Source organism: Caldithrix sp., from assembly GCF_056497305.1.
Window position 1 is genome coordinate 1 of sequence record NZ_JBSMDE010000163.1, and the last position, 57671, is coordinate 57671.

Sequence of the window (57671 nt, forward strand, 5' to 3'; positions counted from 1 at the left end):
GAATTTAAAACACCAATATATTCTATTGAAAGAATTAGCGGGTAGGCCACATCAATATTTAACGAAAGATTTATTGCCGGGGCAAGCATTGAAAAAGATTGATAGCCGTTTACATAATAGGGATCACTGTTGCCGTTTCCAATGGAGTTCCACACCCAGGCATCATCACCATAGTAATACTCCTGATAGTTACTGTGCGGATTAACTTCATAGCCCTCCTGTCCAGAAATCCACAAAAAGTTTAACCCCACCAGAGTGTTTAGTGAAGCTATATTTTCTTTAAATTTTGTATTAAATCCCAAGTAATATTGCAAGCTAATGGTACCGGAACTCCCGCTTGAAAAGCCTTTCCGATTAAATGTACCAAAATCAAATTCGAAGTCGTTAACTATTGCGCTCCTTCTCCTGGTTTTTGAAAAGATTGAAAATCTTAAACCAAACTGGCCTCCACTTTCATTGGACGCTTCCTGGAAAATCATAACGCGATCTGAAGGAACGATGGTAAATTGATAGTATGAGGCACCAAAATGATAAATTGTTTTTTTTTCGGTGGGAGATTGTTCGTAAGAAAACGAGTAGCACAATAGGGTGAATAAAATAAGCAGTGATATTCTCATTTTATTCCCTTCTTTGACTGGAAATAATTTGCAGAATGGTTGAGAAATACTAAATTTGAAAAATACTGGCATTGCTTCGCAGACTAAAATCAAACCAGTTAGAATAGCGATTTTCTAGCGTTAACAACGACTGCTTTTCCAATGTATTCTAACACTGTGCTCGTTTTTTGGAAAAAGAGGCTTGTATTGCGTTATGCATTAATGATATTCATTTTTAGATGAGCAGGAAAGAGAAGTTTATACAGAATTTGCATTTAAAATTTGCTGTGTAGGACAATAACGGTGTTTATGGAAAGCGCAAATGATGAATTTATCTGGCGCTATTTTTTCTACAGCTCCGCCACCTGACTTACAGTAGCCACGATTTTTGAAAAACAACTTTCTCGAAATTTTACAATCTAAGCACAGGAGTGGCACAATCAGCAAGATATCTTCGCCCATCTTCATCCATGAAGGAATTAAGTTCAAATAAAAAATATAATAGATTTTATTCTTTGGAAACTGTCCTTTTGGTTAGTTTTTAGGCAGTTGGTTAAATTGCGATTGTCCAGCTTTGTCCCAATGCTCAAGCCAGAGAATCTATAAAGTTACTTGACGTAAGTTTAGCGCAAAAAAAGTGCGGTGCTAAGTGAACAATGTTTGTCGGGTAAAAAGATAAAGACCATTACAGGCGCACAATTTTAGATTTTTGCTCTATGTTCTCTTTTGTCGGGCCTATTTTAAGTGCAATTTAAAAGAAGTTAGAATACTTTCAGTAAAAGATATAATCCCGCCACAGCGATATGCAAAAATTTTGTGCCGTGTGAGGAAATAAAGCCGTTGAATTGTTGAATGAACATCGGGCTGACATTCCGAATTTCCAATAATCGTTAATGGCGCCAAGATAAAAAATTTACAACAACAGTGGGAAGATTTCTCTCATAAGCCTTCCCCTTCTTCCAAATTTTTATTCTGTAAAAAGGGGATCGAGGAGGTGAAGGCAATTAATTTAAATCATTCATTGCCTGGACCTCTGGACAGCCGTACAGATCTGTCAGGCTACCACGGCCAGACGGGCCTGCCCGGCAGCATGACGGGCGCCCTTTGCGGTTTTTTTTAAGGTTGCGGCTCTGCTGACTTAGGCATTAACCCAAAAAGGTTTGAAATACGATGTGTTTGCAGAACAAAGTGGGCGGTACAGGACTCGAACCTGTGACCTCTACGATGTGAGCGTAGCGCTCTAACCAGCTGAGCTAACCGCCCGAACACCACTAATTTAATCATTAAAAATTATTTGAGCAAGCGCTTTTGGCCTGGAATAGGAAATTTATGGCATGAAAAATGGCCAAGGTTTGCTCTGACAAAGGGGGAATTTTACAAATTCATGATTTCTGCCCCTACAGGCTAACCGTCCCGTTTTACTTACTTAGCCTCACCTTTTAGCACGAACCGATTCTTCTCCAGATAAAGCGTGTCAACATTGCTGGACAAAAATCTGTCATCATCAAACAGGGGACGAGTGATGTAGTGCGGAGAGATGTAAACGACGGTTAACTTTTCATCCTTTTTCAGAGCATTTGAAGCCCCATGAGAAACAGTCGCCTTAACGTTTTCCCTGACAAACGGTTGCCCCTCATCCGTTTGGTTGAGCGTTAATTCGATAACCAGATTTTTGTCTGCCTGAAAAATTTTTGATCGAAGCCAGACTTTGGTCAACAGCAGACTGTCCTCTGCCAGGGAGAAAACATTTTGAGCGCCAGATTGCAGAGATACCCCATTCGTTTGCAAATAAAACAAGGAGGACGGTGCATTGGATTTCAGACCAGTGGACTGCTGGCCAGGGCTTAAATCGGTAAGCGAAAAAGCCGGTATGGAGGGCAAATATGGCCGGGATTCGGTGGAGGGTAGAGAATAGGCGTAACGGTTTGTCTGTTCCGGCCCCTTCTCCGCTGTAGGATTCATAAATTGAAACAGGCTCTGGTAAGTCTCTCCAAATCCCAGACGCTGCAGTAAGAAATAAAGCGGGGAAGAGGAGTGTGCCAGGCTTAAAGGGCCTTCAGGCGTTTTCATCAGTACAACTTTGTCGGGCAGATTCAGAAGTTGCCGCGCATTCAGGGGAGAGCCCGGTTGCCCGGAATGGGAAACGTCGCCCTGAGAAATTCCAGTCAGCACGCGATCGGATTGTGCATCGGGATGCAAGGCAGCAAGCATCTGGCGACCGATGCGGGCCGAATGGTCGCTCATTTTTTGCATTAAGGCGGCCAGCGGATTGAGCAGTTTATCCCACTTATTAAACGGGAAATGAAATTCCGCATTGTAGTAAGAGCTGATCATTTGCTGCAAGACGAGGTAATGTTCATAAGATTCCGCCGGTGCTGTGGAAACAGCTAACAGAGCTGAAGATATGGGGCGTTCATGCCCTTCTGTTGGAATATTAACGATTTCGCCCTGCAAATAAAAGGTCGTTGAGCCGCCGCCGTCCAGGTTCAATCCATAGGCTACGCCAAAATCGATCATCACGTCCGCCAATTCCGGCAGGGTCATTCCCCGCAAAAAAGGCGGCCGGCGCCCATCCACTGTAAAGAAATAAAGTCTGGAAGAATCGGCGTTAAAGCCCACCGCGCTTCGAGGATGGATTTGAAAGGCGTGGACCGGCCCGTGTTCTGTTAAAAAACCTTCCCTGGCCCGGTTTTTCCCGCCATCTACAATTTTAGGCAATCCGCCCATCATTTCACGCAAACGGGGCAAAGAGGGAGACAGCTGTAAAAGAAGGCCAATAGTGTCCCCGACTACGGCATAGTTGTTCAAAAAGGCGATGGCCTGTTCACCCTGACCGGAAATAACGGCACCATTCCGGGGGATGTTCATGTTGCCGACCATGCAAGATTTGGCCACTACCTTCACCCACACGGTGTCATTGACAATCCAGGGGGTAATGGGCTGAACCGCAAGCTCGGTGCCCCATTTATCGGTTTGCGTGCTTGCTCCGTAAAAGGAGTTATAAAGGATGATTTCGTCAAGATTACGCGCTCTATTCACCCCATCGATGGCCCGATTGCCATTTTGCGTTATGATTTGGCCTTTAAAAGTAACCATTCCCAGCCAGGGGCGATTGTTGATGTCAAAAGCGATTGCGGAAACGGCGATGGGGTTTTGTAATATCTGGCCCTGAATAACCTGCACGGTATTGGGAATGCCATCCGCGCTGAAAAAATCACCATTGATGGCAGCAAGCACCTGGTGACCATCAAAACTACGTCGTTTAGCCATGGAGCTGAGCGGCTCGGTGGCCATGTACCGGTCCTGAGCTTTCACGGTTTCTATGCGGACGTAGGGATTGGTGAGGTCTATTTCCAGGATGTTAATATTCCACATTTTGTCGGCGACGAACAGATGTCGGTAAATCATGCCCGGGCCAATGGTCTGGCAGCGATCCAGAAAGACTTCGTATTTAGCCCAAACAGAAAAGGCTAAAAGTAGAAAGATCAGTACACTCTTCACAGCGCCTATTTCATCAAGTAAAACGCATAGCTATTTCTAACTTAAGAACAAAGAAGTTTTACTGCAAAAAAACTATTGAGTGTTGGAATGGACTTGCTCTGGTGCCGGATTTTAAAGCGTTGCAGAGAAGGGGTTTTTTTTAATTTGATTAAGGCTTCGCTGCCTGTCATGCTTAAATATTTTCCAGGTAACCGCGAAAAGGAATAAATCACTTCAATGGAAGTCGATCCGTCGGCGTGCAAGTCCATCATAAAATCTTTTAATCTCCATCTTCAGAAATAAGACGGGGCTGCACCAGAACCTTTTTAAATTTTTGAATAACCACGCTGCCCGGTCTGGCGCCCCGCGGCTTTTTGACGTCTGATGCCTTGCAGTAATGGACGGCAACTCTTTTGGCATTGCGCATCTTTGAAAAATAAGCTGCCAGCTGGGCAGCCTCCTGAATGCTTGGCTTGTCTGGTTCAAGACCGACATCGCCACAGCGTAAAATCACGTGGCTGCCAGGAAAACCGTGTACGTGAAACCACAAATCATTGCCGTGGCTCTCTGTAAAGGTTAACCGGTCATTGCTGACATCGTCCATGCCCACCCAAATATCCAATCCGGAAGAAGATTTAAATTTTTTAATTTTCATCAATGAGTCCACTTTAAAAAAGTATTATTATCGAATTTTTATTTAAATTACATAAAATATTTTCGTGTCCATCCGTAAAATTCGTGGTTTTATATTGAACTTATGAATCATTAACCAATTTCAGTTGAAAAGTTTGCCAATAAAACTCTGTTATCCACTGTTCCATCTGGCGGTAAAACCTTTTAATCTCTGCTTTTGCGTTCTTATCCCATTGTAACGTTTTTTCAAATTTTGCCGTGCGACGAAACAAGGAACGTTCAAAGGGCAAAATATTCTGCAGAATGCCCTTGCCCGCTTCATTCCACAAAATTGGCCGATTCAGATATTTGGGCCCGCTGCCCCGTTTGATCGGAAAACATCGCTCTTTGAGCTTTAAGATGGCCTGGCACAAAGGCGCCAGATGATCCGCTGCCGGTCTTACCAGGCGGGGAATGTCTTCCATATTTCCTACCCAGAGCGGCAGGCTAACGCCGGTCAATGGAAAACCAAGGATGGTCCACATTACACTTTTGTCCGGATTTTCTCCCGCCTGAACGCCCTGTACCAGAACAACAGAAACGGAACTCCGGCGCGGAATGAAATCGATAAAGGGCACGAACTGCTGCCGGCTTCTGGTCAAATCCACGCCGGTTAGGGCGTGTTTTAAGCAGCGGCTGGCCCGGGTTAAAATAAATTCCGCATTTAGCTGTCCGGCCTTTTTAGCCTGTTGAAATAATTGCTCAGCCATCTGGTAGCGAATGTAGCCGTACCCTCCATCGGATTTTCCGCTAAAGGAAAAATTGGTGCGAATCAGGTATCCCTGCGGCGCAATATTCGCATCATTGACATCAAATTTTTTGTAAGTAAAGTTATTGGTTTCGTAATAAGCCGCGCCGCCATGCGCGTCAATTAGACCAAAATTGGCTTCTACACCCAGCGGCTTGGGCAGGGAATCCAGCAAATGTTCAAAATCCTCTAAAGTAGCACACAGGCGCAGGGCTTTTTTCATCAATTCGCCCTCACGATCTTTAAGCGCTGTGCTGTCATCGTCAGGCTTTAAATTGTAGGAGGCGGAATTCATAATAGCCAGGCCTGCTTCGTTAACCCCGGCCCACACTTCCTTGCCCAGGCTGTCGCTGGCATTAAGCAGCGCAAGATAGGCATATCGTCCTTCCCTGAAAAAACGAATGACATTTTGTTTATGGTCCGAATCGCGGTGTTTCCAGAGCAGCGGCCTGCCGTCCGGCGTGGCTTTTCCGGAAACAATAGCCGTGGTGCAGGGCCTGGCCATTAAAGGCATTAATAAAAACAGGATCAACCACTTCTTCTTCTGGAAAGACATGGCGTTCACTCCATCGTTTATTTTGAACCTGAACTTCATAACAACAGGTTTAGCTCATTCTTTTCAGTCTCGACCTCATTTAACGAGAAGCAGTTTGCCCGAATAGCGTGCCGTTTTCTTTGCCCCTTGGGCATTAAGCTGAAAGAAATACAGGCCGCTGGGCAAATTCCTGCCCTGGTCGTTTTCACCGTTCCACAGCAATCGATGCCTGCCTGCGCTAAACGTTTGATTGAGCCCAAAGGCCTGTTGCCCCAGGGCATTGAAAATACGCAGTTCCACTCTCATCTTCTTTGTTACCTCGAACTCAAAAACGGTTCTGTTATTAAAAGGATTGGGATATTGTCTGATAAAACGGAACGATTTGGGCAGGGCGCTGCTGTTCCAGGACAGGGCCAGAGGTTGGCTAAAATAATTTAAGATGGCGCCAGCCAGATCCTGTCGTTTTTGGGCCGGATAAAGGGTTTCGAACGGCACCGTTAAATAGACAAGGCGACTTTCGCGGGTTGAATTGCCAAAGGTACCCTGGTAGTAAATGGCCGCACCGCCATGGCTTACTTCCACGCCGGAAAAGGCCAGACCCAGCTTAGCGCCGTCCAGCGGCAAAATGGCATCCGGCCAATCCACGTCGTAGGTGCCGTGCGAACCATTGTCAAAATCAACCGTGCCCAGGGTTTCGAAAATGGTTCCGGAGAGTCCCTGAATGGAATAGTAGGTCGCTTTTTTACCCAGCGGCGCATCGTCAACATAATCGGCTTTCAAATAGCTTTGGTAAAAGTCGCGATCATCTTGCGAGCCGCGTTCCACCAGATCGTAACCGATTTCTGAGCCGGAAATGAAAAAATTACCGCCGTTTTCCAGGTATTGCCGAACGCGCTGTTTTTCTGTAGCATTTAGCGTGAAATCCGCCTGGCTTTCGTCACCACACATCCAGTCGACCAGGTTAAAGGAATCCAGAACGCAAATATTCTGAATGATGGCTTCATTGGTTGCAGCAGCCACGGCCTGCCCGTGAGCCCAGAAGGCCTCTGCGTGTTGAATTAAATAAGAGAACGTATTCTGGCCCTGGTCATTACGTTCGAAGCCATCCACTAAAAGCAGTGGACCCTGCAGCGAAGTGGAAGCAGCCAGAACGCGGGAAAAGGCGCTGTGGCCATGGGAATTAAAACTGCGCATCTTTACAAAATAAAGGGAATTGGCAGCTAAACTGTCAACGATGATCGGATTGGCTGCAGAAGATTTGAGGAGTGTAAAGGTCTGGCCGTCTGTACTTGCAAAAATTTCGTAGCCTTGCGCACCGTACACCGCTTCCAATGTCACCTGTAACTGATTGGCATGGGGACCGGCCGAAACAAAGATGGCTTTGGGCGCAACGGGTTGTGGTTCGCTTTGCGGTAAATAGCGCTGGCGCAATAAGTTCCACAACTCCTGTCGCTGATTATCATATCCAAGGGCCCACATGCCAATGCCCCGCAAATTTTTTTGCTCAGCCAGATCGTACTTTAAGCCGAGGCTCTGGGCATCGTCGAACCAGACCTGATACCACTGCGTGCCAATCTGATAACGGTACCAGGGCGTCTGGCTGTTAGAGTGCCAGATTCGGCCATAGTTATCGGCTTCTTTTTTGGCCTGGGAAAAGCGCACGCTTTCCTTAAATTCAATAACCGAGGCGCCCGCCTGAGATCCTGCGGTTTTCCAGCGATGTCCGTAGTAGGGCACGCCCAGGATCAATTTTTCGGGTTGGCTATTGGTTACCGAGGCGTACTGCACCGTAACAGTGTTGGTGATATTGTAACTGCCACCGCTTAACGGGGCGTTTGGCCCGCTGGTCGAACTCCAGCTGCCTGCAAAAGCATAACCCATAATAAAGATGTAATCACAGGCATTGGCCAGACCGGCAAAATCCCAGCCGCCCCAATTGACCGCCGGGCCGGCAAAGGAGATCTCGGCATCAGGAAAATCATTTTTGATGGCTGTCGATAAATCGGCCATAAAACCATTTAATAAAGAGCCCCGATCGGAACTGTGCAATCCCTCGAAATCAATGTTCACGCCATCAAGAGTGTATTGGGCTAACAAACCCTTCAGGTTGTTAAAAAAGTTCTGTTTGGCCGTCTGGTTCGTCAATAGATTGTGAATGTCATCGGCATTAAAATTTACGGCTGTTAAAATGACCTTTACTCCATTGGCATGGGCTGCATTGATCACATCGGTCCAGGGCCAGTACGATGGCTTTGACACATTACCATTGGCCGAGACAGTAAAGTCAAAGGCAGCCAGATGAGTGAGCAAATCGTATTGTAAATAATCTTTTGAGGAGATGTATTGCCAGTAGGGTAAATAGCCAAACACCGCGATCGACGGCTTTTGAACGGCTGCTGCTTTTGCCAGCCGAATAATTCCCCGGCCCGTTGAATCAAACAGAGAGGGCGCTTTGGGAAGAGATTGATGGGCTTCATATTCCAGTTGATGAATGGATTTGTGCCAGACGAAATTTTGGGCTTCAAGACAAAAAGTTGTGATGAGTATCACGAAAATTGACAGAAAATGAAATTTAAGGTGCATTCCGGATTATCCTTTTATTATAATAAGTTTAAATAATTAAAGTTTTTGGAAAATTAACAGAAAATAGGGAAAAATCAAACTAATTTAATTCATGGAGGATTATTTGTTGAACGATTCTTCCTGCCCACTACGATTTTTAATACTTCTAATACTTCCGAACACGCTATTGTCATAAAGGCCTCCATTTTGCTCTAAACGTACAACGCGTTAAAAATAGTTGGATAAACAATTAAAGGGGGGACGATGTTTATTCGATCTTTTATCGTTTTTGCTTCTATCTTTTCCTGGCTATGTGCCCAAACTATCGATTCCGTACTGGTGGTATGTGATCCGGAATTTGTCTTTACCTACTCACCAAATACCAAAAAACAGGCCACCATTACCGTCACCTGTTTCGATAGTAACAACCAGCCTGTTGGCGGCAATGTTCCGCTGGCAGTTGATGTATCTAATGGTATTTTTGAGGGGAGTTCTCTTTTTAAATCGATATTTAATTCGGATTCGACCTACAATACATTTTTTTTCAGAACCGATGGACAGGGTAAGGTGGTCATCGATTACATTCCAGATGAATTTTTGACTAACACCTATAGTAATATTAAAAGAAACTTTTTAGCCTTAAATCCCAATGCCAGTGAAGATGATGTTCTAAATGAATATCGAAAGTATTTCACCAAGTATTTTATTTTCTTCAATGTAAAGTTTTCGGATGCTAACGATGAACAGACCGCTTACGTAGTAGGAAATATCGGTAAGAAAAAAAGTAGTGTGTTTCCTGTGCTCTATAGTTACGATAGAGTTATCGTGAACGGCCCGGCTCCAGACGGTACTCCATACATTTTTACAGCCGAAAAATTTACAGCGCCACCGGTGAATTTGGAGATTCAGGCGGTGGATATGTTCGATCAACCCATGCCACAGGGCGCCTTGTTACGCATTGATTGCAGGTTTGGACATATGGAGGGTGAGGCCATTATTGACAAATCTGAAACCGGAACATCTTATTACTCCTATCCAACGGAATTTAATACATCTTTTTCTGGCGGCGGTCGGTATTACGTAAAACTTGGAAATCAGGGCCGAGTCACTCTGAGGTATCAGCCCCCTCCCACAACCATGGTTCCATTTACGGACTGGGCCAGGGAGTTATTATATTACCAGGTTTACAAGGATATTGACGAAGCATGGAAGGCTTACACCAGCAATGAAGTGATTAGCGATGGGCTGGGAACTTCGGTGATTGAAAAAATTTATGGAGCCACCAGGTGGGAACCGTATGATGATTATCTGATCACTTCTTTTCTGGAATATGATTCATCAAAAAGCATTATCCCTGCTCTGGTTGGCGTGGATCAAATTGCCATAGAGACGGAAAGCGGGCGGGACGTGCACTATGTGTATGCCTCCGAAGGCTTTTCGGAGAAGGCAACCATCAAAATAAAAGCCTATGATAGCTATGGCCGACCCGTACCCAAAGGCGCTCCTGTCGCTTTGATGTTGAACACACTGTTCAATGGGGGCGAAAAGGGAACGATTACCGGACCTACGGTTGTAGCGGCAGCCTGGGGCGGTTCAAAGGAACTCTGCTTTATAGTTTTAATGGAAGAGGGCGGGGAGGCTGAGGTGGAATATCAGGCGCCTTCCATCTCTTTTAGATTCCCCTATTATGAAGGTGAGGATTACCAGGGATTGTCCTATGATGAAAAATACAGCGGTCTGTTCCAATTTTTCCCGGTTCCTTACTACGGATGGAGCTGGTGGGGGGATACTTCCAATCCTCCCCATTGGTTTATTGGTTATATCCATCAAAATTCAGTCAATCCTTATGTTAATACATTACGCGAAAGCGCTTTTGGCTCTTTTCCTGTTCTGGTTGGCCCCCAACAAGCGGAAGCCTGGTCCCATCCTTCAACATTGGGCCCGTTCAAATACCTGTCCAGGCTCAACATCTTTGTTAAGGATGCTTTCGGTAATCCGGCGCCTAAAGGGAGTAATGTTTATGTCGCTGCCAGTTCAGGCACATTAAACGGCGACAATAACACTGTAGATGCCATTATTTACGGCCAGAACGGCAAAGCCAGCGTCTCTTATTTTTCTCCCACGCGTTCGGCTTCGCATACCTGGTCTTATGCCAAAGTTAGAATATATCAGGATGCGCTTGGAAACCAGTTAACCGAAAAAAAGATTAAACTTGTCGGCCCGGCCGTCAGCTGGCACGATTTTAATTTAAGCAATTTTATTTTAGGATTTGATATTGTCGATGTCCTGGCAGAATTAACCCCCCTGAAAGCCTATGGCGCTTTAAAAGAATTTGTCAAATATGGCGAGCAAATGGCCAAAGAGAACCAGAAGTTCTTTGACCGAATTTTTAATGGCACCGCAACGGATGAAGACTTCCAGGCTTATGAACAACGCTGGCAGAATTTAGCCCAACACATTCGCCATCTGGCTGAGACCATCCCCAATACCAGTCTGACCGGGCCAGACCTTTCGGCCGGCGACTTGTTTAAAGGTTTGACCACCAATGGAATTAAACACACGTTGATGAACACCCTGCAGGAAAAATTGGTGAAAGGTCCGCAAAAAAAGGTGCTTAAAAATTTTCTGGAGTTCCATTTAAGTAAATTCTTTCCATCTGAAAAAAATTCGGAAAACAGTGGTCTAAAAAAAGTAAATGCTACCTATTCTTATCACATACCAAAACGCATGGGCAAACTGGAATTTTTGAGCGATCTGTACACCATCCCTTCTGAGACGGGTATGTACGAAATGTACGGTTTTAAGTTTAGAGTGCATGAGCTGGACAGCATTGTGATCAACGGGGTTATTCATGTTGGAGATCAATGGCCGGTTGACGGTTTTTTGATCCCGGCCCGCTATTCGCTCTTTGGCTATCCTCAGGAAACGCTCGTTGTTAGTAATGGCTTTTTTGAAATTACAGAAGTAAATAGCGAACAGAACTATCTGGAAGGTATTACCATTGGTTACCTGTTTAATGATACGCGTCTCGAACCTCTTCTGGCTTTCTCTAAAAAAGTGGGGGCCGGCGCCGATACGCTCGATGATGTTTTCGGCTCGCAATTAATCATTCCGGAAAATGCCTTTGTGGACAGCACGCATCTTTTTTTGGTGCGTACAGCGCCGCCAATGCCGCTGATAGAAGACGAACAGCATGTAGTCCAGTTTGCACAAAACATCGGTTCCATGGCCCCGGATAGCACTTTGCAACCTGTAACTTTTTCCCAGCCAGCCAGCCTGGTTCTAATCGATTCCGTTACCAGTGCAGCCAGTGATCCCTGGCAAGCTTACCAGTTTGATGAAGATCATCAAACATGGATTAAAATAGCCGATGCCCAGTATCAGAACGATTCGCTCTTTGCCATCCCTATTCATGAAACGGGCGTGTATGGCGTGGCCCGGAGCGGCAACAGGCACAATGAATATCCGTCGATTAGTTCATTTCGAGACACATCCATCGTCATGAACAGCACGCTTGATCTGCCCTTTACGGTCTCTGATCCGGAAGGCCAGCCGCTAACCTTATGGGCCGAATCCAATAAACCCGAAGTAGCGGTTAGCCTTGATGATTCTTTGCTGCATGTTGTTCCGTCCCAAAATTGGAGTGGTGTGGCCACCGTCTCCTTGTTTGCCACAGATGGTCAGGATACCTCCAGGAGCAGTTTCAAACTCACGGTAGTCGATTTAACGGCTATTGAGGATTTGATCAATGCCCCTCAGAAATTCAGCCTGTACCAGAATTATCCCAATCCCTTCAACAGTTCCACAACCATCCGTTTTGATCTGCCACATGCTGCTACCGTTAAAATTGACATCTTTAATACATTAGGACAAAAAGTGCGAACTCTATTGAACAATCGTCTTGCTCAGGGCAGTTATCGGATAAAATGGGATGGCACAGACGGTAATGGATTGCTGGTCAGTTCAGGTATGTACTTTTACATCCTGCGTGCGCAAAACTTTGTCCAGCGTAAACGCATGCTTTTTATTAAATAATAGAAGAAGGGGGACCCCTTCTTCTATTTCGTTTAAACATTACTATTGGTACTTTCTTTAATCCCTACTTAAATTTTGCCTGCCGTCGATCCATTTATGTATTATTTAAATCCGACGAAAGTGATTAGCAAATAATAATTGCACAAGCTGGGTTGTTAGCGTATATTTTCCGCTGTTTTCTAAAGCAATACGGAAGTAAGTTTAAAAAAGAACGAGGGCATTATGAAAAAGAGAGTTTTGGTGGTTACCGGCGGTGGAGATTGTCCTGGATTGAATGCTGTAATCAGAGCTATTGTTAAAAGAGCCGCGCAGGAATACAATTGGGAAGTGTTGGGTAGTTATCAGGCGTTTAATGGGGTTCTGCGCGAACCTATGGAGTTGATTCCCCTTGATGAGAAAAAAGTTTCTGGAATTCACGTTAAAGGTGGAACCATTATCGGTACAACCAACAAAGGCGGTCCCTTTGCCTGGCCGGTTAAAGATAAAAATGGCCAATGGACAACGGTGGATCGTTCGGATGAGTTGATCAGAAAATTACAATATCAGAACATCGAAGCGGTGATTAACATCGGAGGAGATGGATCCCAAAGAATCTCTCTGGCTCTGCACAAAAAAGGGCTCAATATTATTGGTGTACCCAAAACCATTGACAACGATTTGAGGGGTACCGATTTTACTTTTGGTTTTCAGACAGCGGTTGAAATTTCGACGGACGCTGTAGATAAGTTGGTCACTACAGCTGAGAGTCACAATCGTGTTTTTATTCTGGAGGTAATGGGGCGTGATGCCGGATGGATTGCCTTGCACGCGGCTGTGGCCGGCGGCGCCGAAATTTGCCTCATTCCTGAAATTCCCTACAATATCAACAAAGTGGTAGAGAAATTACGCAGTCGAATCGTTGGCGGCCGGGGATTTGCAATTATCGTCATTGCCGAAGGGGCCAAACCCATTGGCGGTGAAGCTGTGGCAGAAGAATCGAAAGAGGTGGGCTATCTTAATAAAAAATTGGGCGGCGCTGGATTGCGCCTTAAAGAAGAACTGGTTCAGGCTGGTTTTGAAGAAGATATTCGTGTGACGATTTTAGGCCACTTGCAGCGCGGAGGCACCCCGGTGGCTTACGATCGGATTCTGGCCTCGCAATTTGGCGTTAAAGCCTTTGAGATGGTTCTGGACGAAGAGTACGGCAAGATGGTTTCTTACAAACATCCGGAGATCTGTTCCATTCCGCTGGAAGAGGCAGTAGCCGCTTACAACTATGTGCAGCCCAATGACCAGTTATTGCACACGGCCCGCGGTCTGGGCATCAGTTTTGGCGATTGAAAACCGCTGTTTGATTTAAAAGGCCATTATTGTTTTTGAAAAGTGATTGTGGTTATTCTGCCTTATAATACTTCCCTTAAAAGTTCAATCCCGCTTAGCGGGATGCGAATATTTTTGTGCTGTGTGAGGAAGTAAAACCGTTGAATTGTTGATTTGTTGATTTGTTGAATGGTTTGATGTCCCATGCCCAGAGAATCGCAATTTCCGCTGCGTTCCAACCGGTTAAAGCCACCGGACAATTAAGAAAATTTCGCACAAAGTCTTCCCCCTCTCCCAGACTTTTATTCTGGGAGAGGGGGATTGAGGGGGTGAGGGCTAATTAGTGAAATGACTTCTGCTATTGGAGGAGTAAAGCTAAAAGTATATGAGTGTATGAGTTAAATGGTTCCAAGGCACTAGCCTGTCATTTTTTAAAGAAGTTTTTTGGTTGCGGCTTCGCTGCCTATGATTTTGAGCCTTTCGCAGACTACGAAAAGAAAATGTTAAAGTAATCCGTTTTCCAGTACATATTTGGTCAGTTCGATGTTGGATTTAAGGTTAAGTTTTTGCAGGATGCGGTTTCGGTAAGAATACACGGTGTGTGGACTGATGGAAAGCAATCCGCTAATCTCTTCCGCACTTTTTCCTTCAGCAATCATAAGCATCACCTGGTATTCGCGGTCAGAGAGTTTTTCGTGTGCTTTTTCCTGTACTTTGCCTGTAAAGGTGTCTGCCAGGCGCTCGGCCAGGGCCGGATTAATGTAACGTCCCCCGCTCACCAATTTGCGGATGGCCGAAATGAGTTCTTCCGGCGCACTTATTTTTTTCAGATAACCGTCCGCTCCGGAGCGGATGGCGCGCAATCCATATTGTTCTTCATCGTAAATGCTTAAGATTAAAACCGGCAATTGAGGAAACCGCTTTTTAATCTCTTTCAGAACGTCCAGACCGCTCCGTCCGGGCATATTAATGTCCAGGATCAGAACGCTCCAGGGTTTTTGGGGCAACAATTGCAGTAATTCATCCACAGAACCGGCCTCTCCTTCAACCAGCATATCTTTTTCCTGGGCCACAATTTGTTTTAATCCAGCCCGTACAATGGCATGATCATCTGCAATTAAAATGCGAATCATCTCTTCACTCTCCCATTTTAAGAAGGTAATCAACCACCTGCTATCTTTTTCCCCGTCCTCATTGCTCTCTGAATGGTAATTCAACTTTAACGCGCGTTCCCTGTCCGGGCACACCATCAATTTCCAGTTGCCCGCCAAAAACCATGGCCCGTTCTCGCATGCCCAAAAGTCCCAGGGATTTAGGCGATTCAATTTGTTGGCGATTAATTCCTATGCCATTGTCCACAACCTCCAGAATAACCTTTTGCTCTGTGTTTTTTAAAAAGATGGAAACGCGCTCGGCCTGGGCATGGCGCGCAATGTTGGTTAAGGCTTCCTGAAAAATGCGAAACAGTGCCGTGGCTTTGTCTTTTTCTAATTCTATTTCCTGACCCGGCACGTAAATTTTACAGGGAATGTGTGTGTGTTTGCTAAATTCCTGGGCCTGCCATTCCAAAGCCGCGACTAAGCCGACTTCGTCCAAAATGCCCGGACGCAATTTAGCTGTGATTTGCTGCGTGCTTTGCACAGCCTGGTTAATCAAATCTGAAATCGTGGCCACTTTACTCTGTACCAGTGGATTATCGTTGCTAAATTGACGACACAGTAGAGAAATCTCGATCTTTAAAACAGTGAGCAATTGTCCCAGTTCGTCGTGAATTTCACGGGCGATCATGGAGCGTTCTTCTTCGCGAATGTCCTGTAGTCTGGAGGCTAAGTTGCGCAATTGCAAACTAAAGTTTTTTAAAGTCTGTTGCGCTCGTTTACGTTCCGAAACATCCCGAACAATGGAAAGCACAGTGGGCTGATCATGATACGAAAACAGGTGAGCGTTGATTTCCACCGGAATGCGGCGTTTGTCTTTACGCAGATATTCAATCTCGTAGATGACATGCCCTTCTTCCAACAGGCGTTGCGTAATAACGCGCTGCAATTTTCTGTATTCAGGGGGAATTAAGGTCAGGGGATTTAAATGTTCAAATTCTTCTCTGGAATAAAGGTATGTGTCGATGGCTTTTTGATTAACTTCAATAAATTTGCCGAAGCGTTGATCTGTTGTCAGACGATTGACAAAAACCGGGTCATTGGCTTTGTTAAACAGTAATTGAAAATGTTTTTCCTGCTGGGCAAGCTCTGTAATTTTGGTCATTAATTCCGTCTGGTCCTCAATGACTACCAACGCCTGGTAACGGTTCCCGTTCACCGGAAATGAATACCAGTGGATTTGCCACCACACGGTTTTCCCGAACCACAGCCGGGTTTTGATTGGCTGCGCCGGTTGCAAAATCTCTGTTTTGAAGGGTGCATCCCTGGGTAACAGATGTTTAAAGGGAGTGGATTCGTCAAAGAGGGTGTTTATGTTCCGACCCGAAAGTTCTTCTTGTGTTAAGTGCGCCTTCTGGCAAAAAGCCGGATTGGCTTTAAGAATCTGCTGGTCAGGGGTAAGGAGCGCCAAAGCGAGATCGGTGTTTTCCCAGAAATAGGTCTGCCAGAAATGTTGCTCTGCCAGCTGCTGTTCCAGTTTTTGGATTGTTTGCGCAGCCTGGAGCCACTGACCCTGGGCCTGCAAAAAGCGTTGCTCGGCTTCGACCTGTTGTTGCTTAAGCAAACGCAGCGATTCCTGAATGTGACGGATCAGCTCGTTAAAGGTTTTAGGCGCAGGCCTGGATTCAGGTAAATACTTAAATAAAAGGCGGGCCATGTTGCTCAAACCCGAGCGGTACTGCTGCCATTTAAATACAAGCCAGATAATCAGCGCAAGCAACAGGGCGTTGATAGCCCAGGGCAGTAAGGCGTTTTGTACAAACAGGTCCCCTGAAATTGCCAGATTGATGTGTCTTATGTATGAGAATGGGCCATTCAGGGTGACGCCGGGAGCGTAGGTAATAATTCCTGAAAGATCCACCAATCCAGGGGGATTAAGTCCATGCAGTTGTTGGAGAACACCGTTAGCAGAAATGGAAAGGAAAAAAAATACACTCACTGTAAAAATGAAGTTTTTGATTCTGGAATCAACCATGTACTATCATTGTTTTGGTTTACCTCAAATCGGAAGTTCAAGACGTTTCATTAGCTAAATGCAACTTTTTAAAACCATCGTGTCCCAAATATTTGAATTTATCGGCAATGTCTTCTTCATCGATAATTTCTTCATCGGTAATGTACTGGATGTCTAACAACCCACCGGCTTTGTAGCCTGTGCGTTGATAGTTAATTTCGTCTAGAGCCAGACTCCAGCCTTCAAACCAGTTGTCCAGTTCTCTTCGTTGTTCAGGCGTACCGGCAAAATGGACCAGCAGATCGATGTCGCTACCAGCCTGGGCCGTGCCTGTCTTTGAGCTGCCCAAAAGGTAAAGACCTTTTACGCCAAAACGTTTGGCGTCCAGCTGTTCGGCAATCCGGGTCGCCATTTGTTGACGCCATTGCCAGTGATCTGAAATAGACTGGCCAAAAAATTTACTCTCTTCCTGGGGCGTTAAATCCATTATGAATTCCTTGGAAGCAATGAGGCCCATGGCTTTTTCCTGGTCGCCATTCATCAAAATGTGGAAAAACAGACCGTTGCATTCAGAAGGCACATCGATCACATGCAATACTTTGTCCAGATGGGTGAACGCCGGTAAAAGTTCGTACAGGGCGTTGGGCGTTTTGGTGAAAAAATCTTCTTTAAAAACGACTTGTTCATCATCCGGATACAGAGGAAGATACTTAATGTTTGCTTCCACCAGATCCTGAAAGAAGTGTGTACCAAACGACAGATCGGGAACGTAATTGCCTTTACGTTTGGCGATTTCGATTAAAGCAGCCGTGTTATTAATATCCGAATAGGTGACGTTAACGCCCAGTTTAATGTCACCACGGCTGCCCCAGCGTCCTGGCCCCATCAGAATGAATTGCCGCTTTGGTAAAACCTTGTTTAGTTCGCTTACGGCCCGGCCAACCGTTTTTAATTCGTTGATGTCCGATATCTGCGAGTAGGCTTCGGGATTTACATAAACGATGAATTTAATGTTTGAAACAATACCATTGGTAATGTATTTGTTGGCTGTAAAGATGAGTTGCTTTTCGGGCACATCTTTAGGGAATTTAGCAGGTGCAGCAAATCGGGAATAACTTTGCGGGCGGCACTGCAGCAGATAAAAATGCTCTCCGTCATGAGCAAATTCAATATCAACCGGAGTAGCCAGCCTGTTTTGCAGGGTTTTGAGGACCTCTTTCATTTGCAGAATAAAATTGGTGTTTTCGATCAAACCGTGAAAGGTAATCACCAGTTCACTGTCTTCTAAACTGGTGTTGAAACCGATGTTGCGCAACATGCCCTGATCGTACACAGAAGCAATCTTTTCCAGTATGGGATACTCATATCCGTATTCTTTTAAAAGCGTGTCAATTTCTACGGTTTCGAACTGGCGAGTTTTTAGGTTGATTACATCGGCCTTGCGCGGAGTGTAGCGTACGATTTCGTCAACATTCACATTGGCCCTTAATCCGGGTTGAGCGGGAGCGATTAAAACCGGGTAGTCATCGCTCAAACGATCCACAGCTCTGGTTCCCAGGCCAACGACCAGACGCAACAAACCGTCTTCGCGTTTAATGCGCGGAGACCAGCGGAACTCATTATTGCTGAAGGCCACACCGGCAAAGGCGGGTAAAAAATAATCGCCGATCCGTTTGCCGACCACCTCCTGTATCATAATGCCCATCTCTTCGTGAAAATCGAGTAAGCCACGTTCGGCGCGATATTCAATGGGATCAGGCCCGATGGTGGAAGCATAGACTTCGGCAATGGCGTCCAATAACGCTTCCAGACGCTCGGCTTTACTGCCCTGATTGGCAATGAAAAGACTCTTGTATTTGCCGGAAAAAGCCGAACCCAGACGATCTTCTAACAGGCTTGAGCTGCGAACAATTAAAGGACGCTCGCCAAAATCATCCAATGCCATGGCCACCCCTTTAATGATTTCCGGCGGAAAGTGGGAGTTTTTAAAGAGCTGAATGACATGAGGATACTCTTTGCGCACCTCGCTGACCGGCTTGTACTTATGCTCCAGAAGCTCATCCAGATTATTGTAATGCATAAAGTAGATCATGGCATCAGAAGTAATATGCCATGTTTTTGGCGTTTTGATATTCTCAAACAGTTGTTTGCGGTCTTCCACAGATTTTAAAATTCTGTAAGCCAGAAACAAACCCGCGCTCTTACCACCTAATTTACCGTGGCTGCCAATGGGGAAGATCATGCGTTTTAGCAGTTCGTAAAAATCGCGTACATGTACATAGTTTTTGGCAATGTTGATGAATTCCAGCTGGTCGGTAAAAAAACGCCGAATCAGAGCGGCCCGCACACCGATTAGAGTAGAGGGAGTTAAGGCCATCCCTTCCGGATTGATCTGATAGTAGCGGCGTAATGCTTCGCTGATGTCGGTTAAGGAGCTATTGTTGTCCGAAGTGGCGCGAACCAGGAAACTGGTTTTATCTTCCTGAATCCATTGTTGAATCTTGCTCAATATTTCAGAATGTGGCAGATATCTGGAAGCCAGAACAAATATTTCTTTAGCGCGGCGATTAATATCGGCAGAACTTTCTTTCTTTAAAGGTTCGTTTACTTCACCGATAAGTTTAGATTCCTTATCAGAAGTAGCATAGGGATTGAATTGCTGAAGCATCTGATTGGCCTCGGAAACCCCTTTCCAGACCAGCAAATTTAACATTTTGCGAGCAATCCGCAGGTAGAGATCGGGATCGGTGCGCTTCAATAATTCCAGGATCACTTCCCACTCTTCAGAGCGGTGCCCCGAAATTCCCTTTTTGGTTGTCTTCCATTTGTCAAAAATTTTCTTGAGTTTGATGTACATGATGTGAAATGACAATCGTTGAGCCAGAACATCTACCAGATGTTTTTCATCCAGCAAAAAGGGCCCCACATCACAGGCCGGTTTTTTTTCGATGTAACAAACGCGGATCCAGCCCACCGGACGTTCCTGAAAAATCAAATCCGCATTAATGGCGTAAGGCGAATCTTTGTAGGAATCGGTCATGAATTCTTTGTTGTGATACTGGATTTTTACTTTACAGATCGCCGGGAACTGGAAAGCGGTAGGCAATAGATTGACAATGCGATTGAAAATGTCATCCAGTGTCAAGTCATCCTGATGAAGAATTTCTTCGATTTCGTAGAGAACATTCAGCTCCTTTACCCGTTCTTCCAGAGTATCAATCAATTTATCAATGGATTGGATATTTTTTTTAAGCGTCATGTTTCACCCAAAAATTAAATGTCTGTAAAGGTTGATTCGTTCAATTCTTAATATCAAAGATAAGAAATCCGGCGGCCAATTGCCACCGGATTTGATGGGAGGGAGGAGCTTGTAGTTGGCCAATTAAACCCATCCGCGATCTTTACAGGCCTGAGCCACGCGTTCAATGGCAATGATGTAAGCGGCGTCGCGCATGTACAATTTTCGCTTGTCCGCCAGGTTTGTTACAGACCAGAAAGCGGAAGTCATTTTATCGTCCAGACGCTTCAGCACTTCCTCCTTGGTCCAGTAAAAATTTATGTTGCTCTGCACCTGTTCAAAATAACTGCAGGTTACGCCGCCGGCATTGGCCAGAAAATCCGGAATGACAAAAATACCCCGTTTCTCAAGAACCGCATCCGCTTCCGGAGTTGTGGGCCCGTTCGCGCCTTCGGCAACCATCTGTACGCGTTCACTGATGCGCTCCACATTTTCCTGGGTGATCTGATTTTCCAGAGCGCAGGGCAGCAACACATCCACTTCCTGTTCGATCCATTTTTCGCCCGGCAATACTTCATAGCCCAATTTTTGCGCTTTGTCTTTGTCAATGCCCCCAAAACGATCGGTGATGCTACGTAATTCCTGCAGATCGATTCCGTCCATTCTGCGAAAAGCGTAGGAGGTTTGATCGTTCTGATCCCATGAAGAAACACAGACCACTTTACCACCTAATTGCGTAAATTTTTCAATGGCAAACTGAGCCACATTGCCAAATCCCTGCACGCTGGCCACGCTGTTTTCTATTTGCATGTTCAGATGTTTCATAGCTTCCCGTACGGTAAAGATCAGGCCGTAGCCTGTCGCTTCGGTGCGCCCTAAGGAACCGCCCATGCCTACGGGCTTTCCGGTAATAAAACCAGGGAAGTGACCGCCTGTGAGCGTTTCAAATTCGTCCAGCATCCAGAGCATGTGTTGGGCATTGGTCATAACGTCCGGAGCCGGTACATCGGCTACCGGCCCTACGTTTTTGTAAACCTGGCGTACCCAACCCCGACTGATTTGTTCCTGCTCTCTGGCGCTGAGATTGTGTGGATCGCAGATAACCCCGCCTTTGCCTCCGCCCAGCGGCAAATCGGCCACGGCGGTCTTCCAGGTCATCCACATGGCCAGGGCGCGCACGGTGTCAATGGTTTCCTGGGGATGAAAGCGAATACCGCCTTTAGCCGGACCACGGGCATCGTTGTGCTGCACACGAAAACCACGGAATATTTTGACGCTACCGTCATCCATACGTACTGGAATGCTAAAATGGTACTCTCTTATTGGATTGCGTAACAGGTCGCGTGTTGCCTGATCAAGACCGATCAAATCGGCTACTTTATCAAATTGTTTTTGAGCCATTTCAAAAGCGTTGAATGATTTTTCCGCCATAGTCTTTCCTCTCCATTAATGAGTTAAATATCTGAATATTGCCTGTAAAAGAGCTATAATTTAAACATTTATTTTGCAAAATGAAATTTCTTTATTTATTCAGCAAGGTCGAATGTAATTGGCAATAAGTGATCTTTAATTTATTGATTTTACAATAATTAATTTTTTGGGGATGCGGGCAAAAGGAGCTTTTAATGAGTATAGTTTCAAAAAAAAGAAAAATATCACGATTTAGGCCAGGTTGAACCGGCGCCGGATTTTTAGAAAATAGGTGTTTTGTTGACAAGGGATTCCCTGTTTTTCCGAAATGGGGCGAGGCGGAAGTTCAGGCCGCGTGTGTAATGGATTCCCCGAATGACAGGCGGCAGGGGCTTTTAGAATACTTCCTTCAAAACTTATAATCCCGCTTAGCGGGATGCTAAAATTTTTATGCTGTATGAGAAAGTAAAAAGGTTGAGTTGTTGAGTTGTTTAATTGTCGAATGGTCTGGCGGGCCCGTCCTCAAAAATCGGGATTTGGAATGACGCTCGGCACGAAGCCTCACTGATGTCATTTCGACCGATGCGCGGAGCGAAAGCGACGTGCAGAGCGGAGAAATCATATGGCGGAATATCTTCCCCGAACGTGTCATTCCGGCCGAGCACAAGCGAGAGCCGGAATCTCTTTAATCAAATATGGGATTCTTCCTCCCGATGAATTGAGATTAAGAATGACACTCATCACCATTTAACTATTCAACCATTCAACTAATTAACTATTACACACATGCACTTTTCCACGCTTGTGTCTGCCAGTAGAAGTCTCGAGCTGAAGCTCGAGTTACGTCTGAAGCGGAATTCTGAATGACATGGCGGCACAGGCCTTCACCGTCTGGGCAAAACTTGCGCTTTCACGAATTCAAATTATTGTAATTTTTCAGCAATGTGAATGATTTCCGAAAACGATTCGGCCTTCAGACAGGCTCCGCCTACCAGGGCTCCGTCAATATCTTTCTGGCTTAACAGTGATTGGGCATTTTCTGGCTTAACACTTCCGCCATACTGGATGATCACTTTTTCTGCCACCTCAGCGCCGTACAATTCGGCCAACAGCTTCCTGATTTCGCTGTGCACCTCCTGCGCCTGCTGCGGAGTAGCCGTTTTCCCCGTACCAATAGCCCACACCGGTTCATAGGCAATAATGATTTTACTCATCTGCTCGGCGTTTACTTCTTTAAGAGCGCCGCGAATCTGTTTATGGACTACCTTTAAAGTAATATTCGACTCCCGTTCAGAAAGCGTTTCTCCGACGCAAACAATAGGTTTTAGTCCATTTTCCAGCGCAGCATGGACTTTCTTGTTCACCGTTTCATCGGTTTCGCCAAAATATTGTCTTCTTTCAGAGTGGCCGATGATTACGTAATCGGAGCCGGTGCTTTTGATCATCCCTGCGCTGATCTCTCCGGTAAAAGCGCCCTCTTTTTCCCAGTACATATTTTGCGCCCCAAGATGAATCTTGGAATCACCGACGATTTCAAAGACCGGAGCCAGGGCTGTAAATGGCGGACAGATGATAATTCTCGTTTTGGTAATATCCATGGTTTTAATGCGAATCTGGTTGGCCAATTGCATGGCCTCGCTATTGGTTTTGTGCATTTTCCAGTTTCCGGCAATCACAATCTGGCGTTTCATTGCTAAATCTCCTGAATTTGGTTAAAAAATACCTGTCAGAATTCGATTGTTCCAAAGGCCATAAATTTTACAATCCCTCCCAGAAAGGCTGCCCGTTTTTTACCAGGAGGGAAAGAACACATCATTCCAGGCTGGTTCTAAAATTCGGGCGCTCCTGCTACACATCGCTGAGTGCAGCGATGCCAGGCAACTCCTTACCTTCTAAAAACTCCAGCGAAGCGCCGCCCCCGGTTGAAATGTGCGTGAATTGATCTTCCATGCCAAACTTGGCCACAGCCGCAGCGGAATCGCCGCCGCCCACCACACTAATAGCGCCTTTTTGGGTAGCCCGGGCAATGGCTTCCGCCACCTTGCGTGTGCCGATTTCAAAATTGGGCATCTCAAACACACCAACGGGGCCATTCCAGACAATGGTTTTAGCTGACAAAATTTTCTCCGAAAACAAGCGAATGGTTTCAGGCCCGATGTCCATGCCCATATAATCAGCGGGGATTTCGGTTACCTTCACCACTTTTCGCTTTGCCTCATTATCAAATTGATCGGCAGCCACCACATCCACCGGCAGCAAAAAGTCGATCTGCTTCTCTTTGGCTTCATTCAATATCTCTTTGGCCATTTCAATGCGCTCTGCTTCCAGTAAAGACTTCCCTATTTCCAGACCCTGGGCTTTAAAAAAGGTGTAGGCCATTCCTCCGCCGATGATTAAGACATCCACTTTATTAAACAGATTTTTAATCACATCAATTTTGCCAGAAATTTTAGCGCCGCCCAACACAGCCACAAAAGGTCTGGTGGGATTTTCAATGGCCTGGCCCAGATATTTTAACTCTTTTTCAATCAAATAGCCGGCCACACATTGATCAAAATAGCGGGTTACGCCCACAGTAGAAGCGTGGGCCCGGTGAGCAGTTCCAAAAGCATCATTGATGAACAGATCACAGCCTTCGGCCAGTTGGCGGGCAAATTCAGGATCGTTGTCCGTTTCTTCTTTATGAAAGCGTAAATTTTCCAGCAACAACACTTCGCCCGGTTTAAGGGCAGCCTTCATTTTTTGCACCTCAGGGCCAACGCAATCCGGAGCCATTTTAACGTCCACTTTCAATAATTCGCTTAACCTCTTGGCCACAGGCAACAACCGCAATTCTTCTTTTACCTGCCCCTTGGGTCGCCCTAAATGGCTACACAATACCGCAGCGCCGCCCTCCTGCAACACCTTTTTAATCGTTGGCAACGAGGCTACAATGCGCCGATCATCCGTAATTTCACGATGTTCATTCAAAGGAACGTTAAAATCACATCGAATCAGAACCTTTTTACCTTTCAAGTCGAGCTGATCTATGGTTAACTTGGCCATCTCCATTCTCCTGATTTACTGATCCCACAAAACAAAAAGAGAGGCAACCTGCGCTGCCCCTCCTTTTTAAATTTACATGCTCGCCATTTTTTTAAGCAGATCAACACAGCGGTTTGAATATCCCCACTCGTTGTCGTACCAGCTTAACACCTTAACCTTATTGCCCTCCATAACCGCAGTGGATTGTGCATCAAAAATGCTGGAGTGTGGATTGCCAATAATATCTACGGAGACAATCGGGTCTTCACAATATTCCAGAATGCCTTTCATTTTACCATTGGCTGCCTCTTTCATGGCCGCATTAACCTCATCGACAGTAACCTCTTTTTCCAGTTCAGCAACCAGATCGACCAGAGAGCCATCCGGAGTTGGCACCCGTACAGCCATTCCATCCAGACGACCATTCAGTTCAGGAATCACTTTACCAACCGCTCTTGCTGCGCCGGTTGTGGTAGGAATCATGCTAACCCCGGCAGCACGCGCCCGACGCAAATCTTTGTGCGGCAAGTCTAAAATCCTCTGGTCATTGGTGTAGGAATGAATGGTTGTCATTAAGCCCCATTTCACCCCAAACGCATCCTGCAATACCTTTACCACAGGTGCAAGACAGTTGGTCGTACAGGAAGCGTTAGAAACGATGAGGTCATTCGCCTTCAAGGCATCGTCGTTCACCCCTAAAACAATGGTATTATCAATTTCATCTTTGGCCGGCACCGTTAACAACACCTTTTTAGCCCCGGCTTCAAGGTGTTTGGCCACCTTTTCACGCGTTCTGAACACACCGGTTGATTCAACCACATACTCCACTCCCAATTCTTTCCAGGGTAATTCCGCCGGATCTTTAACTGCTAAAACCTTTACCTTGCGATGCCCGGCAATCAGGTAATCGCCTTCAGCTTTGACTTCAGCCGGAAACTTGCCATGAACCGAATCATATTTCAAAAGATGGGCCAGGGTTTTGGAATCGGTTAAATCATTGATGGCCACAAATTCTATGTCCTTATCCTCAAAGGCTGCTTTAAAAACCAGACGCCCGATGCGTCCAAAACCGTTAATAGCTACTTTAATACTCATTTCTGTTCTCCTTTGTATTTAGTTATTTTTCAGGATTTCTTAAAAGCTGCAAACTAAAAAATGCACTGAATAAAGTCAAGTAAAACGTTATAAAATTCACTATTTCTGTATCTATTTTTATTTGCCCTTTATTCAAGTTTCGGTTAAATTTTTATATGTTATTAATTATTAAGGTATTATGAAAAGAAAATCTTTACTCATCAAAAACGGACTCATTGTTACCGTTAATCCGCGCATGGAAATTGTATCGGGAGATTTACTGATTGAAGATGGGAAAATCACGGCCATTGCTCCCCAACTCGATTTACCTGACGGAGAAATTTTCTACGCCGATGGTCTGATCATTGTTCCTGGCTTTGTGCAAACGCACATTCACCTGGGGCAAACCCTTTTCCGCAATTCTGCCGAAGACCTCTCTTTGCTGGATTGGCTTGAACAAAAAATCTGGCCTGGCGAGGCGGCCCTCAATCCGCAACGCTTACGTTTAAGCGCATTGTTAAGCATCGCCGAATTGATCAAAGGAGGCACCACCACCATTCAGGACATCGGGATCGTAAAACATGCGTATATTCTGTTCGAAACCATCGCCCAAACGGGCATTCGAGCCATCAGCGGAAAAATGTTGATGGATTTAGGCGATGGCCCTTCAGAACTTATTGAGCCAACTGAAAAAGCGCTGCGCGAAACAATCCTTCTGTTTGAAAAATGGCATGGTTTTGATGACGGGCGCATTCAATATGCCTTTTCTCCGCGCTTTGTGCTATCATGCAGTGACCAGCTACTGAAAGAAGTTGCAACCCTGGCTTCAGAATTGGGAGTCGCCGTTCACACCCACGCTTCTGAAAACCGGAGTGAAGTCAAACTGGTCGAAGAACGTTTTAATATGAGCAATATCCAGGTTTTTGAACACTTTGGCCTGACCGAAGCAAAGCTTCGTCTGGCGCACTGCGTATGGACCGATGAAACCGACCGACAGCTCATGCAAAAATATGACATCAAGGTGTTGCATTGTCCTTCGGCAAATTTGAAATTAGGCTCAGGCATTGCGCCCATTCCGGATTATCTGGAACGGGGAATCAATGTTTCTCTGGGAGCCGATGGCGCGCCCTGCAATAACAATCTGGACATTTTCACCGAGATGCGCCTGGCTGCGTTAATTCAGAAAGGATTGCATGGGCCCCGCAGCATGCCGGCGCCAACCGTCTTCAAATTAGCTACCATCGACGGCGCCCGAGCTCTGGGCCTCGAAAAAGAAATAGGAAGTATTGAAGTCGGCAAAAAGGCTGATCTGGTATTCATAAAAAGAGATCAAGTTCATTCCATTCCTGACGAAAATATCTACGCCAAATTGATTTTTTCGGCCGGGGCATCCGATGTCAGACATGTAATGATCAATGGACAATGGGTACTGAAAGATCGGCAATTGCTTACCATTGACGAGGACAAACTTTTAAAGAGCATGAAATGATAGCGGCCTTTGCACAACACACAAGTGTGGTTTTTACTGCCGCATTCCTTTCTCATTTTGCCCCGAAGCCGGTACAACGGACAGCTGATCTTTAAATAAAATTATGATTTTTCTTAGAATTGAGCTAAATTAAATTATTACAGTCAAGAATGTGTAAGGGTAATCAATAGCCCAGGAGTAAGTCATGAAGCGTATGATACTGCTTTCATTTTCGTTTTTTGCTCTTTTCATCTTGTTTCAATCCTGCAGCAGCAAAAAAGATACCGTTTTACAGGAAACACGTTCACCGGAACAAATCCTGCAGGATGGCGATCTGCTGTTTGCACAGGGACAATACCAGAAAGCGCTGGACACCTATCAAAGATTACTTATTTTTTATCCGACCTCCGAATTGGATATCGACACCAAATTACGAATGGCCGAATGCTACAATAAATTAGAGAAATATGAAAAACAGATGGATATTCTTCTACAAATTCTGAAAGAAAATTTGGTGCCCGAAAAAGTTCCAGCCATCTATGTGCAAATTGGTCAATATTATGAAGAAGCGGCGCGCTTTAATCCGCAGAATGCCGACTCCGTGGATTACAAAACAGCGCTGGAATATTATCGGAAAGCCGTGAACTACCAGGATAGTAATGATGAATGGAGCAAAGCCGAGGCCAAATATCGTATGGGTCTGGTCTACGCAAAATTGGGTTTAATCGATCAGGCACGCGAAGCATATGAAAAGGTGCTGACCGAAAATCCGGAAACGCCTTTTGCCGTTCTGGCGCAAATGAAACTGCAGAATCCACAAAACCTTTCCGAACTGTCCACCTTCCCGGATTCTGTGGAAGCGTACAAAGCTCAGCTCGGGGCCTTGTTGCAATCTGAGGCAGAACAACCCCAACCGGAAGAGAATACTCAGGTGCCATCCTTGCAGGAATTCATGCAACAGGCGCCAGCCGCCCCTGATACCACTCGGGTTGCTCCCACGCCCACAACCACGGACACGACCGATACTACCGGACAACTTTAAATCGACTTTACTGGAATGAAAATAGGCATTGGCTCTCAGAATAGGACAAAAATCGAGGCGGTAAAATCGGCTTGCGCCAGATTGCAGAAGAACTTTCCCTCTTTTTCTTCCGAAAGTCTGGAGTTTGTTCCGCTCAGCACGCAAACGCCCATTCCGGACATGCCCCTTTCTGTAGAACAAATAATTGACGGCGCTGTGCATCGCGCCCGGTATGTCTTTGAGCACATCCCTCAACTTGATTTTGCAATAGGTCTCGAAGGCGGTACGTTTCCCGTAACCACGCCGGCCCTGGCACCGGACATCTTGTATTTTCTTCAAAATTGGGTGTATGTTTACGATGGGGAAAGAGGATTTTTAGGAAGCTCCCCGGCCCTGTCCCTGCCTGACGAAATTGTCCGGCAACTGTACGCAGAGCACCGCGAGCTGGCTGAAATCATTGACCAATTTAGCGGCAAACACGACGTGCGTTCCAATCAGGGCGCCTTTGGTATTTTAACGCATGATCTCCTGACGCGCACCGCCTCATTCGAAATGGCTGTCATCAATGCCTTTACCCCTTTTTTCAATCCCGATTACGGATTGACGTCCTGAGCCCCTGTCTCACTTAAAAAATCTTCTGATCTTTTCCATCCAGCCGCGACGCAGCAGGGCAATGGCCAGAATAATGAACAGAGTGCCGGGAATGATAGGAATGATGGCTCCGGACATGCCCAGCAAAACCAGAACAATGGCCCACAAAATTTTCTTTTTGCGAAAGGCCTTAATCTCTGTTAGTAAATCCTTTTTTTGTTCATTTTTCATCTTTAAAGCCGCACATATTTATGTTCAAGACGCTGAAGGTCGATCGCCTCAAACACCTTCTGCAACCACCCACTGCCGAACTTGTTCAAATAATACAACGGGCTTAGTACCCTCTCCTGCGGTTTTCCCTGCGGAAAGAAATACTCGTGAATGGTTTGCAACTGTTCGATGGTCTTCTCATGTTTTTGACGCCAGGCCTTTTCCAGTCGGCCACTCATTTTTTGCAGCGTGTTTTCCATGTTTTTAAAGGATTTATTTACCACGGCACTCAGGGTGGGGTCCACATCTCTGGCCATTTCTTCAAAACGATTCCTACTCTCTTTTAGATGGGCACTGAGTTGCCGGACTTCGCCCTCCAGCACCTCCAGGTGTGAACTTCTCAATAAGCTTTTGCTCCACGCATTAAAATCCGCTGTAACCTGTGCGGGTTGCAATTGGAATTTTTGCAGCAGACGCTCTATTCGGGGTTCGATTAATGTGGCAGAAAACCTGGGCTGAACATGGGGCATGGTTAATTGAAACGCGTTAAAGGCTTTTTTGAGTTGTGCCCAGTAGGCTAATTCACCCGGCCCGGCCACATAGGAGATGACCGGCAACATAAAGCTCTGCCATAGGGGACGCGTCAACACGCCACACGAAAGGCGTTCCGGATTTTGCTCCAGACGTTCAATCAACTGCCTTGCCGTGTACTCCTGATTTTCTCCATAAATCTGGAACATACCCCCTGCCTTACGCAGCACAGGTTGTCGTATCTTTCCCTGCACCAGGTAAAACAGATAGCTACGATTGCTCTGCAAAGGCACCTGAGGTTTGGCCATGCGCTTTGTTTGCTCCTCAAGCGCGGACAGCAACAGCTCATTTTGTTCGATGATCTTCTGAAAAAAAGGCAGGCTCTGGCGCTTGACAGCCGCATCGCCCGGATTGAAAAACAGCAACCCTCTGGGCCCTAATATCTGCTGCAAATGATTTTTAAAACTCAGCAGCCAATTCTGGCCTGGCTGGTAAATTGTGCGTAAGGTTTCCATTAAGGGCAGACTAAACTCGGTAGGCTGGAGCATCTGTTCCACTTGCTCCAGAATATCCGGGAACGATTCCGGCAGGCTCCTTTGCCCCACCGGTAAGCGCAACGGCCCATCGCCTTCAACTTTAATTGTTTGCAATCTGTTCAGGCGATCGAACACAAAGGCCTGATTTACTTCTTCAAAATCGTGATCTTCGCTTTCCAACCAGAAAACGGGAACTGTGGTAAAAGAGCTACCCGTTGCATTCAGGGCCTGACTTAAGGCGATTGCGCTTAAGGCTTTGTAAATAATGAAGAGCGGTGAAACAAACAGCCCCAATTGTTGCCCGGTTACAACCAGCAACACCTCTTTGCTGTTCAGTTTTTCCAGATTTTCTTTTTGGGCCGCGAAAGGCGCCGCTTTATTCTGAGCCAGTAAAGCATCTAAAAGAAAAGGTTGTTTTTGGGCCAAAACTTCGTCGGCAAGACAGTTCCAGTCTGGTTTTAAAGGCTGGTTAAAAAACTCCCTGATGCTTTGTTCATCGTTTAAATAATCTTGAACTATTTTTTTCATCTTTCACCTTTTCCGGGCCAGTACAATGAATCTTGGGCTGGATGCCTGCTGAAACGTTCGCCCCCGATAATCCCCCATCTGCTTCAGCACTTCAAACCCGGCCTTATTCAGCAAAGAAAGCAGTTCGGAGGGCTCATAGAGGCGCACCGATTCATAAAATTTTTTAAGGGAATTATTTTCCGAAATCACAATGGTCTTTTCTACGCGGTTGCCGGTAATTTCCCGCTGTTCCGTAATCGTTTTTTCACCCACTTTGCGCTCGCTCCTGGGTTGGAGATGGTTTTTAACGAAAGGCGCATTCAGATAATCGAAAAACAGGTGCCCGCCCGTTTTTATGATTTTATTAAATTGAAGTAGCACCTCAAAATTTTCTTCATCTGAAAAAAAATAGCCGAAAGAAGTAAAGAGACTGAGCACAATATCAAAAGTTTGCTTAAAGGGCAATGCCCGAAGATCGCCACAAACAATTTTGAAATGACAGTTTTGCCTGGCCTGCTGCAACAAAAACACAGAGAGGTCCACACCGAACACCTGTTCCGAATATTTAGTCAGAGCGCAGGCATGGCGTCCATTGCCACACGCAGCATCAAGAATTCTGCTTTTTCTGAAAATGGGAATGTGTTTAATAATCAAATGCACCAGGTCCCGTGCGTCCTGTTCATCCCGATGGGCGTAAACTTCGGTGTATTCCTGGCCAAACCACTGTTTGAACCAGTTCTTTTTAGATCCATCCTTGATCAACGTACCAGGCCAATGTTTGTTTAACTCCGGTTTCAATATCCGTGCTGGTTTCAAAGCCCAGCTCCTTTTTAATTTTTTGAGGCGAGCAAATCCAGAAATCCGGTAAAAGCTCCGCCACCTTCTGGCGGTTAATAATCGAAGGCTTTTTGATTATTTTGCTCCAACTTTCGGCAACGGCAGCGATCACTTTTACCGCCATCAGAGGAATGGGAACATGGATGGCCCGGGAATGGAAAAAATCAAGCGTATGACGGGCCAGTTCATCCCAGGTGTAGGGTCGCTTATCGGCCACAAAATAGATTTGATTCTCGGCCTTCGGATGATCGGCCGCCCGTACAATGGCATCGACCAGATCTTTTACATAAACAAAACTCAGATACTTGTCTTTGTTTTGCCATTTAGGAATGATGCCCCTTTTGACCGATTGAAAAAACTGTAAAACATCGGTATCTCGAGGCCCATAAACAGCCGAGGGCCGAATAATGGTAAAAGGGAGTTTTTCCTTTTTCTGAATCACATACTGTTCGGCCATCCATTTACTCTTTCCATATTCGCTTACCGGATGGGGTTCATCCATTTCCGTAATGGGTTCAAGCGATGGAGAAGGGCCGGCAGCAGCCTGTGAGCTGATCAGCACAAAACGTTTGATGGGAAGGCTATGCTCTACAATAACATCGACCAGCTTTTTGGTGCCTTCAAAATTGACTTTGTAGTAATCTTCATTCTTTAAAGCCTTGGTCACGGCTGCTCCATGGATGACTAAATCAATATCTTTTAGCCCGTTTACCAGATTGTCGGGATTTTCAAGGCTACCGTAAAAGCCCTCCAGATTCAGATGGGCAATCCAGCGTAGATTACTGCTGGTTCGCAAAAAAGCCCTTACCAAATGTCCTTGTTGCAGTAAGGCTTCGGCCAGATGGCTGCCCACAAAACCCGTGGCCCCTGTTAAAAAGATTTTCACTTTTTTCCCTTTTTGCTTTGATTTGTTTATTCAGCTATATTAAAGAAGATATGAAAAATTCGCAATCTTTATTGGATTTTTTTTTGCATTTATTGGAATAAATTTGCGAATTTATTAAAATTCGATTGAGTGTTTAATATTGGCTGGAGGTTTTTTTGGATATCTTCGAAAAATGTCGACAATTCACACGTGCAAAAGAAGCGATTGAGGCAGGCATCTACCCCTATTTCAGGCCCCTGTCCGGAAATGACGGCCCCCGTGTTTACATGGATGGCCGTGAAATTATTATGATTGGTTCCAACAATTACCTGGGGCTTACGCACGATCCCAGAGTAATTGAAGCAGCTATTCAGGCCACCCGGCAATATGGAACCAGTTGTTCAGGTTCCCGTTTTTTAAATGGCACACTCGATTTGCACCATGAGCTGGAAAACAAAATAGCGCGCTTTATGAATCGCGAAGCTGCTTTGATTTTTAGCACGGGTTACATGGCCAATCTGGGGGGCATTGCCACTCTGGCCGGAAAAGACGAGTATTTAATATTAGATAAGTCGGATCATGCTTCCATTTACGCTGGCACTCAGGCCGCCCATGGAGCCATTATCAAACGCTTTCGTCACAACGATACCGAAGCCCTGGAACGAATTCTCTCTCAACTTGAATATGAGGTACCCAAACTGATCGTCAGTGATGGGGTGTTCAGCATGGAAGGCGACATTGTCCGCCTGGCGGAAATGATCCCCCTGGCCCGCAAGTACAACGCCCAAATTTACATTGATGAAGCGCACGGAGTGGGCGTGCTTGGCAAGCACGGGCGCGGGGCCTGCGAATACCTGGGGCTGGAAAAAGAGGTCGATATTGTCATGAGCACGTTCAGCAAATCGTTGGCCAGCATTGGCGGTTTTGTGGCCGGCCCTCAATTTGTCATTGATTACATGAAACATCATGCCCGGCCGCTCATTTTTTCGGCTGCGCCAACACCTGCAGCCACAGCAGCCGTAATTAAAACCCTGGAAATCATCGAATCGGAACCGGAGCACATGCAGCGTCTTCACCAGATCAGCGACAAAATGCGTTACGAATTCCGGCGCCTGGGATTTGACATCGGCGATAGCAAAGACACGCCCATCATTCCACTTTACATCCGCGATGATGATCTGACCTTCATATTCTGGAAACGCCTCTTTGAGGAGGGCGTTTACAGCAATGCCGTCATTAGTCCGGCTGTGGCTCCAGATCAGGCATTGATCCGTACCAGCTACATGTCCACGCACACAGACGAGGATATGGAAAAAGTGCTGGAAATTGCTGCCAGAGTTGGTAAGGAATTGGGTATCATTTAATCATAAAGGACCTTAGCCATGGCTACCGAAGTTTTTGCCGTTCGCACCAAAAAGGAGTTTAAAAAATTTCTCAATCTGGAATGGGAAATAAACCGCAACACTCCCAATTGGGTCAGTCCCCTGCGTATGGAACGGGCTAAACTGCTGGACACAAAGAAGAATCCCTTTTATCAACACGCCGAAATTGAGATGTTCCTGGCTGTCAAAGATGGAGAAGTGGTCGGACGCATTGCAGCCCTGACCAATGAAAATCACAATGCTTTCCACGGCGATAAATGGGGCTTTTGGGGGTTTTTTGAAAGCATTAACGATCCGGAAGTTGCAACTGCGCTTTTCAAAGCTGCGGCAGAATGGCTGAAAAGTAAAAATAAAGATACGATGATCGGCCCCATGAACCCTTCAACCAATGATGAATGTGGCTTATTGATTGAAGGATTCGACACCCCGCCATTCGTAATGATGACACACAATCCGCCATACTACCCTGCGTTGGTTGAAGGTTTTGGCAATACCAAGATTAAAGATCTCTATGCCTGGTATTTGCCCACAGAAACCGCGCTGACTCATATTACCGACAAACTGGAGCGCATTGCCAATAAGATCAAAGAACGCCACAGCATCACCTTTCGAAATGCTGAATTAAAACACCTGAAACGGGAAGTAAAACTGATTAAAGAAATTTACAATGACGCCTGGAGTAAGAACTGGGGCTTTGTACCATTTACGGACCAGGAAATTGACTATCTCGCCGACCAGCTTAAACAGATTGTAGACGAAGATCTGCTCATCCTGGCCATGAAAGGCGACATGCCTGTGGCTTTCAGTTTAACCATTCCCAATATCAATGAAATTCTGGCGCAAATCCCCAATGGCCGGCTATTTCCCACCGGCATTTTTAAACTGCTGTTCGGCTTTAAAAAAATTAAAACAGCTCGGGTAATTACCCTCGGCGTGCGAAAAGATTTTCAACATTTAGGACTGGGTTCCATTTTTTACATTGAAACCATTAAACGCGCCGCCCAAAAAGGTATTGTTGCCGGAGAACTGTCCTGGATCCTGGAAGATAACCACGCCATGAACAGCGCAATTCAGGCCTTAGGTTCCGAACTGTACAAACGCTATCGGATCTATCAGTACCCCCTGTAAATTTTTGAGCAGACTGGCGTAAACGGACGTTTTGAAGCCTATTTCAAAACTGCGGGCCCTGCGTTTTTCATTGGGCCTCCTGGCAATTTACCAACCATTGGTAAATTTTAGCTAACAGCAGCAATTTTATTGACTTATTACAAATAGATTGATATATTCTTTTTAATAAATTATTGCATGGGGAGGCAAATATGAACATCAGAAAATGCTCTTTTCTTTTATTAATTTTTTCCTTTTTGCTTTTTAGCTGCGCCGGTTCGCGTAAAAAACAAGAGGCTCCGACAACAGATACTTCTCAACAACAAGAATTAACCGACATAGAAAAATTATTGGGAATTGAGACCCCTACTGCGGAGACAAAAAAAGAAAGTAAGCCCAAACCAAAAGAAAAACTCGATTTACTTGATGAAAACGAAGTAGCCAATCCGGATCAGTCCATGGCAGCCGCTGCCGCCTTAACGCCGGCGGAAAAGAAAAAATACGAACAGCGTATTCAAAATTTGCAACGTCAGCTCAAAGATAAAGACCGTTTAATCCAGCAGCTAAAAGATCAACTGGCACAGCAAAGTCAAAAAATTGAACAATTAAGCTCCCAAAAAGGTGCGAACGAGCTCTACATTCCTTCTGCATCTAACCTCTCTGCACCTGCTGCTTTAGGAGATTATGAACAGACCTACCAGCAGGCGCGACAGGCCTTTGAATCCAGAGATTATCAGACAGCCCTCTCCTTGTTCCAATCGCTTTTAAGCAAAAACGCCAACCATCCTCTGGCTGATAACGCGCAGTACTGGATTGGTGAATGCCACTACGCATTGAGGCAATACGACGCCGCCATTCTTGATTTCCAGAAAGTATTCACTTTTCCCAATTCCAATAAAGCGCCAGATGCCCAGTTTAAACTGGTGCTGTGCTATTTAAAAAAGGGCGACATGGAAAAAGCACGGGAAGAGTTTGAGCGCTTACGCACCGATTATCCGGACAGCCCTTATGTGGATCGGGCCACAAAAATTTTGTCTAAATATTAAACCTTTTTGGGACTTCAAACAATTTTTCAGAATAGAGCGGGCAGCAAGCCCGCTTTTTTTTGTAACCGCGATTGCTCCTCCATTTTTTATCTCCTGTACAACTTCTGCAAAATTAAACTGTGGCTGTCATTCTGAAGAGTCCCGAGGATCGGAACGACGAAGAATCCACTGTTTTTATTTAATTTACAAGATTCTTCGCTTCGCTCAGAATGACAATCAATGCAATTTTGCAGAAGTCTATAGCTCCTGTAATTATTCTGCCATAGAACGCACAGAGGAATCAAAAAAACACAGAAAGAAATTAATAAGTTCGGCTCAATTAGGCCAATAGCAGTTCGCTTTACCAAAAAGAAAGGTTCAATGCTAAGCCGGTCAGGTCAGAGCAAGGCAGAAGAATCTCTTCAGCGTATGGCTGGTCTCCTTTTGGCGAGCGCGGGGGAAAACAGGGCGCTAAGCGATCGGCCCGGATCGCTTAGCGCCCTATGGTGGGGGTTCTATTTTGCTTAATGATTCAACATGGCTTCAATGCGCTCGATGGGATACGATTTTTCGTAAAGGTCCAGAATCATTTGTAAACGTCTGACTCCATATCGCGTAAACTTGTAATTATTTTTCTGCACCGGAAATACCAGTCCCATTCTAATAAAACGTTTAACAACCTCCTGGCTAACGCCTAATTGTTGCGCAACATCGTTAAGTTCATATAGCTCGCTCTGCATTCCTGAAACCTCCTTGCTATTTCCTTATTAACAAGGTCGGAAGTTTAGTCCAATTCTTTAATGCGTTACATCTAAGCATAAGTGGCTAATTTTTAAAGAATAAAGTACCTGTTTCAAAAACTCCGTTTTTAAGCCCTGATTTTTTGCGATACGTCACAGGGCTGCGTCTCAATCCATCTGCTTACGCAAAAAGGCCGGAATTTCCAGGTTTTCTGGATCGTTCTCCATTTCTTCCTCTCCAAAGAAGAAAAAATTGGGCTGCGAAACATTTAACAGTTCACTCTTCTTTTTCAACGCCTTTCTCTTAAACGTTGGTTTATCGTATTCCTTGAAATCGGTGGACTCCCGGGTTTCGTCAATAGCCGGTTCGGGTTCTTGCGTTTCAGGTTCTTCAGGTTCTTTCGCTTCTTCCTGCTTGGGTTGATGTAAAATTTCGGCTTGCTCCAATTCCTTGTTGAAACCCGTTGCAATCACGGTTACGCGCAACTCTTCCGTTAAATTTTCGTCAATCACCATGCCAAAGATGACATTGGCCTGATTGCCCACGGCTTCCTGAATGACCGTTGAAGCCTCGCCGACCTCATGCATGGACATGGTTGGGCCGCCGGTAATATTGATCAGCACGCCGCGCGCACCGGAGATATCCACGCCATCCAACAGCGGACTGGAAATGGCTTGCTCGGCTGCCGTAATCGCCCGATTTTCTCCAATGCCCACGCCGGTTCCCATCAGGGCATCGCCCATGCCCTGCATGATGGTTTTGATGTCCGCAAAATCGAGGTTGATGTAACCGTGAACATTAATCAAATCGGAAATACTGCGCGTAGCCTCCAGCAGAATGGAATCCACCGCTTTGAAAGCAGCCACAACCGAAGTGTTTCGTTCAATGATTGAAAACAGACGGTCGTTCTGAATTACAATAATGGTATCCACGCGTTCCCGCAGCGCTTCAAGGCCTTTTTCTGCATTGCGTCTGCGGAAAGGGCCTTCAAACGTGAAAGGCATGGTAACAATGGCTACGGTCAAGGCGCCCAGGTCTCGGGCAATTTCGGCGACGATGGGCGCGGCTCCGGTACCAGTGCCACCTCCCAGGCCACAGGTAACAAAGACCATATTGGCCCCATTGATAATTTCGATGACGCGTTCCTTATCTTCCATAATGGCCCTTAAACCGATTTCCGGATTGGAGCCTGCGCCCAATCCTTTAGTCAGGTCTTTCCCGATTTGCACACGCATCGAAGCCTGACTTTTTTCCAGATCCTGAGCATCGGTGTTGATTACCACAAACTCGACGCCCTGTAAACCGGCTTCAATCATACCATTGATGGCATTCCCACCGGCTCCGCCCACGCCAATAACTTTAATCTTGGCGCCCTGGGTTTCAGATGCATCAAATTGAATCATTTTTATCTCCCCTCGTTGAAAATTTTCATTAACCAAATATATCTTCTACCATCTTTTTTAGACGTAACAACAATTCTTCCCAGGGGTGCATTCTGTCCCGCGTTCCATATTTAATGGCGTAATAGAGCAACCCTACACCGGTAGCGTAAATGGGGCTGCGCACTGTTTCCACCAATCCACCGTAAACTCGCGGAATTCCTACTTCGACCGGCATGCCCATGACACGCTGCGCCAGTTCTTTGGCCCCTTCGATCAATGAAGCGCCGCCGGTTAAAACAACGCCGGCGCCCAAAGAATCAAATACTTCCGACTTTTCCATGTACTTTAGCGCAATCTGAAAGATTTCTTCCATGCGCGGTTCTACAATGGCCGCCACCACACTGCGCGAAATTTCTCTTGGTGGACGCCCGGCCACACCCGGCACACTGATTAGTTCATCCTTTTGTAACAAAGATTGCATGGCCAGCCCATAGCGCTTTTTAATCGCTTCGGCCTGATCTTTGGAGGTACGCAGCCCCTGGGCCAGATCATTGGTTACCTGCTCGCCTCCAATACCCAACACTTTGGTGAAGCGAATGGCCCCGTCAAAAAAGATGGCAATGTCGGTCGTGCCTCCCCCAATATCGATGATGGCCACCCCCAGATCGCGTTCGTCTTCATGCAACACCGAAAGGCTGGAGGCATACGGCTCCAGAACAATGTTGTGTCCTACTTCGTAGCCCGCCTCTTCGATGCAATTAATGATATTTTTAATGGCCGTAACCGCTCCGGTAATAATGTGCACTTCGGCTTCCAGCAGAGTGCCGGCAAAACCTACCGGATTTTTAATGCCGTCCTGATTGTCAACTGTAAATTCCTGTGGTAAAACGTGCAAAATTCGACGATCTTTGGGCAAAGAAATATTCTGGGCCGCATCCAGTACGCGTCCCACATCCTTACGCGTAATGATTTTGTCTTTACCGCCTACGGCAATCACGCCCTTGCTGTTCAAAGAACGGATATGATCTCCTGCAATACCGGCAAAAACTCTGCTGATCCTCTGTCCGCTGGTTAATTCGGCCTGCCGGATGGCCTGCTGAATGGAATCAACCGTCTTTTCAATATTGACCACCACGCCGCGGCGCAAACCATGCGAGGGATGGGTTCCAACACCCAGTATATTTAATCTCTGCTCTTCATCGAGCTTTCCTACAATGGCCGCAATTTTTGTCGTACCAATATCTAATCCGCAAATGATTTCATTATTTTCCATGATGTATCTCCCCAAGAATTCAATGTTATCCTTGTTTCTTTCTGTTTTTTAAGATGAGGCGATCATTAAACCGCAGATCGATGTATTCGATCTCGGCCAGCCGCTCCCAGTCCAAATAATTTTGAACATAGAGATTTAAAATGTACAACTCATTCTGATAATCCTGATAGTTGCAGCGAACTTTGGCTCCGCCTCTGATGAGCGTAATTTCCAGATATTTCTGGTGACTAAGATTCAGAACCGCCACCATGGACCAGAGCGGCGATTTCATGAACTGAATGTATTTCAGGATTTCAACCGCCTTGAGCAAAGCAGGCGATTGAGTCATCTGGCCGCTTTTTCCGATCTCTTCGCTCAAGCCCTCAATCAGCGGCAGGTTCCAGGTGTAGCCCTCAATTTTCGGAAGCGGTAACAGCACCCCCTCTTCATCAATCAAAAATAGTTTTTGTTTTAAGACAAAAGCAATGGGACGCCGTTCCTGCACGCTGATGTGCAGGGTAGAGGGCAGGCTGTAAACCGCGGAAGCCGATTTAATAAAGGGCGACCGCAAAAGGCGCCGTGTAATCTCTTCGGCTTTTACGGTCAAAAATTGTTCACCCGCTTTTACACCGCACAGGCCCAGTATCTGTTCTCTGCTCAATACATGATTACCATGGATTTTAATATCCTTTAATCTAAAGGTCGCAATGCTCTTGGCCAGGTACGCTTCTACCTGTTTATTGACATAGGCCAGGCCCGAAAGAAGCGCAATCACTCCCAGATAGATCAAGGTGTTCCGTACAGTGTGTTTTTTTCTGGCCATTGTGTTGTTTACTTCTTTTTTCTTTTGTTCATCTTCTTCAACGCCTTAACACAATTTGGGCAAACTTCTGGGCCGTGTAATGAATGTCTCCAGCGCCCAGGAATAGTACCACATCATCGGGCTGTACCGTTTTTTGCAAATATTCGATTAAGGCCTCTTCCTGCTCGATGTAAAGAGCCTTGTCGCCCAGTTGATCGCTGATTAACGCGCCGCTTACGCCAGGAATGGGCTCTTCACGCGCCGGGTAGATGCGATTGACAATCACCAGATCCGCTGCCTTCAGCGCCCGGGCAAATTCTTTGTAAAAATCTCTGGTGCGCGAAAAGAGGTGCGGTTGAAAAACGGCAATCACTCTTTTAGGCCCGCCTTGCCGCGCCGCCTGAAGCGTGACGGCCACTTCGGTGGGGTGATGGGCGTAGTCATCCACTACCAGAATGCCATCTTTTTCAGCCAGAATATCAAAACGCCGTTGCACGCCTTTAAATTCAGCCAGCGCCCGCTCCAAAACAGATGGCGCGATTTCCAGCTCATGCCCCACTACGTAAGCAGCCAGGGCATTCAGAACATTGTGTCGCCCGGGTACCTGCAATGTCACCCGGCTAAGCAAGCGATCATCCTTGAATACTTCGAATGTGGTTTGCCAGGCCTGTATTTGTACAATCCGCGCTCTGAACTGCGCCTCTGCCTCAATCCCGTACGTAATGGTTGTGGGATGTATTTCCGGCAATAGGCGACGCACATTGTCGTCTTCGGCGCAGGCTACCACCAGGCCGTCAAAGCTGACCTGATTGGCAAATTGGAAAAAGGTGCGCCATAAATCTTCCAGGTCGTGATAAATGTCCAGATGATCGGCCTCCAGACTGGTAATAACCGCCAGCCTGGGAAACAGCGTCAAAAAGGAGCGGTCGTATTCATCGGCTTCGGTTACCATGTAATTACTCTTTCCCAGACGGGCGTTGGTCATTAAGTTGTGTAAACGCCCGCCTACGACAATGGTCGGATCCAACCCGGCAGCCAGCAGAATCTGCCCGATCATGGAAGTGGTAGTGGTTTTGCCATGGGTACCGGCCACGGCCAGGCCAAAATGCCGGTTGAAAATCTGCCCTAACAGCTGAGCCCGTTTCAACAGGGCCACACCTTTCCGACGCCCGGCCCGCAACTCAGGATTATTCTGCGGCACCGCGGAACTGTAAATCAAGTAATCCACATCATCGGCCACATGAGAAGCGTCATGGCCTTCAAAAATCCGGGCACCTTTCTCCTGCAGATATTCCGTTATTTCACTTAACTGACGATCAGAACCGGAAACGCGATGGCCCATGTTCAACAGAATTTCGGCCAGACCGCTCATTCCAATACCGCCAATCCCCACAAAGTGAAACGTTTTTTTCTGTTTAAAAATACTCACGCCCTGTCTCCAATGTTCAGGCCCCGTTCACAGAGTAGTTGTTCCATTAATGTTAACATCTGATCGATACTGTCTTTTTTGTGCAATTGTTTCATGGCCCGCGCCATCTGTTCCAATTTTTGTCGATCTTTTAACAGACGGTTTACCTGTTCTGCCAGGTTTTGCGCCATCTGCGCATCATCTTTAATGACAAGCGCCGCTCCTTTTTGGGCAATGGCCAGGGCATTTTTGTACTGATGATTTCCGGCCGCAAAGGGAAAGGGAATCAATATGGCCGGTAGGCCCATGGCCATCAGTTCAGAAAGGGTCATGGCCCCTGCCCGGCAAATCACCAGATCTGCTGCCTGGTAGAGCGTAGCCATCTGTTCAACAAACGGATGCACACGCACCTGATCAAACTTTGATTGTTCAACTCGGCCCTGCCAGTATGTAAAATGTGGTTGTCCCGTTTGCCACAACCACTGAGCCTGGCTGCGAAGCGCATCGTTCTGCAAAAGTTGAAAAACCGCCTGATTAATGCTCTGCGCCCCCTGACTGCCGCCAACGATGGCCACCAGGGGCTGGTCTGCCGGCATACCCAATGCCTGCCTGGCCTCCCTTTTTGAAGCATGAAGCGCCTGCATCCGAACCGGATTTCCGGTCACCACGGCATTTACACCATCAGGCAAATACTCCAGCGCTTCTTCGTAGCCTAAGAACAGATAGTCTGCCTGTCTGGCCAATAAACGCGTGGTCATGCCCGGATAGCTGTTCTGTTCCTGGATGACCACCGGCAGGCCCAGCTTCTTTGCCGCTTTTAGCACCGGGCCCATCACGTACCCTCCGGTGCCCAATACCAGGTGCGGTTCGAATGTTTGCAAAATCTTTTTGCTTTTTCGAAGACTACGCAGCAGATTAAGCGGAAACGTTAGATTTTTCGGAGAGAGCCGTCTTTGAAAGCCCTGCACCGGCAAATATTCCAGGCGGTAGCCCATCTTCGGCAAAATTCGGCTTTCGATGCCACGCTGTGTTCCAAAAAACAACAGACTGGCCTGCCATCTTGCTTCCATGGCCTGTCCCAAATTCAGGGCAGGAAACACATGTCCGCCGGTTCCGCCGCCGGCAATGGCTATGCGTAAGGGCTCTTTCATCAGTCCGCCGTCATAATTACATGGTTTAACTCGGTGCGCTTTTCCACGCGATTCATCCACGAGGAGTCCTGCCGCGCATGGCGCGAAATATTCAGCAAAATGCCCACTGATATGGAGAGGAACAGCAGATTCGATCCTCCATAACTGAAAAAAGGCATGGGTAAACCTGTAGTTGGTAACAAGGCGCTGACCACCCCGGCATTAATAAAAGCGTACAGCGTAATATTCATGGTAATGCCGGCAGCCAGATAGGTGGAAAATTTATCCGGGGCGCGCCGAGCAATAATAATTCCTTTGTAAAACATTAACAAAAAGATCAACAAAATAACGGCTACCCCAACAAAGCCCCACTCTTCGCCTAAGATCGAAAAAATGAAATCCGTGTGCGAATCCCACAAAAACATGAATTTCTGTTTACTTTGCCCCAGTCCCTGTCCAAACAGGCCGCCATTCCCGATGCCGATTAAGGATTGTTTCAACTGAAAAGGGGCCTGCGCCGGATCGTGTAAGGCCTGCCACCAACCGACAATACGTTTCCACTGGTATTCATTTCTGGAAATGACAAAGACAACAACCGGTATGGCCGGCGCCGCAACGGCTGCCAGGTGCTTCAGGGGCATGGGACTCAAAATCAGCAATGTACCCACAATCAAAAGCAGCATCATAGCCGAACTCAGGTCTGGTTGCATCATGATCAACAGGGCCGTAAAACCGGCAACAAGAGCTACAGGCAGCAATCCTTTTTTAATCTGCTTGAGCTGCCGTTCACGATGAGCCAGGAAATAGCTCACATAGATGATCAGACTCAATTTGGCCAATTCTGTGGGCTGAAATCTAAAGATTTTTAAGTTGTACCAGCGCGTCGCGCCGTTTACATTTCTACCAAAAATAAATAACCCGGCCAGCAAGACGATGCTCAGCCCCACCAGCCACAACGGCCGGCTATTGCGATTGAACCAGCGGTAATCCACTTTGGAAAAGACCATCATAAAAAAGAGCGAAAGAAATCCCCAGAGCACCTGTTTCTGAAAGAAATAGGTCAATGAGTGATAGCGGAAGTTGGCAAACATGGAACTGGCGCTAAAGACCATGACCATACCGCTGATCAATAAAATCGTGGCCAGACTGGCCAGAAGGTAATCCACAGTCGGACGCTTCATGCTTCCCTCAATTCGTTTACGATTTGCTTAAATTGCCGTCCACGATCTTCAAAATCATCGAACATATCGAAACTGGCGCAGGCCGGCGACAGCAACACAACATCGCCGGTTTCCGCTAACCGGTAGGCCTGATTTACCGCATCCTTCAAAGTGTTGGCTCTAAAAAGGGGTTTAATCCCCTGCCAGGCCTGGTGCATCTTTTCTGTGGCAGACCCAATCAGTACAACCGCTTTTACCTTTTGCGCAATCTGCTCATTCAATCGGCTAAAATCGCTGCCTTTGTCCTTGCCCCCGGCAATCAACACAATGGGCTGATCAAAACTTTGCAACGCATAGTAGAGCGATTCTACAGTTGTGGCCTTGGAATCGTTGATAAAACGAATCCCATTTATTTCACGTACAAATTCAAGACGGTGCTCCACCCCTTTAAACTGGCGCAAAACCTGCCTGATGTCTTCTTCCTCCACCCCGGCGTAATGGGCCGCCAAAATGGCTGCCATGGCATTCATGTAATTGTGCAAACCGCGCAGGGCCATTTCTTCGGTCTTCAAAAAGAGACGGTTTTGAAAAATAATTTCCCCATCTTTAAAATAGATTTCGGCTTGTGGGTCGCCGGCGATGTGAAAAGCGCTTTTCTGGGAATTCAGGTGCGCAACGCGTTTCAAAATTTCTGCGTCGTGGCCATTGTAGATGAAGCGATCTTCCTCCGTTAAATTTTTGGTGATCCGCCATTTGGCTGCCATGTAATCTTCATAGCTGGCGTAGCGATCCAGATGATTGGGCGCAAAGTTGAGCAACACCGCCTGCTGCGGGTGAAACGTGTCGATGGTTTCCAGCTGGAAACTGCTCACCTCAACCACGCCCCAGGTATCATTCTGGCTTTCTTCGACAAAATCTGAAAAGGGCTGCCCGATGTTGCCTGCTACAATGGCCCGCCCGTCCCGACACTTCAACATTTCGCCGATCAGGGTGGTTGTGGTGGTTTTGCCATTTGAACCGGTTACCGCAATCAATTTTCCGGCGAAGAACCAAAAGGCCACTTCGATTTCGGAGACCACCGGAATGTTACGCTTACGCATCTGCTGAACCACCGGCGAAGCGACCGGGATGCCCGGGCTGAGCACACAAAAATCGGCCTGAAAAGCCCGTTCGGAATGATCTCCAAATTCATGAGCGATCTGTTCCCGCTGTAAAAAACGCAGGGCTTCTTCTTTTTGTCCGGCTGCTGCCCGGTCGCTGACAAAGACCTCAAAGCCTTTGTGTTTTAACAGGCGGGCCGCGGCCAGACCGCTGCGCGCTGCGCCTAAAATAGTTGCCTTTTTACCGTTTATTGGTAACCGTTTGTCCAATTGCACCTCGCGTTTATTGTGTTTTAAAGGTACTCAAACTCAACAGGGCCAATAGAATTCCCACAATCCAGAAACGAATGACGACTTTTGTTTCATGCCAGCCTTTTAGTTCAAAATGGTGATGAATGGGCGCCATCTTGAAAACGCGCTTTCCCTGTCCATAGCGCTTTTTGGTGTATTTGAAATAACTGGTTTGAATGATCACCGATAGCGCTTCGACAATGAAAACTCCGGCAATCAACAAGAGGAGTAATTCTTTTTTTAGTAAAATGGCCGCAGCCCCCATGGCCGTTCCCAGGGCCAGCGAACCTGTATCGCCCATGAATACTTCGGCCGGGTAGGCATTGAACCACAAAAAGCCCATGGCAGCCCCAAATACAGCCATGCAAAAAACGGCGATCTCTTCGGTTCCGGGCAAATAGATGATATTGAGATAATCCGAAAACTTAACGTTACTGGTAACATAGGCCATGCCCGCCAGGGCAATGAAGGCAATGGCCGAAAGACCGGTAGCCAGCCCATCCAGTCCGTCCGTTAAATTAACGGCATTGGAGGAACCGGTTAAAACAAAAATAATAAACAAGATGTAAAACCAGCCAAAATCGATTTCCAGATTTTTAAAAAAGGGCACACTGGTGTTGGAATGGATGCCATCAAAAAAGGGATGGAAATAGATAATCATACCCAATAACAACCCAACGCTGATCTGGCCCAATAATTTGTAGCGACCAATCAACCCCTTTTTCATCTTAAGCACCGATTTCATGTAGTCGTCAATAAAACCCACAATGCCCATAATGATGGTGGCCAAAAAGATGAGCACCAGATACAGGTTGCTGATGTTCGCCCACAACAACACGGCCGCCACAATGGAAAAAAGCATGATGAGTCCGCCCATGGTGGGCGTGCCGCGCTTAACCTGATGCGACTGGGGCCCTTCGATGCGGATCTCCTCCCCAATCTGGTGTTTTTTAAGAAGCCGGATGATCTTGGGACCGATCCACCAGCTAAGAATCAGCGCCGTGATGGCCGCCAGGGCCGCCCGCACTGTAATGTAGCGAAAGACATTAAATCCAATAAAATACTCGGTAAACTGATAGAGAAATTTTGCTAACATGGCGCTCTCTTTTGTATTAAATAAAATTCAAAACTTTTTCCATTTCCAGCCCACGGGAACCTTTAATAAAAATCAGCGCTCGGGCGCCAAGCTGTTTTTTAAGTTCCCTGGCCAGAGCTTCATGGCTTTCAAAATGCTGCACACGATCCAGGTTAAGGGCATTGGCCGCTGCCCGCATGGACTCGCCCATTAACAAAATGGCCCGCGGATTTAACTGCGCCGCCCGCTCCAGAACCTGGCGATGCCACCAATCAGACTGCTCACCCAATTCCAGCATATCGCCCAGGATTAAAAACAAATCGGAGCCCTGATCCATCTTCTGTAACGTTTCGAAGGCCATGAACATGGACTGCGGATTGGCATTGTAGGCGTCGTTGATGATGCGTAATCCGTATTTCTGCTGGATTTGCATGCGTTTGTCAAAAGCCGAAAAATTTTGCAAACGTTCCGCGATTTCTGTTTCGCTCAGTCCGTAAAAAAGAGCCACTGCACCGGCAGCCAGGGCGTTCAACACATTGTGCTTGCCGGGTACCTGTAGTTGAATTACTGTTTTCTCATTCAATTCAAATCTGTAATTCCCCTGCTCATTCACATCAATAATCCGTCCTTGCACATCCCATGGCCCATCGAGACCAAAGGTCACTTTTTTCAGATCGTCCCGCCGGAAGGACTTTAGGTAGGGATCCTGTCCGTTAACAAAAACGACGCCGCCTGCTTCCATGGTTTGAAACAGGCTCAGTTTTTCTCTGGCCACGCCTTCCAGGCTTTTAAAAAATTCCAGATGTGCCGGTCCAATATTGGTGATCAGGGCGGCATCGGGTTTTACAATGCCCGCCAGAGTCTCAATTTCTCCCGGATGGTTGGTGCCCATCTCAATAATGGCCACATCGAAATGATTCTTCAATTGCAGCAAGGTTAAAGGACAGCCGATATGGTTGTTTAAATTACCGCTCGTCTTTAACACCTGCTTTCTGGCGCTCAAAATATGGGCCATCATCTCTTTGGTGGTGGTCTTGCCATTGGAACCGGTTAGACCAATGACCGGGCCTTCAAATTTTCGGCGATTAAGGGCGGCCAGTTGTTGTAAAGCCTTTAGAGTATCGGAAACCAGAACCTGAGGAAAGGTCTGGCTGCATTGTACCGGGCGCTGCACAATGGCACACAGAGCCCCACTTAAGGCTACAGCAGGAACGAATTCGTGGGCGTCATGTTTTTCGCCTACAATGGCCACAAACACATCGTTGCCTCCGATCTGGCGGGAATCGATCCTGAAGCGTCGCAGGTGTGGATTCTGCGCCAGCAAATCGCCGCAATCCATGAACTGAACGCCTGGAAGTTCTTTTAAATCACTAAAACGCAATTCACTCACGTAGAGCCGCCTCCTTTAAGATGGCTACTTCGTCAAAAGGCATTTTAACGCCCTTCACAACCTGGTACATTTCATGTCCTTTGCCGGCGATTAAAATCACATCGCCACTCGTGGCCTGCTTTACAGCCTGTTCAATGGCCTGACGCCGATCGACGACCACCTGGCAGCGCTCCGGATGTTCCATGCCCTGCAAAATATCATCAATGATGGCTTGCGGATCTTCGCTGCGCGGATTGTCTGAGGTGACAAAAACCACGTCGGCCTGTTTTTCCGCCACGTGGCCCATCAGGGGACGCTTGCCCCGATCCCGATCGCCTCCGGCCCCGAAGACTACGATTAAACGTCCTTTGACCAGGGGCTGCAAACTGCGTAAAGCCTTGTCCAGGGAATCGGGCGTGTGGGCGTAATCGATCAGCGCCTGAACGCCCGGTTTAATCTCATAGGCTTCCATGCGTCCCGGCACGCGTTGAAGCTGTTCTACCCCGGCTTTAATATCTTCCAGGGTTAAGCCCAGAGCCAGACCGCTACCCACTGCGGAAAGGATGTTTTGCACATTAAAATGGCCGCGCAACGGCGAACGCACCTCCAAAACACCAAAGGGCGTCTGCATCTTCAACCAGATGCCATTGATGTCCAGATGTTGAGCCAGCACCTGAATATCGGCCGCTTCTGTGCTACTTACGGTAATCACCGTCTGCTCCAGACGATCCACTGCTTTTTTGCCCCAGGGATCGCCGATGTTGATGACAGCCGTTCCCTGCGGCGAGAGCAGCGAGAAGAGTTTCATCTTGGTTTCAAAATAATCTTCCATGGTTTTGTGAAAGTCTAAATGGTCGCGGGAAAGATTGGTAAAAACGGCCACATCAAAACGCAAACCATCAACCCGATGCAAGGCCAGAGCGTGCGAAGAGACCTCCAGCACAGCAGCTTTAAACTGTTCCTGCTGCATCTGAAAGAGCATGCGACAAACATCTACCGATTCCGGAGTGGTGTTCCAGGCATCGATTTTGTTGCGTCCCACAATGTATTGAATGGTTCCGATAATGCCGGCCTGTTTTTGCGCCTGATTCAACAGAGACTGCACAAGATAGCTGGTCGTGGTTTTGCCATTGGTTCCTGTAATGCCAATGAGCGTTAACTGTTCAATTTCCGGCCGGTAGAAATTTAGAGCCACAAAAGGCAAAAGGGTCCGACAATTTGCTACTTTAATCTGCGGGATAGGCACCTCAGGCACTGTACGTTCCACCAGGGCGCACACGGCCCCCTGCTGAAGTGCCTTTGGCAAATAGTTATGTCCATCGGTTTTAAAGCCGCGAATGGCCACAAACAGATCGCCCTTTTCCACCTTACGTGAATCATATTGCACCCCGCGTATTTCCATATTGGCCAGATCCGGGGCCAGAGGCAAATCCAGACCATTCAACACTTCGCTCAATCTCTTAACACGCTTTTGTTCCAATGCCACCTCATCGATTTTTAAATTTCATGATCTTCTATTTTAACCAGAAAAAGCCCATTTTGTTTTAAGGAGACACACAGGTTAAGACCAATCTGGTTTGCGGCTTGATCATTGCTCCCGGCCGGACATTCTGCCGGTACACAATGCCCGAGGGATCGCCAACGATTTTTAACCGGATTTTACTCAGGTCCAGCAAACTCAACGCTTCGCGCAGCGTTAAACCGCTCAAGCGCGGCATTCTGGTCTTTTGCTGTAAATAATCACCCAATTCCAGCACACATCTATCATCTTTAAAATAGGAAAGCCGAACCAAAGCGCCGCTGCCCTGCAATGTGTAGTCCACGCCTTTACTTTGTAGAAGGCGGATCGCCGACTCTTTGTCCAGGCCGGCCAGATCGGGAATGGCGCGGTTTGGCTGCAAAAAAAGATGCTCCTGCGGCTCTTCCGGAGTAGACGGCTCGCCCGGCTGAAGATTGAGAATGCGGCGCATGATCCGTTTGAAGACCGGCGCAGCCACCTGTCCGCCGTAAAAGTAGGTTTTAGGTTCATCCATGACCACGACGCAAACATATTTGGGATCCTCGTAAGGTGCAAATCCGGCAAAGGAGGCCGTGTATTTGTTTTTAAAATAGCCGCCCTGTGGATTTACTTTGCGAGCGGTTCCTGTTTTACCACCCACTTTTACGCCTTCCAATCTGGCTTTAAGGCCTGTACCCTCTTCCACCACTGTCAGCAAAAAATCACGAATCGTCTGACTTACGCTTTCGGAAATGACCTGCCGGATCAACTGAGGTTGGTGTTCCAGCAATGTTTTACCCTGCGGGCTGACAATCTTTTCTACCACAAAAGGACGATACAGCTTACCGCCATTGATCAGGGCGGAATAGGCTGTGGCCAACTGCAGGGTAGTAACTCCAATGCCATAGCCGATAGTCACCGAAGCCTTGGTAATGGCCGACCAGCTTTTGGGTTGTTCCAGAAGGCCTCCTGATTCGCCCAGCAGTTCGATGCCGGTTTCGCTGCCAAAACCAAAACTTTTTAAAAAGCGGAAGAGCGTATTGGCCGGTAAATTTTCCGTTAATTTGATCATGCCGATATTCGACGAATGACTGACGACCTTTTTAAAGGTCATCCAGGCATGGGGCCGCGAATCCGTAAACACACTCCGGTAATAACGAAATCGGCCATTTTCACAAAAAACCAGGTCCTGTGGTTTGTGTAATCTGGTTTGCAACAGCACAGCGGCCGCAAAACTTTTCATGGTCGAACCGGGTTCAAACACATCCGTAATGACCCGATTCCGTTTGTAAAAAGCCGGAAATTCTTCCTGACGGTTAGGATCGAAAGAAGGGTAATTGGCCATAGCCAGAACCCGACCGTTCTGCGGATCCATTACCACACACATTCCGGCCCGGGCGCGGGCCTCTTCCACGCCGCTGCGCAACTCCTCTTCTACCACCGTCTGAATGTTTTTGTCTATGGTTAAATAGAGATGGTTGCCGTCTTTGGGCGCTTTAATCTGAAATTCTGGATTGTAAAACAATCGACCGCCCGGTGATTTCTGTAGAATGGCCTGTCCGTCCTGACCCCGCAACTGCTCATCGTATTGCCGTTCCAACCCGGCCAGACCGCGGTCATCCGGATCTGTAAAACCGATTAATTGAGCTGCGTATTGACCGTAGATGTAATTTCTTCTGAAAACCGGAATCTTAATGACGCCCGGATCATCAAAATCCAGAATAGGAGCAATTTCTTCCCGCGTCTTTTTTCGCGCCAGGTAAACAAAACGGCTCTTTTTATTCAACTTGTTCAGAAAAAACGAAGTCTTCTGATGAAACACACGGGAACACAGCTCAGCCAGATGTTTTTTATCTTTGACCTGTTTGGGATCGGCAGCCAGGTCGTAGTGAAAAGTATTGGTCACCAGGCGATTACCGGCCCAGTCGTAAATCAGACCGCGTTGAGCGTGTAGGGGAATTTTCAGATAGTACTGCCTGGCTCCCATGGCTTTAAAATAGTCATGGAGCTGGATCTGTAAATGGAAAAAGTTGGCCAATAAGACCAACCAGAAAATTGTCACCCCCGATATGAGCAGGTACCATCTGTATCGCATAATTTACAACATCCAAATTATTTAATTCCGGCTACCTGATAGTTCTTGCCATTTTTATTCTGTTGCTGTGCAAATTTTTCCTTTACATCTTCTACTCTATTGAAATGCTCCAGGCGGATGGAAAGCGTTGGCTCCGGGTCTGTGGTTAAACCCAATTTTTCTTCGGCAATCCGGGTAATCCGGTCGATATTGCGTAAGCGATTGACCTGGCTAATCATTCGCTCCCGTTCGCTGATCAACTGTTCGCGTTTCTTTTCCAGCAAACGCACATCACGCATTAACAAATCCACCTTAAAGTGAATCATCAATTTGACACTGAGCATCATGACCAGGCCAAATAATAAAAGAACGTGGATGAACCAGTTGGTTACATTCGTTTTTATCTTACGGCTCATAGCTTTTCTCCTACCCTCATTTTTGCACTTCTTGCTCTGGGATTTTGTACAACCTCCCGCTCATCCGGACGGATGAGTTTGGGCTTTATGGTTTTCATGGTCGGCTTACGACCGCACACACATTCCGGTAATTCCGGAGGGCAAATACAGGGATTTTCCTGCTCTTTTAAAAACGTTTTGACCAGGCGGTCTTCCAGGGAATGGTAACTGATCACCACCAGACGCCCGCCTTTCTTCAGGTACTTCAGGCTCAGGTTCAGGACGCTGGCCAGCAGGTCCAATTCCCGGTTTACCTCGATGCGCAAAGCCTGGAAAATACGGGCATAGGATTTTTTGGCATGCCTGCCAGCCAGGCAACGATCAATCAGCCGGAGCAACTGGCCGCTGCTGACAATAGGCGCCTGCTCACGACTCTTCACGATCTGACGCGCAATGCAGACAGCCCGCGCTTCTTCACCGTATTCCCTGAAAATACGCACCAGATCATGATAGGCATAAGTGTTGAGAACGTCCTGAGCCGTAAGCCGCTGGTTTACAGGATCCATGCGCATATCCAGAGGCACATCGCTTCTAAATGTAAAACCGCGCCTCTCCTGATCCACCTGAAAGCTAGATATGCCCAGATCGAGCAGTACGCCATCCAGTTGTTCGACATTTGCCAGTTGCATGGCCGCTTCCATCTCGGTAAACACTCCATGATAAAAAATGACATTGTTAAATCGGGCCAACCGTTTCTTGCTGAAGTCTATGGCATCCGGGTCGCGATCCAGACCGATGTAAATGGCCTGAGGATCAAGTTTTTCCAGAATCCGTTCTGCATGCCCGCCTCCTCCTAACGTACCATCCAGGTAAACGCCTTGCGGATCGGTAATCAAAAATTGACAGACCTGTTCCGCTAAAACCGGAACATGGTAGCTTTGATCATTCACTGTTGTCGAATATTTTGCTTTTTTGTTGCATAATGCGAGCCAGTTCCGTCAGACTCTTGCCTGATCTATGCTCCTCATAAATTTCGGGATTCCAGATTTCAAATTTCTCCAATGTACCGATAAGCAGCATCTCTTTGCTCTCTTTGTCAATACGGGCCATCTTTAAAATCCGATCCGGAATCATCACTCTTCCCTGTCCATCCATGGTTGCATAGTGAGCTACTCCTACAAATTTGCGCACAAATTCGCGGACATCATCATCAAGAGGGTTTAAAGCGCGAAGTTTTTTAGTGAGCTTTTGCCATTCATTGTAAGGATAGGCGTAAACGTTTTTCATTTCAAAACCAGGCACAAAAACAATGGTGTTTTGTGCTTCTGGCAGAAACATCTTACGAATACCAGAAGGGATGCTCACGCGATTTTTGCTGTCCAATTGACAGGAATATTCACCTGCAAAGTCCTGCGAAACCATTTAAAAATACTTTCTTGGGATTTTTCACCACTTTGTGCAATTTTATGGATTTTCCCTCCACTCAATGATAACACTATTTCGGTCAAAATGCAAGAATATTTAACACTTTTTTTTATTTTTTTAATACCTGCGTTTCCTACTGGTTTGGCAGCTGAATTCCATTAAATTCACGTATTAAGGGAGCGTCACGGAATAATACCAATTCAGCGGGAATTTTAGCGGCCCAATCGAGAGGCAGAAGCACAGAACCTGATTATTCAATTACGAATTATTTTGCGAAGGGGCAAGTTTTGCCCAGACGGTGAAGTCCTGTGCTGGCATGCCCTTCTTCTTCCCGTTTCAGACTTAACTCGAGCTTCAGCTCGAGACCTCTACTGGCAGACATAAGCGTGGAAAAGTGCATGTGTGTAAGAGTTAAGAGTGTAATAGTTAATTAGTTGAATGGTTGAATAGTTAAATGGTGATGAGTGTCATTCTTAATCTCAATTCATCGGGAGGAAGAATCTCTTACAATTGCAGACCATTCGCAGGCGCAACGTAACTTGAGCTTCAGCTCGAGACGTTTGGTAAGTATGAAGAAAGATTTCTCCGCTCTGTACGTCGCTTTCGCTCCGCGCATCGGTCGAAATGACATCAGTGAGGCTTCGTGCCGAGCGTCATTCCAAATCCCGATTTTTGAGGACGGGCCCGCCAGACCATTCAACAATTAAACAACTCAACAACTCAACCTTTTTACTTTCTCATACAACATAAAAATTTTCGCATCCCGCCATGGCGGGAATAGATCTTTTAAGAGAAGTATTCTAAGCCGCCTGATGTAGATGGCGCTTACATAAAAAAATTTTGAATTTGCAGTCATTCAATATTAAATTCGATAGCTTTATTAAAAAGAACGGCCCATTGGCCAGAACAACTATTAACGGAGGTAAGAACTTTTATGACTGAAGAAAAAAAAGAAACCACAACCCCAAACCCATCTCAAGAAACATCCACTGAGGAGATGGCTAATCAAACAACTAAATCAGATGATCAACCAAACACGGCCACACAAACCGAAGATCAATTCCAGGAAGAAGTTGTTAAATTAGAAGATTTAAAAGAGGAGACTGAATATTCTCCTGCAGAAATGGAAACATTGACCAAACTGTACAACCAGACTCTGGATGAATTAAAAGAGGGTGAGGTTGTTACAGGACGCGTTTTATCCATTACCGATAATGATGTTATTGTTGATGTCGGCTTCAAATCGGAAGGCATCATTCCCAAAGAAGAATTTGATAATATTGAAGAATTAAACGTTGGCGATGAAATAGAAGTTTATGTCGATGAATTGGACAACGGCGAAGGCATGGTTGCCCTTTCACGACGTCGCGCTGATTTTATCAAGAACTGGGAACGATTACTCGAAAAATATGAAAACGATGAAGTTATTCCCGGAACCATTACACGCCGGATCAAAGGCGGTATGGTCGTAAATTTAATGGGAGTTGACGCATTCTTGCCCGGTTCACAGATCGATGTAAAGCCGATCCGCGATTTTGATGCGTTAATAGGCAAGCAGATGAACTTTAAGATTGTTAAAGTGAACCGTGCACGAAAAAATATCGTCGTTTCCTCCCGTGTCCTTATTGAAAAAGAGCTGGAAGGCAAACGCAAAGAAATTCTTGAAACTCTGGAAAAAGGACAGGTACGTAAAGGTATTGTCAAGAATATTACCGATTTTGGTGTGTTCATTGATCTGGGAGGTGTAGACGGTTTACTGCACATCACCGACCTGAGCTGGGGACGGGTCAACCATCCTTCTGAACTGGTTAAATTAGACCAGGAACTGGAAGTGATGGTTCTCGATTACAACGAGAATAAAGACCGCATCTCTCTGGGACTTAAACAATTACAACCCCATCCCTGGGATGACGTGGAAAAGAAATATCCGGTTAACACGATTGTTAAGGGACGTGTGGTCAGCATTACCGATTATGGCGCATTTGTCGAGCTGGAAAAAGGCATTGAGGGGCTCATCCACATCTCAGAGATGTCCTGGTCGCAACACATTAAACACCCCAGCCAGATTTTGACCGTAGGCCAGGAAGTAGAGGCGGTAGTGCTTAATGTCGAACCAGAACAAAAGAAGATTTCGTTAGGCTTAAAACAGTTGGAACCCGATCCCTGGGAAAACATCGAAGAGCGTTATCCGGTTGGCTCCATCCACAAAGGGATTGTTCGTAACATTACGCAATTTGGCGTTTTTGTTGAATTGGAAGAAGGCATAGATGGACTGGTGCACATCTCCGATCTGTCGTGGACGCGTAAGATCCAGCATCCCAGTGAAGTGGTCAAAAAGAACGAAGAAATTGAAGTTAAAGTGCTGGGAATTAATCGTGAAGAACGTAGAATTGCTCTGGGCCATAAGCAGGTTGAGCCCAATCCCTGGGATGAATTTGAAGATGTGTACAAAGAAGGTTCTGAAGTAACCGGTAAAATTGCCCGTTTTGTAGATAAAGGCGTGGTGGTTACTCTGCCGCACGGTGTGGAAGGATTTATTCCCAATCAGCACATTCCAACTCCCAAAGGGAAAAAGCCGGCAGAGGTTTATGAGGAAGGTGCAGAAATTCAGGCCAAAGTCATCGAATTTGACAAAGACAACAAAAAAATCGTTCTTTCCGTAGTCAATTTCTTCCGCGACAGAGAACGCAAAGAGTACGAAGAATATCTTGCCAAACAGGGTATTCCTGGAACAACCATTGAAGAGATGATTAAAGCCCGACCCATTGGAAAGACGGAGAGCAAAGAAGATAAGAAAAAGAAAGCAGCGGAAAAAGAAAAGCCAAAGGCTGAGGTTAAGGAAGAAGAGAAAGAAGCGGAAAAGGTAGAAAAGGTAAAGGAAGAGGAACCACAAACTAAAGAAGAAGAAAAGACCGAAGCCGAAGAAGCTCAGGAAGAAAAAGGCGCAACCAAAGGGAAAGTAGAAGAAGCGAAGAAGAGCGAAGCAGAAACGGAACCGTCCGAAGAAAAAGAAGAGGAAGCGGATAAAAAGTAGCTGCGATTTGTAAATCCATGATTAAGGCCATTCTGTGTTTACACGGAGTGGCCTTTTTTGTTATTCTTTACCATCCAATTAGTTAATTGCATTACTACCATGTTGGCTGGTCACCATAGCAGAAAAAGAGGTCGAAGCCTGACAGGTAAATATTGCTTTTAATCCGAAAAATAAATACACTATTGACCACGGTTAGAGATTACACGGAGTAAGATGCATTGGATATTTGTCTGGTTTCAGCTGAAATAGCGCCGTTTGCTAAAATGGGCGGTTTGGGTGATGTGAGTGGGGCCCTGGGAAAATATTTAAGCCGAAATGGCCACCGCATTCGACTGCTCATGCCACTGTACGATTTCATCGACCCCAAAAAATACAAAATAACTCCTTTAAAATCTGGTAGAGGAGTTCAAATTGAAATGGGATCGCGTCGGTTTAAAATTTCTTTTTTTAAGGCCACCCTGCCAGGTGCCAGAGCCGAAGTGTATTTTGTCCATTGCCCGGAGTTGTACAATCGGGGCAAAGTTTACACCTTGGATGCGGACGAACATGTGCGATTTGCCGTGTTAACCCGGTCGGCTCCGGAGTTGTGTAAAACGCTCAACTGGGTTCCACAAATCTTTCACATCAATGACTGGCACACAGCGCTTTTACCTATTTATCTGAAATCAATTTACGCCGGCAGTGGAATGTTTAAATCAACAAAAACAGTACTCACCATCCACAATATTGGCTATCAGGGTATTTTCCCTGCGGATGCGATCAATGATTTGGGCCTTAATGATTATTATTTTCTATTCGATAGCCACGATCTGTACAATGGCTCCATTAATTTTTTAAAAAACGGTCTGTTACATGCCGATAAATTGACCACGGTCAGTCCCACCTATGCCCGCGAGATTCAAACTGCGGAATATGGCGCCGCATTGGATGGTTTGTTGAGAAAACGGTCGCATGATCTGGTTGGAATTTTGAATGGCGTGGATTATCAGGAATGGAATCCGGAAACAGACCGTCAGATCCCCTACCATTATTCAATTAAAAAATTGTCCGGTAAAAAGAAAAACAAGGAAGTGTTGCTTCAAAAAGCGGGCTTGCAGAAAAAGTGGTTGAACCGACCTTTGCTGGCCATCATCAGCAGGCTGGTGCAGCAAAAGGGGATGGATTTACTTATGGCGGTATTACCCGATACTTTAACGCGTTTTGAGGTAAGCCTGGTTGTTTTGGGGAGCGGGGAGGCGCGGTATGAACAGTTCTTCTATTCCTTGCAAAACACATTTCCCAAACAGGTAACATTCTTTCAGGGCTATGATTATCCGCTTTCCCATCTCATTGAAGCCGGTGCAGACATCTTTTTGATGCCCTCACTTTACGAGCCGTGCGGTTTAAATCAAATTTACAGCTTAAAATATGGTACTGTTCCTGTGGTACGCAAAACAGGGGGGCTGGCCGATACAGTTACCCTTTACGACTGGAAAACCCAAACCGGTGATGGCTTTGTGTTTGACCATTACACGCCCGAAGGCTTGCGCTGGGCTGTGGAATACGCGTTAACCACATTTCCGGAACGAAAGGCCTGGCGAAAAATCATGAAAAATGGCATGCGAAAAGATTTTTCCTGGGAAAAACAAATTACAGAGTATGAAAAGCTGTATGCAAATCTAACAGGAGGGT

43 protein-coding genes and 1 tRNA gene (1 of these 44 running past the window's edge) are annotated in these 57671 nt (G+C 46.4%); 11 read left to right on the forward strand and 33 right to left on the reverse strand.

Features of this window, described 5'->3' with window-relative positions:
* On the reverse strand, positions 1–617 hold a 617-nt coding region (locus tag ACWB0I_RS13565; protein ID WP_479388612.1), incomplete at its 3' end, for a hypothetical protein.
* Positions 618–1590: 973 nt separating this feature from the next.
* On the opposite strand from ACWB0I_RS13565, the gene ACWB0I_RS13570 reads away from it, so the two are divergent.
* Complete coding sequence (locus ACWB0I_RS13570) at positions 1591–1716, forward strand: hypothetical protein (protein ID WP_479388613.1); 126 nt, start codon at positions 1591–1593, stop codon at positions 1714–1716.
* A 69-nt stretch (positions 1717–1785) separates the two neighbouring features.
* Here ACWB0I_RS13570 and ACWB0I_RS13575 read toward each other — a convergent pair.
* The 6 genes from ACWB0I_RS13575 to ACWB0I_RS13600 all read right to left on the reverse strand — a co-directional run bounded on the left by ACWB0I_RS13575 (position 1786) and on the right by ACWB0I_RS13600 (position 8614).
* Positions 1786–1859, reverse strand: a tRNA-Val gene (locus ACWB0I_RS13575).
* A gap of 159 nt (positions 1860–2018) precedes the next feature.
* Positions 2019–4097, reverse strand: coding sequence for a phosphodiester glycosidase family protein (locus ACWB0I_RS13580; protein ID WP_479388614.1), 2079 nt, complete (start codon positions 4095–4097; stop codon positions 2019–2021).
* Between the two features lie 41 nt (positions 4098–4138).
* Complete coding sequence (locus ACWB0I_RS13585; RefSeq protein WP_479388615.1) at positions 4139–4348, reverse strand: hypothetical protein; 210 nt, start codon at positions 4346–4348, stop codon at positions 4139–4141.
* Positions 4349–4356: 8 nt separating this feature from the next.
* Positions 4357–4731 carry an NFACT RNA binding domain-containing protein gene (locus tag ACWB0I_RS13590; RefSeq protein WP_479388616.1) on the reverse strand — a complete coding sequence of 125 codons (375 nt, stop codon included), beginning with the start codon at positions 4729–4731 and terminating at the stop codon, positions 4357–4359.
* Positions 4732–4831: 100 nt separating this feature from the next.
* Entirely contained in the window at positions 4832–6052 is a 1221-nt protein-coding gene (locus tag ACWB0I_RS13595) for a hypothetical protein (protein WP_479388617.1), read from the reverse strand.
* Between the two features lie 75 nt (positions 6053–6127).
* Entirely contained in the window at positions 6128–8614 is a 2487-nt protein-coding gene (locus ACWB0I_RS13600) for a glycosyl hydrolase family 18 protein (protein WP_479388618.1), read from the reverse strand.
* 243 nt (positions 8615–8857) lie between these two features.
* Here ACWB0I_RS13600 and ACWB0I_RS13605 point away from each other — a divergent pair, with 243 nt between their 5' ends.
* On the forward strand, positions 8858–12628 hold the full coding sequence (locus ACWB0I_RS13605; protein ID WP_479388619.1) for a FlgD immunoglobulin-like domain containing protein: 3771 nt from the start codon (positions 8858–8860) through the stop codon (positions 12626–12628).
* Positions 12629–12850: 222 nt separating this feature from the next.
* Positions 12851–13948 carry a 6-phosphofructokinase gene (locus ACWB0I_RS13610; RefSeq protein WP_479388620.1) on the forward strand — a complete coding sequence of 366 codons (1098 nt, stop codon included), beginning with the start codon at positions 12851–12853 and terminating at the stop codon, positions 13946–13948.
* Positions 13949–14430: 482 nt separating this feature from the next.
* Here the strand turns inward: ACWB0I_RS13610 and ACWB0I_RS13615 are convergent, their stop codons facing one another.
* From ACWB0I_RS13615 to gap, 7 genes are all read right to left on the reverse strand, one after another.
* The gene (locus ACWB0I_RS13615; protein WP_479388621.1) at positions 14431–15060 is read right to left on the reverse strand and encodes a response regulator; all 630 of its coding nucleotides are present in this window, start codon (positions 15058–15060) and stop codon (positions 14431–14433) included.
* Positions 15061–15118: 58 nt separating this feature from the next.
* Positions 15119–17059 carry a PAS domain-containing sensor histidine kinase gene (locus ACWB0I_RS13620; RefSeq protein WP_479388622.1) on the reverse strand — a complete coding sequence of 647 codons (1941 nt, stop codon included), beginning with the start codon at positions 17057–17059 and terminating at the stop codon, positions 15119–15121.
* A 37-nt stretch (positions 17060–17096) separates the two neighbouring features.
* Positions 17097–20297, reverse strand: coding sequence for a PEP/pyruvate-binding domain-containing protein (locus tag ACWB0I_RS13625; protein ID WP_479388623.1), 3201 nt, complete (start codon positions 20295–20297; stop codon positions 17097–17099).
* Positions 20298–20420: 123 nt separating this feature from the next.
* Positions 20421–21707, reverse strand: coding sequence for a Glu/Leu/Phe/Val family dehydrogenase (locus ACWB0I_RS13630; RefSeq protein WP_479388624.1), 1287 nt, complete (start codon positions 21705–21707; stop codon positions 20421–20423).
* Positions 21708–22609: 902 nt separating this feature from the next.
* Positions 22610–23377 (reverse strand): triose-phosphate isomerase, encoded by a 768-nt coding sequence (tpiA, locus tag ACWB0I_RS13635; protein WP_479388625.1) that lies wholly within the window; start codon positions 23375–23377, stop codon positions 22610–22612.
* A gap of 157 nt (positions 23378–23534) precedes the next feature.
* Positions 23535–24731, reverse strand: a complete 1197-nt coding sequence (locus ACWB0I_RS13640) for a phosphoglycerate kinase (RefSeq protein ID WP_479388626.1) — start codon at positions 24729–24731, stop codon at positions 23535–23537.
* A 72-nt stretch (positions 24732–24803) separates the two neighbouring features.
* Complete coding sequence (gene gap, locus ACWB0I_RS13645) at positions 24804–25805, reverse strand: type I glyceraldehyde-3-phosphate dehydrogenase (protein WP_479388627.1); 1002 nt, start codon at positions 25803–25805, stop codon at positions 24804–24806.
* A 178-nt stretch (positions 25806–25983) separates the two neighbouring features.
* Here gap and ACWB0I_RS13650 point away from each other — a divergent pair, with 178 nt between their 5' ends.
* From ACWB0I_RS13650 to ACWB0I_RS13660, 3 genes are all read left to right on the forward strand, one after another.
* Positions 25984–27273, forward strand: coding sequence for a 5'-deoxyadenosine deaminase (locus ACWB0I_RS13650; RefSeq protein ID WP_479388628.1), 1290 nt, complete (start codon positions 25984–25986; stop codon positions 27271–27273).
* A gap of 184 nt (positions 27274–27457) precedes the next feature.
* Positions 27458–28294 carry a tetratricopeptide repeat protein gene (locus ACWB0I_RS13655; RefSeq protein WP_479388629.1) on the forward strand — a complete coding sequence of 279 codons (837 nt, stop codon included), beginning with the start codon at positions 27458–27460 and terminating at the stop codon, positions 28292–28294.
* 15 nt (positions 28295–28309) lie between these two features.
* Positions 28310–28885, forward strand: a complete 576-nt coding sequence (locus ACWB0I_RS13660) for a DUF84 family protein (RefSeq protein ID WP_479388630.1) — start codon at positions 28310–28312, stop codon at positions 28883–28885.
* Positions 28886–28894: 9 nt separating this feature from the next.
* Here the strand turns inward: ACWB0I_RS13660 and ACWB0I_RS13665 are convergent, their stop codons facing one another.
* The 4 genes from ACWB0I_RS13665 to ACWB0I_RS13680 are packed head-to-tail and all read right to left on the reverse strand — an operon-like array spanning position 28895 to position 32371.
* A complete protein-coding gene (locus ACWB0I_RS13665) occupies positions 28895–29095 on the reverse strand; it encodes a hypothetical protein (RefSeq protein ID WP_479388631.1) in 201 nt (66 codons plus the stop codon).
* A 2-nt stretch (positions 29096–29097) separates the two neighbouring features.
* A complete protein-coding gene (gene bshC, locus ACWB0I_RS13670) occupies positions 29098–30669 on the reverse strand; it encodes a bacillithiol biosynthesis cysteine-adding enzyme BshC (protein WP_479388632.1) in 1572 nt (523 codons plus the stop codon).
* A gap of 3 nt (positions 30670–30672) precedes the next feature.
* The gene (locus tag ACWB0I_RS13675; protein WP_479388633.1) at positions 30673–31464 is read right to left on the reverse strand and encodes a class I SAM-dependent methyltransferase; all 792 of its coding nucleotides are present in this window, start codon (positions 31462–31464) and stop codon (positions 30673–30675) included.
* A complete protein-coding gene (locus ACWB0I_RS13680) occupies positions 31391–32371 on the reverse strand; it encodes an NAD-dependent epimerase/dehydratase family protein (RefSeq protein ID WP_479388634.1) in 981 nt (326 codons plus the stop codon). The genes ACWB0I_RS13675 and ACWB0I_RS13680 overlap by 74 nt, the downstream gene beginning before the upstream one ends.
* A 155-nt stretch (positions 32372–32526) precedes the next feature.
* Here ACWB0I_RS13680 and ACWB0I_RS13685 point away from each other — a divergent pair, with 155 nt between their 5' ends.
* From ACWB0I_RS13685 to ybgF, 3 genes are all read left to right on the forward strand, one after another.
* Positions 32527–33714, forward strand: a complete 1188-nt coding sequence (locus ACWB0I_RS13685) for an aminotransferase class I/II-fold pyridoxal phosphate-dependent enzyme (protein WP_479388635.1) — start codon at positions 32527–32529, stop codon at positions 33712–33714.
* Between the two features lie 18 nt (positions 33715–33732).
* Positions 33733–34860, forward strand: a complete 1128-nt coding sequence (locus tag ACWB0I_RS13690) for an N-acetyltransferase (RefSeq protein WP_479388636.1) — start codon at positions 33733–33735, stop codon at positions 34858–34860.
* A 191-nt stretch (positions 34861–35051) separates the two neighbouring features.
* Positions 35052–35885 (forward strand): tol-pal system protein YbgF, encoded by an 834-nt coding sequence (gene ybgF / locus ACWB0I_RS13695; protein WP_479388637.1) that lies wholly within the window; start codon positions 35052–35054, stop codon positions 35883–35885.
* Between the two features lie 503 nt (positions 35886–36388).
* Here the strand turns inward: ybgF and ACWB0I_RS13700 are convergent.
* The 15 genes from ACWB0I_RS13700 to ACWB0I_RS13770 all read right to left on the reverse strand — a co-directional run bounded on the left by ACWB0I_RS13700 (position 36389) and on the right by ACWB0I_RS13770 (position 52963).
* Entirely contained in the window at positions 36389–36604 is a 216-nt protein-coding gene (locus ACWB0I_RS13700; RefSeq protein WP_479388638.1) for a MerR family transcriptional regulator, read from the reverse strand.
* Positions 36605–36772: 168 nt separating this feature from the next.
* Positions 36773–38008, reverse strand: a complete 1236-nt coding sequence (ftsZ, locus tag ACWB0I_RS13705; protein ID WP_479388639.1) for a cell division protein FtsZ — start codon at positions 38006–38008, stop codon at positions 36773–36775.
* A 28-nt stretch (positions 38009–38036) separates the two neighbouring features.
* A complete protein-coding gene (ftsA, locus tag ACWB0I_RS13710) occupies positions 38037–39260 on the reverse strand; it encodes a cell division protein FtsA (protein ID WP_479388640.1) in 1224 nt (407 codons plus the stop codon).
* 25 nt (positions 39261–39285) lie between these two features.
* Positions 39286–40062, reverse strand: a complete 777-nt coding sequence (locus ACWB0I_RS13715; protein WP_479388641.1) for a cell division protein FtsQ/DivIB — start codon at positions 40060–40062, stop codon at positions 39286–39288.
* Positions 40063–40099: 37 nt separating this feature from the next.
* Positions 40100–41470, reverse strand: a complete 1371-nt coding sequence (gene murC, locus ACWB0I_RS13720; RefSeq protein ID WP_479388642.1) for a UDP-N-acetylmuramate--L-alanine ligase — start codon at positions 41468–41470, stop codon at positions 40100–40102.
* Complete coding sequence (gene murG, locus ACWB0I_RS13725; RefSeq protein ID WP_479388643.1) at positions 41467–42600, reverse strand: undecaprenyldiphospho-muramoylpentapeptide beta-N-acetylglucosaminyltransferase; 1134 nt, start codon at positions 42598–42600, stop codon at positions 41467–41469. Before murG ends, murC begins: the two co-directional genes overlap by 4 nt.
* A complete protein-coding gene (ftsW, locus tag ACWB0I_RS13730; RefSeq protein WP_479388644.1) occupies positions 42600–43760 on the reverse strand; it encodes a putative lipid II flippase FtsW in 1161 nt (386 codons plus the stop codon). The genes murG and ftsW overlap by 1 nt, the downstream gene beginning before the upstream one ends.
* The gene (murD, locus tag ACWB0I_RS13735; protein WP_479388645.1) at positions 43757–45109 is read right to left on the reverse strand and encodes a UDP-N-acetylmuramoyl-L-alanine--D-glutamate ligase; all 1353 of its coding nucleotides are present in this window, start codon (positions 45107–45109) and stop codon (positions 43757–43759) included. The genes ftsW and murD overlap by 4 nt, the downstream gene beginning before the upstream one ends.
* 13 nt (positions 45110–45122) lie before the next feature.
* Positions 45123–46226 (reverse strand): phospho-N-acetylmuramoyl-pentapeptide-transferase, encoded by a 1104-nt coding sequence (gene mraY, locus ACWB0I_RS13740; protein ID WP_479388646.1) that lies wholly within the window; start codon positions 46224–46226, stop codon positions 45123–45125.
* A gap of 16 nt (positions 46227–46242) precedes the next feature.
* Positions 46243–47595, reverse strand: a complete 1353-nt coding sequence (locus ACWB0I_RS13745; protein ID WP_479388647.1) for a UDP-N-acetylmuramoyl-tripeptide--D-alanyl-D-alanine ligase — start codon at positions 47593–47595, stop codon at positions 46243–46245.
* Entirely contained in the window at positions 47588–49054 is a 1467-nt protein-coding gene (locus ACWB0I_RS13750) for a UDP-N-acetylmuramoyl-L-alanyl-D-glutamate--2,6-diaminopimelate ligase (RefSeq protein WP_479388648.1), read from the reverse strand. The genes ACWB0I_RS13745 and ACWB0I_RS13750 overlap by 8 nt, the downstream gene beginning before the upstream one ends.
* Positions 49055–49118: 64 nt before the next feature.
* Entirely contained in the window at positions 49119–51167 is a 2049-nt protein-coding gene (locus tag ACWB0I_RS13755) for a penicillin-binding transpeptidase domain-containing protein (RefSeq protein ID WP_479388649.1), read from the reverse strand.
* 17 nt (positions 51168–51184) lie between these two features.
* On the reverse strand, positions 51185–51562 hold the full coding sequence (locus tag ACWB0I_RS13760; protein ID WP_479388650.1) for a hypothetical protein: 378 nt from the start codon (positions 51560–51562) through the stop codon (positions 51185–51187).
* Positions 51559–52491, reverse strand: coding sequence for a 16S rRNA (cytosine(1402)-N(4))-methyltransferase RsmH (gene rsmH / locus ACWB0I_RS13765; RefSeq protein ID WP_479388651.1), 933 nt, complete (start codon positions 52489–52491; stop codon positions 51559–51561). The genes ACWB0I_RS13760 and rsmH overlap by 4 nt, the downstream gene beginning before the upstream one ends.
* A complete protein-coding gene (locus tag ACWB0I_RS13770) occupies positions 52484–52963 on the reverse strand; it encodes a division/cell wall cluster transcriptional repressor MraZ (protein WP_479388652.1) in 480 nt (159 codons plus the stop codon). Before ACWB0I_RS13770 ends, rsmH begins: the two co-directional genes overlap by 8 nt.
* 937 nt (positions 52964–53900) lie before the next feature.
* Here ACWB0I_RS13770 and rpsA point away from each other — a divergent pair.
* Positions 53901–56000 carry a 30S ribosomal protein S1 gene (rpsA, locus tag ACWB0I_RS13775; protein ID WP_479388653.1) on the forward strand — a complete coding sequence of 700 codons (2100 nt, stop codon included), beginning with the start codon at positions 53901–53903 and terminating at the stop codon, positions 55998–56000.
* 218 nt (positions 56001–56218) lie between these two features.
* Positions 56219–57671: the 5' portion of a glycogen synthase gene (locus ACWB0I_RS13780; RefSeq protein WP_479388654.1), read on the forward strand. The gene runs 11 nt beyond the window's last position; 1453 of the gene's 1464 nt are visible here — the first part of the coding sequence; its start codon is at positions 56219–56221; the stop codon falls past the right edge of the window.

Bases quoted from the DNA above. Each gene is read 5' to 3' on its own strand.
- ACWB0I_RS13585 (WP_479388615.1), bottom strand. From the start codon at position 4,348: ATGATGGACTTGCACGCCGACGGATCGACTTCCATTGAAGTGATTTAT.
- ACWB0I_RS13590 (WP_479388616.1), bottom strand. From the start codon at position 4,731: ATGAAAATTAAAAAATTTAAATCTTCTTCCGGATTGGATATTTGGGTG.
- ACWB0I_RS13595 (WP_479388617.1), bottom strand. From the start codon at position 6,052: ATGTCTTTCCAGAAGAAGAAGTGGTTGATCCTGTTTTTATTAATGCCT.
- ACWB0I_RS13600 (WP_479388618.1), bottom strand. From the start codon at position 8,614: ATGCACCTTAAATTTCATTTTCTGTCAATTTTCGTGATACTCATCACA.
- ACWB0I_RS13605 (WP_479388619.1), top strand. From the start codon at position 8,858: ATGTTTATTCGATCTTTTATCGTTTTTGCTTCTATCTTTTCCTGGCTA.
- ACWB0I_RS13610 (WP_479388620.1), top strand. From the start codon at position 12,851: ATGAAAAAGAGAGTTTTGGTGGTTACCGGCGGTGGAGATTGTCCTGGA.
- ACWB0I_RS13615 (WP_479388621.1), bottom strand. From the start codon at position 15,060: ATGATTCGCATTTTAATTGCAGATGATCATGCCATTGTACGGGCTGGA.
- ACWB0I_RS13620 (WP_479388622.1), bottom strand. From the start codon at position 17,059: ATGGTTGATTCCAGAATCAAAAACTTCATTTTTACAGTGAGTGTATTT.
- ACWB0I_RS13625 (WP_479388623.1), bottom strand. From the start codon at position 20,297: ATGACGCTTAAAAAAAATATCCAATCCATTGATAAATTGATTGATACT.
- ACWB0I_RS13630 (WP_479388624.1), bottom strand. From the start codon at position 21,707: ATGGCGGAAAAATCATTCAACGCTTTTGAAATGGCTCAAAAACAATTT.
- tpiA (WP_479388625.1), bottom strand. From the start codon at position 23,377: ATGAAACGCCAGATTGTGATTGCCGGAAACTGGAAAATGCACAAAACC.
- ACWB0I_RS13640 (WP_479388626.1), bottom strand. From the start codon at position 24,731: ATGGCCAAGTTAACCATAGATCAGCTCGACTTGAAAGGTAAAAAGGTT.
- gap (WP_479388627.1), bottom strand. From the start codon at position 25,805: ATGAGTATTAAAGTAGCTATTAACGGTTTTGGACGCATCGGGCGTCTG.
- ACWB0I_RS13650 (WP_479388628.1), top strand. From the start codon at position 25,984: ATGAAAAGAAAATCTTTACTCATCAAAAACGGACTCATTGTTACCGTT.
- ACWB0I_RS13655 (WP_479388629.1), top strand. From the start codon at position 27,458: ATGAAGCGTATGATACTGCTTTCATTTTCGTTTTTTGCTCTTTTCATC.
- ACWB0I_RS13660 (WP_479388630.1), top strand. From the start codon at position 28,310: ATGAAAATAGGCATTGGCTCTCAGAATAGGACAAAAATCGAGGCGGTA.
- ACWB0I_RS13665 (WP_479388631.1), bottom strand. From the start codon at position 29,095: ATGAAAAATGAACAAAAAAAGGATTTACTAACAGAGATTAAGGCCTTT.
- bshC (WP_479388632.1), bottom strand. From the start codon at position 30,669: ATGAAAAAAATAGTTCAAGATTATTTAAACGATGAACAAAGCATCAGG.
- ACWB0I_RS13690 (WP_479388636.1), top strand. From the start codon at position 33,733: ATGGCTACCGAAGTTTTTGCCGTTCGCACCAAAAAGGAGTTTAAAAAA.
- ybgF (WP_479388637.1), top strand. From the start codon at position 35,052: ATGAACATCAGAAAATGCTCTTTTCTTTTATTAATTTTTTCCTTTTTG.
- ACWB0I_RS13700 (WP_479388638.1), bottom strand. From the start codon at position 36,604: ATGCAGAGCGAGCTATATGAACTTAACGATGTTGCGCAACAATTAGGC.
- ftsZ (WP_479388639.1), bottom strand. From the start codon at position 38,008: ATGATTCAATTTGATGCATCTGAAACCCAGGGCGCCAAGATTAAAGTT.
- ftsA (WP_479388640.1), bottom strand. From the start codon at position 39,260: ATGGAAAATAATGAAATCATTTGCGGATTAGATATTGGTACGACAAAA.
- ACWB0I_RS13715 (WP_479388641.1), bottom strand. From the start codon at position 40,062: ATGGCCAGAAAAAAACACACTGTACGGAACACCTTGATCTATCTGGGA.
- murG (WP_479388643.1), bottom strand. From the start codon at position 42,600: ATGAAAGAGCCCTTACGCATAGCCATTGCCGGCGGCGGAACCGGCGGA.
- ftsW (WP_479388644.1), bottom strand. From the start codon at position 43,760: ATGAAGCGTCCGACTGTGGATTACCTTCTGGCCAGTCTGGCCACGATT.
- mraY (WP_479388646.1), bottom strand. From the start codon at position 46,226: ATGTTAGCAAAATTTCTCTATCAGTTTACCGAGTATTTTATTGGATTT.
- ACWB0I_RS13755 (WP_479388649.1), bottom strand. From the start codon at position 51,167: ATGCGATACAGATGGTACCTGCTCATATCGGGGGTGACAATTTTCTGG.
- ACWB0I_RS13760 (WP_479388650.1), bottom strand. From the start codon at position 51,562: ATGAGCCGTAAGATAAAAACGAATGTAACCAACTGGTTCATCCACGTT.
- ACWB0I_RS13770 (WP_479388652.1), bottom strand. From the start codon at position 52,963: ATGGTTTCGCAGGACTTTGCAGGTGAATATTCCTGTCAATTGGACAGC.
- rpsA (WP_479388653.1), top strand. From the start codon at position 53,901: ATGACTGAAGAAAAAAAAGAAACCACAACCCCAAACCCATCTCAAGAA.